This window comes from Streptomyces sp. RPA4-2, from assembly GCF_012273515.2.
GTDB lineage: Bacteria > Actinomycetota > Actinomycetes > Streptomycetales > Streptomycetaceae > Streptomyces > Streptomyces kaempferi.
The window spans coordinates 7453199-7509331 of record NZ_CP050975.2 but is presented as its reverse complement, the minus strand read 5'-3'; the positions used below and the strand labels follow the sequence as shown (position 1 = coordinate 7509331).

54 protein-coding genes and 1 pseudogene (1 of these 55 running past the window's edge) are annotated in these 56133 nt (G+C 71.3%); 25 read left to right on the top strand and 30 right to left on the bottom strand.

Features of this window, described 5'->3' with window-relative positions; translation table 11 throughout:
- Positions 1-74: 74 nt before the first annotated feature.
- Positions 75-1075: pseudogene (locus HEP85_RS32815) on the top strand (DUF2510 domain-containing protein).
- Positions 1076-1236: 161 nt separating this feature from the next.
- Here HEP85_RS32815 and HEP85_RS32810 read toward each other — a convergent pair.
- On the bottom strand, positions 1237-1851 hold the full coding sequence (locus HEP85_RS32810; protein WP_168531105.1) for a TetR/AcrR family transcriptional regulator: 615 nt from the start codon (positions 1849-1851) through the stop codon (positions 1237-1239).
- Between the two features lie 222 nt (positions 1852-2073).
- Here HEP85_RS32810 and HEP85_RS32805 point away from each other — a divergent pair, with 222 nt between their 5' ends.
- The gene (locus HEP85_RS32805) at positions 2074-2916 is read left to right on the top strand and encodes a phosphatase PAP2 family protein (protein WP_168531104.1); all 843 of its coding nucleotides are present in this window, start codon (positions 2074-2076) and stop codon (positions 2914-2916) included.
- Positions 2913-3893: a DMT family transporter gene (locus HEP85_RS32800; protein WP_329291767.1), complete on the top strand. Its 981-nt coding sequence runs from the start codon at positions 2913-2915 to the stop codon at positions 3891-3893. Before HEP85_RS32805 ends, HEP85_RS32800 begins: the two co-directional genes overlap by 4 nt.
- 66 nt (positions 3894-3959) lie before the next feature.
- Here HEP85_RS32800 and HEP85_RS32795 read toward each other — a convergent pair whose 3' ends face one another.
- The 4 genes from HEP85_RS32795 to HEP85_RS32780 form a co-directional block, all read right to left on the bottom strand.
- Positions 3960-4805, bottom strand: a complete 846-nt coding sequence (locus tag HEP85_RS32795) for a phospholipid scramblase-related protein (protein WP_168531103.1) — start codon at positions 4803-4805, stop codon at positions 3960-3962.
- Between the two features lie 52 nt (positions 4806-4857).
- A complete protein-coding gene (locus HEP85_RS32790; RefSeq protein WP_168531102.1) occupies positions 4858-6909 on the bottom strand; it encodes a phosphocholine-specific phospholipase C in 2052 nt (683 codons plus the stop codon).
- Between the two features lie 165 nt (positions 6910-7074).
- The gene (locus HEP85_RS32785; protein WP_329291764.1) at positions 7075-8001 is read right to left on the bottom strand and encodes a hypothetical protein; all 927 of its coding nucleotides are present in this window, start codon (positions 7999-8001) and stop codon (positions 7075-7077) included.
- Positions 7980-8375: a hypothetical protein gene (locus HEP85_RS32780; RefSeq protein WP_369657939.1), complete on the bottom strand. Its 396-nt coding sequence runs from the start codon at positions 8373-8375 to the stop codon at positions 7980-7982. Before HEP85_RS32780 ends, HEP85_RS32785 begins: the two co-directional genes overlap by 22 nt.
- A gap of 154 nt (positions 8376-8529) precedes the next feature.
- On the opposite strand from HEP85_RS32780, the gene HEP85_RS32775 reads away from it, so the two are divergent.
- From HEP85_RS32775 to HEP85_RS32750, 6 genes are all read left to right on the top strand, one after another.
- Positions 8530-8841 carry a hypothetical protein gene (locus tag HEP85_RS32775; RefSeq protein ID WP_168531100.1) on the top strand — a complete coding sequence of 104 codons (312 nt, stop codon included), beginning with the start codon at positions 8530-8532 and terminating at the stop codon, positions 8839-8841.
- The gene (locus HEP85_RS32770; protein ID WP_369657938.1) at positions 8841-11879 is read left to right on the top strand and encodes a CHAT domain-containing protein; all 3039 of its coding nucleotides are present in this window, start codon (positions 8841-8843) and stop codon (positions 11877-11879) included. Before HEP85_RS32775 ends, HEP85_RS32770 begins: the two co-directional genes overlap by 1 nt.
- Before the next feature lie 355 nt (positions 11880-12234).
- A complete protein-coding gene (locus HEP85_RS32765) occupies positions 12235-12438 on the top strand; it encodes a cold-shock protein (protein ID WP_030224351.1) in 204 nt (67 codons plus the stop codon).
- A 361-nt stretch (positions 12439-12799) separates the two neighbouring features.
- Complete coding sequence (locus HEP85_RS32760) at positions 12800-14365, top strand: DEAD/DEAH box helicase (protein ID WP_329291758.1); 1566 nt, start codon at positions 12800-12802, stop codon at positions 14363-14365.
- 222 nt (positions 14366-14587) lie between these two features.
- Positions 14588-14836: a hypothetical protein gene (locus HEP85_RS32755; RefSeq protein ID WP_248002540.1), complete on the top strand. Its 249-nt coding sequence runs from the start codon at positions 14588-14590 to the stop codon at positions 14834-14836.
- Between the two features lie 59 nt (positions 14837-14895).
- Positions 14896-15213 (top strand): SCO5918 family protein, encoded by a 318-nt coding sequence (locus tag HEP85_RS32750; protein WP_168531098.1) that lies wholly within the window; start codon positions 14896-14898, stop codon positions 15211-15213.
- Between the two features lie 213 nt (positions 15214-15426).
- Here the strand turns inward: HEP85_RS32750 and HEP85_RS32745 are convergent, their stop codons facing one another.
- Positions 15427-15801 (bottom strand): hypothetical protein, encoded by a 375-nt coding sequence (locus HEP85_RS32745; RefSeq protein ID WP_168531097.1) that lies wholly within the window; start codon positions 15799-15801, stop codon positions 15427-15429.
- Positions 15802-16285: 484 nt separating this feature from the next.
- On the opposite strand from HEP85_RS32745, the gene HEP85_RS32740 reads away from it, so the two are divergent.
- The 3 genes from HEP85_RS32740 (at position 16286) to HEP85_RS32730 (ending at position 18320) form a co-directional block, all read left to right on the top strand.
- Complete coding sequence (locus HEP85_RS32740; RefSeq protein ID WP_168531096.1) at positions 16286-16624, top strand: MerR family transcriptional regulator; 339 nt, start codon at positions 16286-16288, stop codon at positions 16622-16624.
- Positions 16625-17064: 440 nt separating this feature from the next.
- Complete coding sequence (locus HEP85_RS32735) at positions 17065-17889, top strand: LLM class F420-dependent oxidoreductase (RefSeq protein WP_168531095.1); 825 nt, start codon at positions 17065-17067, stop codon at positions 17887-17889.
- Positions 17889-18320, top strand: a complete 432-nt coding sequence (locus HEP85_RS32730; protein WP_168531094.1) for a TIGR03668 family PPOX class F420-dependent oxidoreductase — start codon at positions 17889-17891, stop codon at positions 18318-18320. Before HEP85_RS32735 ends, HEP85_RS32730 begins: the two co-directional genes overlap by 1 nt.
- Positions 18321-18397: 77 nt before the next feature.
- Here the strand turns inward: HEP85_RS32730 and HEP85_RS32725 are convergent, their stop codons facing one another.
- From HEP85_RS32725 to HEP85_RS32685, 9 genes are all read right to left on the bottom strand, one after another.
- On the bottom strand, positions 18398-19165 hold the full coding sequence (locus HEP85_RS32725) for a crotonase/enoyl-CoA hydratase family protein (protein WP_168531093.1): 768 nt from the start codon (positions 19163-19165) through the stop codon (positions 18398-18400).
- Between the two features lie 24 nt (positions 19166-19189).
- Positions 19190-20359, bottom strand: a complete 1170-nt coding sequence (locus HEP85_RS32720) for a CaiB/BaiF CoA-transferase family protein (RefSeq protein ID WP_168531092.1) — start codon at positions 20357-20359, stop codon at positions 19190-19192.
- A 142-nt stretch (positions 20360-20501) separates the two neighbouring features.
- Positions 20502-21404, bottom strand: a complete 903-nt coding sequence (locus tag HEP85_RS32715) for a LysR family transcriptional regulator (protein WP_248002153.1) — start codon at positions 21402-21404, stop codon at positions 20502-20504.
- Between the two features lie 158 nt (positions 21405-21562).
- On the bottom strand, positions 21563-22234 hold the full coding sequence (locus tag HEP85_RS32710) for an enoyl-CoA hydratase-related protein (RefSeq protein WP_168531090.1): 672 nt from the start codon (positions 22232-22234) through the stop codon (positions 21563-21565).
- Between the two features lie 225 nt (positions 22235-22459).
- Complete coding sequence (locus HEP85_RS32705) at positions 22460-23689, bottom strand: CaiB/BaiF CoA transferase family protein (protein ID WP_369657937.1); 1230 nt, start codon at positions 23687-23689, stop codon at positions 22460-22462.
- Between the two features lie 5 nt (positions 23690-23694).
- Positions 23695-24966: an acyl-CoA dehydrogenase family protein gene (locus HEP85_RS32700; RefSeq protein ID WP_168531088.1), complete on the bottom strand. Its 1272-nt coding sequence runs from the start codon at positions 24964-24966 to the stop codon at positions 23695-23697.
- Position 24967: 1 nt separating this feature from the next.
- The gene (locus HEP85_RS32695; RefSeq protein WP_168531087.1) at positions 24968-25918 is read right to left on the bottom strand and encodes a 3-hydroxyacyl-CoA dehydrogenase NAD-binding domain-containing protein; all 951 of its coding nucleotides are present in this window, start codon (positions 25916-25918) and stop codon (positions 24968-24970) included.
- Positions 25915-26133: a hypothetical protein gene (locus HEP85_RS32690; RefSeq protein WP_168531086.1), complete on the bottom strand. Its 219-nt coding sequence runs from the start codon at positions 26131-26133 to the stop codon at positions 25915-25917. The genes HEP85_RS32695 and HEP85_RS32690 overlap by 4 nt, the downstream gene beginning before the upstream one ends.
- 1 nt (position 26134) lies before the next feature.
- Positions 26135-26953, bottom strand: coding sequence for a crotonase/enoyl-CoA hydratase family protein (locus tag HEP85_RS32685; protein WP_168531085.1), 819 nt, complete (start codon positions 26951-26953; stop codon positions 26135-26137).
- A gap of 619 nt (positions 26954-27572) precedes the next feature.
- Between HEP85_RS32685 and HEP85_RS32680 the strand changes: the two genes are divergently transcribed.
- The 7 genes from HEP85_RS32680 (at position 27573) to HEP85_RS32650 (ending at position 33299) form a co-directional block, all read left to right on the top strand.
- Positions 27573-28637 carry an aromatic ring-hydroxylating dioxygenase subunit alpha gene (locus tag HEP85_RS32680; protein ID WP_168531084.1) on the top strand — a complete coding sequence of 355 codons (1065 nt, stop codon included), beginning with the start codon at positions 27573-27575 and terminating at the stop codon, positions 28635-28637.
- On the top strand, positions 28634-28816 hold the full coding sequence (locus HEP85_RS32675) for a hypothetical protein (protein WP_168531083.1): 183 nt from the start codon (positions 28634-28636) through the stop codon (positions 28814-28816). The genes HEP85_RS32680 and HEP85_RS32675 overlap by 4 nt, the downstream gene beginning before the upstream one ends.
- A complete protein-coding gene (locus HEP85_RS32670; RefSeq protein ID WP_168531082.1) occupies positions 28813-29748 on the top strand; it encodes a PDR/VanB family oxidoreductase in 936 nt (311 codons plus the stop codon). Before HEP85_RS32675 ends, HEP85_RS32670 begins: the two co-directional genes overlap by 4 nt.
- Positions 29749-29909: 161 nt before the next feature.
- The gene (locus tag HEP85_RS32665; protein WP_168531081.1) at positions 29910-30881 is read left to right on the top strand and encodes an ABC transporter substrate-binding protein; all 972 of its coding nucleotides are present in this window, start codon (positions 29910-29912) and stop codon (positions 30879-30881) included.
- Positions 30878-31651, top strand: a complete 774-nt coding sequence (locus HEP85_RS32660; protein ID WP_168531080.1) for an ABC transporter permease — start codon at positions 30878-30880, stop codon at positions 31649-31651. The genes HEP85_RS32665 and HEP85_RS32660 overlap by 4 nt, the downstream gene beginning before the upstream one ends.
- Positions 31648-32466, top strand: coding sequence for an ABC transporter permease (locus tag HEP85_RS32655; RefSeq protein WP_168531079.1), 819 nt, complete (start codon positions 31648-31650; stop codon positions 32464-32466). Before HEP85_RS32660 ends, HEP85_RS32655 begins: the two co-directional genes overlap by 4 nt.
- 20 nt (positions 32467-32486) lie before the next feature.
- The gene (locus tag HEP85_RS32650) at positions 32487-33299 is read left to right on the top strand and encodes an ABC transporter ATP-binding protein (RefSeq protein ID WP_168531078.1); all 813 of its coding nucleotides are present in this window, start codon (positions 32487-32489) and stop codon (positions 33297-33299) included.
- Here HEP85_RS32650 and HEP85_RS32645 read toward each other — a convergent pair.
- From HEP85_RS32645 to HEP85_RS32590, 12 genes are all read right to left on the bottom strand, one after another.
- Positions 33268-35445 (bottom strand): discoidin domain-containing protein, encoded by a 2178-nt coding sequence (locus HEP85_RS32645; RefSeq protein WP_369657936.1) that lies wholly within the window; start codon positions 35443-35445, stop codon positions 33268-33270. The genes HEP85_RS32650 and HEP85_RS32645 overlap by 32 nt on opposite strands.
- Positions 35446-35499: 54 nt before the next feature.
- Complete coding sequence (locus tag HEP85_RS32640) at positions 35500-37101, bottom strand: glycoside hydrolase family 13 protein (RefSeq protein ID WP_168531076.1); 1602 nt, start codon at positions 37099-37101, stop codon at positions 35500-35502.
- 39 nt (positions 37102-37140) lie between these two features.
- The gene (locus tag HEP85_RS32635) at positions 37141-38016 is read right to left on the bottom strand and encodes a carbohydrate ABC transporter permease (RefSeq protein WP_168531075.1); all 876 of its coding nucleotides are present in this window, start codon (positions 38014-38016) and stop codon (positions 37141-37143) included.
- Positions 38013-38984 carry a carbohydrate ABC transporter permease gene (locus HEP85_RS32630; protein ID WP_168531074.1) on the bottom strand — a complete coding sequence of 324 codons (972 nt, stop codon included), beginning with the start codon at positions 38982-38984 and terminating at the stop codon, positions 38013-38015. Before HEP85_RS32630 ends, HEP85_RS32635 begins: the two co-directional genes overlap by 4 nt.
- Before the next feature lie 8 nt (positions 38985-38992).
- Complete coding sequence (locus HEP85_RS32625) at positions 38993-40345, bottom strand: ABC transporter substrate-binding protein (protein ID WP_168531073.1); 1353 nt, start codon at positions 40343-40345, stop codon at positions 38993-38995.
- 201 nt (positions 40346-40546) lie between these two features.
- Positions 40547-41545, bottom strand: a complete 999-nt coding sequence (locus HEP85_RS32620) for a LacI family DNA-binding transcriptional regulator (protein ID WP_168531072.1) — start codon at positions 41543-41545, stop codon at positions 40547-40549.
- Positions 41546-41586: 41 nt separating this feature from the next.
- Positions 41587-42291: a GntR family transcriptional regulator gene (locus tag HEP85_RS32615; protein ID WP_168531071.1), complete on the bottom strand. Its 705-nt coding sequence runs from the start codon at positions 42289-42291 to the stop codon at positions 41587-41589.
- Between the two features lie 97 nt (positions 42292-42388).
- Positions 42389-43390 carry a proline racemase family protein gene (locus HEP85_RS32610; RefSeq protein WP_168531070.1) on the bottom strand — a complete coding sequence of 334 codons (1002 nt, stop codon included), beginning with the start codon at positions 43388-43390 and terminating at the stop codon, positions 42389-42391.
- A 50-nt stretch (positions 43391-43440) separates the two neighbouring features.
- A complete protein-coding gene (locus HEP85_RS32605) occupies positions 43441-44337 on the bottom strand; it encodes a dihydrodipicolinate synthase family protein (RefSeq protein WP_369657935.1) in 897 nt (298 codons plus the stop codon).
- A 133-nt stretch (positions 44338-44470) separates the two neighbouring features.
- On the bottom strand, positions 44471-45904 hold the full coding sequence (locus HEP85_RS32600) for an NAD(P)/FAD-dependent oxidoreductase (protein WP_168531069.1): 1434 nt from the start codon (positions 45902-45904) through the stop codon (positions 44471-44473).
- Positions 45894-46193: a (2Fe-2S)-binding protein gene (locus HEP85_RS32595; RefSeq protein ID WP_168531068.1), complete on the bottom strand. Its 300-nt coding sequence runs from the start codon at positions 46191-46193 to the stop codon at positions 45894-45896. The genes HEP85_RS32600 and HEP85_RS32595 overlap by 11 nt, the downstream gene beginning before the upstream one ends.
- The gene (locus tag HEP85_RS32590; RefSeq protein ID WP_168531067.1) at positions 46190-47341 is read right to left on the bottom strand and encodes an FAD-binding oxidoreductase; all 1152 of its coding nucleotides are present in this window, start codon (positions 47339-47341) and stop codon (positions 46190-46192) included. The genes HEP85_RS32595 and HEP85_RS32590 overlap by 4 nt, the downstream gene beginning before the upstream one ends.
- A gap of 117 nt (positions 47342-47458) precedes the next feature.
- Between HEP85_RS32590 and HEP85_RS32585 the strand changes: the two genes are divergently transcribed.
- Positions 47459-48868, top strand: a complete 1410-nt coding sequence (locus tag HEP85_RS32585; protein WP_211118100.1) for an aminopeptidase P family protein — start codon at positions 47459-47461, stop codon at positions 48866-48868.
- Between the two features lie 36 nt (positions 48869-48904).
- Here the strand turns inward: HEP85_RS32585 and HEP85_RS32580 are convergent, their stop codons facing one another.
- Positions 48905-49561: a hypothetical protein gene (locus tag HEP85_RS32580; protein ID WP_168531065.1), complete on the bottom strand. Its 657-nt coding sequence runs from the start codon at positions 49559-49561 to the stop codon at positions 48905-48907.
- Positions 49562-49780: 219 nt separating this feature from the next.
- Here HEP85_RS32580 and HEP85_RS32575 point away from each other — a divergent pair, with 219 nt between their 5' ends.
- Genes HEP85_RS32575 through HEP85_RS32560 form a run of 4 tightly spaced genes read left to right on the top strand, consistent with a single transcriptional unit; the run spans position 49781 to position 53686 of the window.
- Positions 49781-50437, top strand: coding sequence for a helix-turn-helix transcriptional regulator (locus HEP85_RS32575; protein ID WP_168531064.1), 657 nt, complete (start codon positions 49781-49783; stop codon positions 50435-50437).
- Between the two features lie 32 nt (positions 50438-50469).
- Positions 50470-51000 carry a toxin-antitoxin system, toxin component gene (locus tag HEP85_RS32570; RefSeq protein ID WP_168534245.1) on the top strand — a complete coding sequence of 177 codons (531 nt, stop codon included), beginning with the start codon at positions 50470-50472 and terminating at the stop codon, positions 50998-51000.
- A 15-nt stretch (positions 51001-51015) separates the two neighbouring features.
- Positions 51016-52242, top strand: coding sequence for an MAB_1171c family putative transporter (locus tag HEP85_RS32565; protein ID WP_369657934.1), 1227 nt, complete (start codon positions 51016-51018; stop codon positions 52240-52242).
- Positions 52226-53686, top strand: a complete 1461-nt coding sequence (locus HEP85_RS32560) for an FAD-dependent monooxygenase (RefSeq protein ID WP_369657933.1) — start codon at positions 52226-52228, stop codon at positions 53684-53686. The genes HEP85_RS32565 and HEP85_RS32560 overlap by 17 nt, the downstream gene beginning before the upstream one ends.
- A 490-nt stretch (positions 53687-54176) precedes the next feature.
- Here HEP85_RS32560 and HEP85_RS32555 read toward each other — a convergent pair whose 3' ends face one another.
- Positions 54177-55220 (bottom strand): alpha/beta fold hydrolase, encoded by a 1044-nt coding sequence (locus tag HEP85_RS32555; RefSeq protein ID WP_168531062.1) that lies wholly within the window; start codon positions 55218-55220, stop codon positions 54177-54179.
- Between the two features lie 218 nt (positions 55221-55438).
- Here HEP85_RS32555 and HEP85_RS32550 point away from each other — a divergent pair, with 218 nt between their 5' ends.
- On the top strand, positions 55439-55681 hold the full coding sequence (locus tag HEP85_RS32550; protein ID WP_168531061.1) for a hypothetical protein: 243 nt from the start codon (positions 55439-55441) through the stop codon (positions 55679-55681).
- A gap of 287 nt (positions 55682-55968) precedes the next feature.
- Here the strand turns inward: HEP85_RS32550 and HEP85_RS32545 are convergent, their stop codons facing one another.
- Positions 55969-56133 carry the final stretch of a 4'-phosphopantetheinyl transferase gene (locus HEP85_RS32545; RefSeq protein ID WP_168531060.1) on the bottom strand. 618 nt of this gene lie beyond the right edge of the window, so 165 of the gene's 783 nt are visible here — the last part of the coding sequence; its start codon lies beyond the right edge, outside the window — the gene reads right to left on this strand; its stop codon occupies positions 55969-55971.

Sequence of the window (56133 nt, the reverse complement as noted above, 5' to 3'; positions counted from 1 at the left end):
GTTCCGGTCTCCGCGGACGGTGGGACCGGTACCCTCTCATCCGCCTTTCACCCAGGGCTCATACGGTGGGGTCCATGACGCAGGTGACTCCCCCCGGCTGGTATCCCGACCCCGGGCAGACAAGTGACAGTCCCGCCACCGAGCGCTGGTGGGACGGCAGGGCATGGACGGAGCAGACCCGCCCCCTCGGGTCAGGCGCCTGGGGTCCCCGGGACAGCCGCCCGCCGCCGGACCGTACCCGGTCCCACCCCCCGGGCCACGGCGGAGCTGGCTGCGCACCGGCATCGCCGTCGCCGCCGCGTTCGCGGTCCTCGTGGGCATCGGGGGTGGTGTGTACGCCCTCACCAAGAGCGACGGCAACGGCGGGAACAGCGCCGGCGCCCAGGGACCCGACGGGCGGAACGGCCAGGGCGGATTCGGCGGCGGACAGGGCGGCGGCTCGGGCGGGCCGGAGGGCGGACCGGGCGGCGCACCCGGCGGCTCGGGCGGCTCCCAGGGGCAGACCCCTGCGCCGGGCCGGTCAGGGGTTCCGCAGACCGAGGACGGCTACGCCACGGACGCGTACAGCGGCATCAGTATTCCGGTGCCCGACAACTGGACCGGCCAGAGCGGCATGGGGAGCGCGGTGCTGTCGACCAAGGACACCTACAAGTGTCCCGGCGACACCGCGCAGAAGTGTCAGCGGGGCGGCGCCTACTCGGCGCCCGCGCAGTACCAGGGCATCAAGTCGACCACGGCGGAGGCGGCGGCCAAGGAGGACATCTCCAAGAACGCCCAGGAGTCCTACGGCAAGGGGTACGGCAAGATCACGTCACACACGGAACTCGCCTCCCGGGCGGTCACCGTGGCCGGCGAGAAGGGCTATCTCGTCCGCTGGAAGGTCGTCACCAGCAAGGGCGACGACGGCTACGTCGAATCGCTCGTCCTCCCCTCCCCCGCCGACCCCAAGTCGCTGGTCGTCGTCCGCTTCGGCGTCGACGCCGGTTCCAAGGGCCCTCGGCAGTCCGTGATCGACGACATCACCAAGGGCATCAAGCCGGCGGCCGGAGTGGGCGGCAACGGGCAGAACGCCTGACCGCGGCGCCCGCGCCCGCCCCCGGACACAGTTCGGCCGGGTGGAGCACCTCTCCGCTCAAGAGGAGCCCCACCCGGCCGGGGGGTGCGCGCCGCCCCCGTCCCCACGGTGCGGCGCGAGCAGGCCGACGTCCGGTCATCCCGCGGACGGCGGCCTGGGTCTCAGGTCAGGCCCAGTGCCGGAATCACCACGGCCTCCACGAACTGTGTGAGATACGCCGCATCCGCGTACTCACCCTCAAGAACCGGGCGCACTCGCACCACACCGAACAGCTGCGCCGGGATGAACTCCAGCGCCGGGTGGTCCGCGGGGATCTCGCCCCGGGCCACCCCGCGGGCGATGATCTCCTTGACGGCGCTGATCTCCGGCTCGATGAGGGCCTCGCGCAGGGCCTCCCGCAGTTCCTTGTCCTGCAGCACGGCGTGGCCGAGTGCCTGGAGCAGCTGGGTGTCGCGGCCCGACCAGTCCCCGGCGGCCCGTGCCATCGCGCGCAGATCGCCGGCGAGCGAGCCCGTGTCGATTCCCGAGAACCGCGGACACTGGTTGGCGCGCAGCGCGGCGGCCACGAACTGGGGCTTCGTCTTCCACTGCCGGTACAGCGTGGATTTGCTGCAGCGTGTGCTCGCCGCCACGCCCTCCATGGAGAACGCGTCGTATCCGCACGTTCGGATCTGTTCGAGCACGGCGTCGTAGAACTCCTGCTCACGCTCGGGCGTGATCTTGGAGCGGCGCGAGGCGATGACCGACTCCGGTCCCTCCGCGGCCTGCGACGTCATGGGTCTTCTCCTCGCTCGTGCGGGTGGTCCGTTTCACAGAGTCTAATCGATACGCCAGTGTACCGGAACGCATTGGTATCGGTACACTGGCGTATCGGTACACTGTCGTATCGATGAGCCTTGGTCAGGATCCACCCCTCCGTCGAACAGACGCCGAGTGGAGCCTGTCCTGGGCTCACCGCGCACCACCTCACATAAGAACGTCAGCAAAGGGGCCGGGGGATGGATTCCCGAACCGAGCCTGCAGAACCGGAGCCCGCCGCGGCCGTACGGCGGCCGTCGCGGCGCGACACCGCCGCGCGGCCACCGCTCGTCCGTGAACTCCTGCTCGTCACAGGACTCTTCGTCGTCTACAAGGTCGGCCGGCAACTGGCCACCGGACACACGGCCGAGGCCTTCCGCAACGCCGGACACGTCTGGGACTGGGAACGGACCCTGCACCTGCCGGGCGAGGGCGCCGTACAGGGCGCGCTGCTGCACAGCGACACCCTGGTGCACATCGCGAACGCCTACTACGCGACCGTCCACTTCCCGGTCACGGCGGCCTTCCTGGTCTGGATGTACCTGCGCCGCCCGGTCCACTACGTGTGGGCGCGCCGGGTCCTGGCCGTGATCACCTCCGCCGCCCTGGTGCTGCATCTCACCTTCCCGCTCGCGCCGCCCCGGCTGCTCGCCGCCGCGGGCCTGGTGGACACCGGCCAGGTGTACGGGCCCACGGTGTACGGAGCGCACCCGGCCACCGACCAGATGGCGAACCAGTTCGCGGCGATGCCCTCACTGCACTTCGGCTGGGCGCTGATGGTGGCGATCGGCCTGATCGCCGCGACCCGCTCCCGCCTGCGCTGGCTGTGGCTGCTGCACCCGCTGATCACCCTGGTGGTGATCGTCGGCACCGCGAACCACTACTGGCTCGACTCCATAGCTGCGGCCGCGCTGCTCGGGGTCGCCCTGGCCGTGATCCACCTTCCGCACCGGACCGAGACGACGGCCGGGCGCGCGCAGGAGCGCGCCACCGCGGGAGACATCAAGGAGTCCGTACCGGAGCTCGTGGGGGCAGGACGATGAACGCCACTCTCGCCGCCGTCGTACTGTCCCTGTTCTCGGCCGTCGCCTATGCCGCCGCGGCCGTGGCACAGGAACGGCTCGCCTCCCGGACCACCGAACCGGGCGTCCTGAGCATGCTCGGCAACACCGCGTGGTGGTGGTCGGTCGCGCTGAACGCGTCCGCCGCGCTGCTGCACGTCGCCGCCCTCAAATACGGGACGCTCACGCTGGTGCAGCCGCTCGGCGCGCTCACGCTGGTGGCCGCGGTGCCGCTCGGCGCGCGGGTGGCCGGGCGTCGGGTCAGCGCGGTCGAGTGGCGCGGTACCGCGCTCACCCTGGTCGGGCTGTCCGCACTGCTGGTCACGGCGTCCGGGCCGGCGCCCGACGACGTGCTGAGCGTGCCGCAGGCGCTGGCCGTGGCCGCCGCCACCTCCATGGCGATCGGCGTCCTGTCGCGACCCGGCACCCGGCCGGGGCTGCGGCACGCGACCGCCTCCGGGTTCGCCTCGGGTGTCGCATCGGCGCTCACCCAGACGGTGACGGTGGCCGTGACCGACCGGTCAGGACCGATCCTCAGCGTCCAGGTCATCGTGGTGGCGCTGCTCGTCGCGGCCTTCGCGACCGCCGGACTGCTCCTGTCGCAGACCGCCTACCGGGGTGGACTCGGCGCTCCTCTGGCCGTCGTGACACTCGCCAATCCGGTCGCCGCCGCGGCGATAGGCCTCTCCCTGCTCGGGGAGCAGCTCCAGGGAGGCCCTGCGGGCCTGCTGCTCGCGGCGTTCGGCGCGGGAGTGGCGGCCTGGGGCGTGGTGACGCTGTCGCGCTCGGCGCCGGAGCCCGTTCCCACCGCCGCGCCCGAGCCCTTCGAGGACGACGAGCACCCGGTCGCCGCGGTGCTGGCGCTGGAGGCCGAGGCCGCCAAGTACGCGCCCTCGTTGATCCCGAACCAGCCGGACCCAGGGAAACGGACGAACCCGGGGCATCTGACGCCCCTGTGAGAAGGACACGACGAGGAAGGGCGGCCGCGGAGAGATCCGCGGCCGCCCTTCCTCGTACGCGCCAGGTCAGCCGAGCCCGCGGGAGTCCTGCTTGAGCGCGGTGTCCACGGTCAGCGCCGTCGCGATGACGAGGCTGAGCAGCGGCTCGGGAAGCTGGTAGTGGATCTGCAGGACGTAGTTGTCCGCCGTGGTGAACATCGTCTTGGCGAGGCCTTCCCAGGTCTTGGTGATCCGGGCGACCTCGTTGCCGCTGTGGTCGACGATGGCGAAGTTCCAGGCGCGCCAGTTCTCCGCCTTGATGGCGCCGACCTGCTGGCCGTTGACGTTGATCGCGAAGTTGATCTTCCCGATCATGTTCTGCTGCACGATCTCGCCGACCGGCTGCCCGTCCGGACGCTCCACGATCACCCGCGACTTGATGAACTTCGCGGGACGCGTGAGCCGCAGCACCGGCTGCCCGTGGGCGTCACGGATCTCCAGCTTGTGCGTCATGTACTGGTCGACGCTGGAGACGAAGCGAAGCGCCTTCTTCAGCCCGCTCTGACCGACCTCGACGACCGCGCCGAGCTGGTTGCCCTGCTGGTCCATGACCTTGTACTCGTTGGTCAGCTCGATCAGCTTCGCCTTCTGGTTCACCACCAGGACGGGCTCGGTGAACAGGGTGCCGCCACCGGCACCGCCGGACGCGACTCCGGCCTGCTGGTGCACCTGCTTCTGCACGCGGGGGTCGGGGGCCGCCGCCGGCTGTCCGTACGGCTGCTGTGCCTGCTGCGGAACCTGCTGTCCGGCCGGGGCCTGCTGGTCCGCATTCGTGTGCTCGGTCCACTGCGAGCCGTCCCAGTACCGGAGCGTCTGGGACGCTCCGTGCGGATCCGGGTACCAACCTGCAGGAGTGTTCGAATGCGTGGTCACCGGGGCACACTACCTCGCATCGGCCGGAAATTGTCCCCTGTCCCGACAGCCATCAGCCGGTGACGATGGCGGGGTCGCTCACACCCGGACGGCCGTTCTCGACATGTCCGGCAAACCGCCGTGAGAAGCCCGTGTGCGCGGCGGATTCGACGGTCAGGTCGTACCAGCGCTGGCTCGCCCGCAGATCCACCCGGTGCCGCACCGTCGCGCCCGGCCGCACCTTGAACGAACGGGGCCGCCTTCCGTAGCCGTCGGTGAGCTTCAGATCGACCGTGCCCGCACCCCTGTTGGTGAAGGTCAGCTCCACGTCCGCGCCGACGTGGCGCGCGGTGACCTCGGGTCCCGCGGCCTTGCCGGGGCCCTTGAAGACACGCAGGAAGCCGTTCGGACCGTGCACCGTCAGGTCGTACGAGCCGTTCGAGTACGCCGAGTTCCAGGTGTCCGACACCGTCTTTCCCGCCTCGGCGGTGTACGTCCAGGGGCCGTCGGTGCGGTTGCCGGAGGTGACGAGGAAAGCGGCACCGGCCTTGGCACCGGAGCCGAAGGTGAGCGTGAACTTCCCGGCCGCCGGATCCGCCGAACCGTCCACCAGGGGCGCGTACTTGAGCGGGCGGGCCGGGCGCGAGCCACGCTCCTGCCTGGGCAGTACGGGGTGGGCGGGCGGCGTCGGCACATAGTCGGGGTGACGGTCGTGGTCCGGCGGCAGATAGCCGTCGGTGTCCGGCAGCGCGACCGGCTTGGTGTCCTTGCGGGAGAAGTCGAAGGCGGCGGTGAGGTCGCCGCTGATCGCGCGGCGCCAGGGCGAGATGTTGGGCTCGTGCACGCCGAAGCGACGCTCCATGAACCGGATGATCGACGTGTGGTCGAGCGTCTCGGAACAGACGTATCCGCCCTTGCTCCAGGGCGAGACGACCAGCATCGGCACCCGCTGGCCCAGTCCGTAGGGCCCGGCGGCGTGGCCGGCGTCGCCCTTGTACAGGTCCGGGCCGACGTCGACCGTCGACCTGCCCTGCGCGGCGGACTGTGGCGGGAAGGGCGGCACCAGGTGGTCGAAGAAGCCGTCGTTCTCGTCGTATGTGATGAACAGGGCCGTCTTCGCCCACACCTTGGGGTCGGAGGTGAGCGCGTCCAGTACCTGCGAGATGTACCAGGCACCGTAGTTCGCGGGCCAGTTGGGGTGCTCGGTGAACGCCTCGGGTGCGACGACCCAGGAGACCTCGGGCAGCTTCCCGCCCTTCACGTCCGCCTTGAGCTGGTCGAAGAAGCCCTCGCCCTTGCGGGCGTCGGTGCCGGTACGCGCCTTGTCGTAGAGCGGGTCGCCGGGCTTGGCGTCGCGGTACTGGTTGAAGTACAGCAGCGAGTTGTCGCCGTAGTTGCCCCGGTAGGCGTCCGGGATCCAGCCCCAGGAGCCGTTCGCGTCAAGGCCGTCGCCGACGTCCTGGTAGATCTTCCACGACACCCCGGCCGCTTCCAGCCGCTCCGGGTACGTCGTCCAGTCGTACCCAGCCTCGTCGTTGCCGAGGACCGGGCCGCCGCCCTTGCCGTCGTTGCCCGTGTACCCCGTCCACATGTAGTAGCGGTTGGGGTCGGTGGAGCCGATGAACGAGCAGTGGTAGGCGTCACAGATGGTGAACGCGTCGGCGAGCGCGTAGTGGAACGGGATGTCCTCACGCGTCAGGTACGCCATCGTCGTCGACGACTTGGCGGGCACCCACTTGTCGTACCTGCCTTGGTTGAAGGCGGTGTGGCCGTCGCTCCAGCCGTGCGGCAGGTCCTGGATGAACTGCAGGCCCAGGTCGTCGGCGTCGGGCCGGAAGGGGAGCACGTCCTTGGTGCCGTCCGACTGGTGCCAGACCGACTTGCCGTTCGGCTGGGTGACCGGACGCGGGTCCCCGAACCCCCGGACACCTCTCAGCGACCCGAAGTAGTGGTCGAAGGACCGGTTCTCCTGCATCAGCACGACGATGTGCTCGACGTCGTCGATCGTGCCGGACGCGTGATGCGCGGGCAGCGCGGCAGCACGCTCGATGCTGTTCGACAGCGCGGTGAACGCCGCCGTGCCACCGGCGAGTTGGAGGAATCGGCGTCGGTTCGCTTGAGGCATGGCTGGGTGACCTCTTGTCCTGACGTGGTGCGTTGGATGAGACCTGCGCGAGGGGAGTGTTCCAAGAGGAACGAACGCCGGGGAAGACCCCGTGGCGCTCGTGTGGCCGACAGGAGTCCGTGATGCGAACAGCGGCGCCCCGGCCTCCCGCGCCGGAGCCGAGCCTCAGACGCCCTTGCGCAGGATGGCGGTGATCTCCGAACCGGCCTCCCGGTCCAGCCGGTCCGGGCAGGACACACCCAGCGCGAGGGCCAGTTCACGGCCGTGCAGATCGACCGCGGACTCCACCAGCTCGGCGAACGCGTCCATGGCGGCCCGCCCCCGGCGCAGGCCGACGGCCGCCAGGCCCACCGCGATCAGCGCGGCCGGCCACCACCAGACGGCGACCACCAGGTAGGGCCCGCTCCAGGCGGCCAGCCGGACGGCCGCGTCGTAGACGTCACGCGCGCCGCGCAGTTCGGTGCGGGTGTCGCCGGACAGGACGAGCCAGAGCCGGGACCACGCCGAGTCCAGGTCGAGCCGGTACGCCCGGTGGATCCGCAGGTCCAGCGCGCGCACCCGGTCGCCGATCCAGCACGGGTGGACGGGCTCCTCCAGGGAGATCCGGTTACGGGCCGCCGCGTGGCGCGCCAGGTCGGCGGTGGTACCGGGGTCGAGCGGCGCCCCCAGCTCGACGGCGCGCGCCTCCACCCGGGCGTAGGCGTCCTCGGCCGCCCGCCACCTCCGCCGCCTGCGCTCGGCCAGCAGACGCCCCGGCATCCTCGCGGGCCCCGGCCAGTCCCCCGTCCAGCACCGCTCCACCACACCGCCCAGGGCCTGGGCGGCGAGACCCAGTCCGGCCGAGGCGACCACCGTCGCGGAGGCCGCCAGCACCACCCCTCCGGTCGACCGGCTCGCCGGGTGCCCGGCCAGCTCGTCGAGCGCCCGGGTGACCCGCCCGACGTCGTACCAGTGCGCCTGACCGAGCAGCCGCCCGGCCCCGGCGACCGCCAGGAACAACAGGCCCGAGGGCACCAGGTGGGTGAGCCAGCGCGCGGCGAGGTTCTTGCCCAGTTCGGCGAGGACGGCGTTCACGAGACCCTGCGCCGGCACAGCGGCTCGCCGTACAACCGGCAGACGGGCGGCACCGGTTGGTTGCGGGCCGGGCTCCGCCGGTCGCACCGCTCGCGCGGACAGACGTACGCCTCCACCACGGGGTGTCCCTCGACGGCCGCCGGGAGCCCGCCGATCCCCGCGCCCCGGAAGTCTCGCAGGCCGGCCGCCACCCCGCTGCGGCGCAGCAGCCCGTGCAGCTCCGCCTGCGGGCCCGCCGGATCGCCGCCGCCCCGCAACGACGCGAGGATCTCCTCCAACTCCGGCCCGTGGGCGGCGGGAACGACGTCCCGGATCTCGTCCAGCCGGGCGCAGACGTCGGACCGCATCGCCATGGCCCTCCCGCTCCCGTCACCGCTGCCGGTGTCACCCATCCGCGCAACCTCCCTGCACGACAACCGAGTTGCGAGGATACTGGGCGCTCACCGACGATCACGGGGGGTGATGCCGATGTTCTGGCGTCGACGCGCACGAGGACGCGGGGCGGAGCAGGGCGGATCGGGCGGAGCGCGGTTCACCTTCCGCGCGATGCCGTCGGAGGCCGAGCTGCGCCGGGCGGCCGAGACCGGATCCCCACAGGCCCTGAACCAGTACGGCGTCAAGTTACGGATCGACGGACGCCTCGAGGAGGCCGTCGAAGTACTCACCCCGGCGGCGGAGGCCGGCCATCAGGACGCCACGGCCAACCTGGCCCTGACCCTGCTCTCGCTCGGGCGGGGCGAGGAGGCCGCCGCGTGGTTCGAGCGGAACGGTCCGATGGGCGAGGCGATGGCCCGGCGCATCCGGGAGCGGAGTGACGAGGACGACGCTCCGGGATCCCCGGGCCGGCCCGCACGCTGATGGCCACCCCGTACGACCTGTTCGGCACGCCCGGGTACGAGCAGTTGCTGGCCGTCCTCGGGGGTGCCGAGGAAGCGCTCGCCCGCTACGAGCGCGCCGGCCGCCTCTCCGATCTGGAACGCGCCCTGGTGCTCTTCGACGCGCTGCTGACGAGGGCAGAGAACATCGACCTGCGCAGCGCCGCCATGAACGGCGTCGGGATGGTGCTCTGGTCCCGCTACGAGCGGTTCGGGGAGCCGGACGACCTGGACGGAGCCATCACCCTGTTCCGTGAGGCCCTGGCCCCCTACGGAGCGGAAGTCACCGTCACCACGCCGTCCTACTGGACGAACCTGTCCGGCGCGTTGCGGCTGCGCTGGCTGCGCACCCGCGACGCACGGGACCTGGGCGCCTCCGTCGACGCCGTCAGGACGGCCCTGGTCTCGACGCCGTCCCGGGGCCCGTCGCGCTCCAACCGTCTCAACAGCCTGGGCGACGCACTGCTCAGCCTCTTCCAGCTGCACGGTGATTCCAGCGCGCTCGCCGAGGCCGTGACCAGCTTCCGGGAGGCGGTGGCCTGTACCGAACCGGGAAGGGACGAGGGTGTCTGGGCCCGCTCCAGCCTCGCCGAGGCCCTCCGCCATCATCACCGCTGGTCCCCCGACGGCGCCCCGGAGGCGCTCGACGAAGCCGCGGCGCTGGCACGGGAGGTGCTCGCCGGAGTCTCCCGGCGCCACCGGCTGTATCCGCGGTTCCTGTCGAACCTCGCCCTGGTCCTGACCGACCGGCACACGGCCCGTTCGGACCCCGCCGACCTGCGCGAGGCCGCCCGTGCCGCCCGGCGTGCGGTCGCCGCCACCCCGGCCGGACATCCCAACCTCGTGCAGCGCAACGCGGTACTGGCGACCGTGCGCCGCCTGGAACTCGTCCGCGCCGGCCGCCGGGCCACCGGCCTCGACATCACGGACCCCGGCGGTTCCGGTACGGCCGGGCGCCTCGATGCCGGCGGGACGCCGGCGGGCGCCGGGGCCCGTGGCCGTCCGGCGCGACGCGAGCGACGGGCCCTGCGCGCGTGGATCCGGGCCACCGGTCAGGCGTACGCCGCCACCCCCGAAGGGCATGCGCTGCGCGGACTCGCCCTGCTCCACCACGGATCGGCCCTGGCCACGAAGGCGATGACCGACGACGACGCACGGGCCCGGGACGCGGCGATCGCGCTGTACCGGCGGGCCGCGCGCGATCCGGCCATGGACGTGAGCGTCCGGGTGGGCTGTGCGCGGCTGTGGGCGCTGAGTGTCCTCGACGGCGGCGGGGGTTCACCGGCGTACGGACGGGCCGCGGCGATGGAACCGTACCGGCTCGCGGTCGAGCTGCTGCCGCGTACGGCCTCGTACCGTGTCGGACGCATGGACCGCGCACGCCAGTTGGGCGACTTCGCGGGTCTCGCCTGCGACGCGGCCGCGTGTGCGCTGGATCTCGCCGACGCCCGGCCGCCCGGCACGGCAGCAGCCCACACAGGAGCGGCCCGCGCGAAACCGGCCGCGGCAAAACCGGAAGCGGTCGGCGCGACGGCAGCCGGCGCGGAACCGGATGCGGCCCGCGCGGAAGCCTCTGGTGCCGAGTTGGCCCTGCGGCTCCTCGAGCAGGGCCGCGGCGTGCTGCTCGGACAGGCGCTCGACGCCCGCACGGAGACCTCGGAGCTGCTGAACCGGGTGCCCGGCGAACTCGCCTCCGAGTGGCGGCGGTTGCTCCCGCAGCTCGACCGTCCCGAGGCCGCCGTCTTCACCTCGTCGGAGCCGGGAGGGGCGAACGACCCCACGGCGGAGGACCCGTTGACGGGCGAGGACCGGCATGCCCTCGCCGAGCGATGGGAGCGGCTCGTGGAGGCGATCCGGCGGGTGCCGGGCTGCGAGGACTTCCTGCGGCTCCCCCGCACGGAGGAGATGCTCGCCGGGATCGGGGACACGGGCCCGGTCGTCGTCGTCAACGTCAGCCCGCTGCGCTGCGACGCGCTCGTCCTGCACCGGGGGCGCGTGCGGCCCGTACGGCTGGAGGGGCTGCGTCACGCGGAGGCGGAACGGCGGGCGGACGCCTTCCTCGCCGCGATCCGGGCGACCGGCGACCACACCCTGCCCCTGTCCGCGCAGCGGGACGCGCAGGCAGAGGTCCGGGAGACGCTCGGATGGCTGTGGACCGCCCTGGCCGAACCGGTTCTGGACGCGCTCGCCGGCTGGGGATGGCCCGGGGAGGATTCCGCGGGAGGACCGGGCCGCCTGTGGTGGGTTCCCACGGGCCCGCTCACCGCACTGCCCCTGCACGCGGCCGGCCGGCACGAGGAGGACGGGGACAGTCTGCTCGACCGCGCGGTCTGCTCCTACGCCCCGACCGTCAACGGTCTCGTGCGCGCCCGGCGGCGCGAGGCCGAACGCCCGGCCCCGGTCCGGGCCGAGCCCACCGCCCCGCTGATCGTCGCCGTCGCCGAGGCGCCGGGCTCCGGTTCCCCGGCGCTGGAAGGCGTACGGGAGGAGGCGACTCGGCTGGCCCGACGTCCGGGCGCCCGTCTGCTCCTGGCCGAGGACGCGGTGCGGCGGTCCGTGCTGGACGCGCTCCCCCGCCACGCGTGGGCGCACTTCGCGTGTCACGCCGTCGGCGCGCTCTCCGGAGCGGCGGCCGGTCACGTGGTGCTGCACGACCACGCGACGGCTCCGCTCACCCTCTCCGACATCGCCCGGCTCCGGCTCCCCGAAGCGGAACTGGCCTATCTCTCCGCGTGCGAGACCACGAGCGGGCGCAGGGAGTTCGCCGACGAGGCGCTGCACATCACCGGAGCGTTCCACATGGCCGGGTTCACCCATGTCGTCGGAACCCTGTGGGCGGTCGCGGACGACACCTCATGGGAGGTGAGCGAGCGGTTCTACGCGGCCTTCGACCCCTCCCACCCCTTCCCCGGGCACACGGCACACGCGCTGCGCGAGGCGGTGCGCGAGATCCGCGAGAACGTCGAGGGGGTCCGGGAGAACCCCAGTCTGTGGGCTCCCTACATCCACGTCGGGCCGTAGTCACCGCACATGCGGCCGCGGTCGCCCCGCGTCCGGGGCCCTGGGCCCGGCGCGGGGACGCCGTCCGGCGCACAATATCTGTGACCGCGAAGTGAGAAATGAATATGACGCACAAGGAAGATTCCTCGCCCGACAGGCGGAGCAGAGTTATCCACCGCACATGATCGATCGCACCGTGCTACTGTCGATGTCAGTTGCAGTTGTGGTTCCCTAAAACTTGCGAGTGCCCTCACCGTCTTTCATGCCGGTGGAGCTCCTTTTTATCTCCGGATTCATTATTCCGGCGGGGTGATCATCACGGCGACGCGGAGTCCGCACACCGCGCATTCCGAACACCGCCCCGAAGGAGATCTACATGGCCACCGGTACCGTGAAGTGGTTCAACGCGGAAAAGGGCTTCGGCTTCATCGAGCAGGACGGCGGCGGCGCCGACGTCTTCGCCCACTACTCGAACATCGCCGCCCAGGGCTTCCGTGAGCTCCAGGAAGGCCAGAAGGTGTCCTTCGACATCGCTCAGGGCCAGAAGGGCCCGACGGCCGAGAACATCGTTCCGGCCTGACGCCTCACGTACTTCGCAGCTGGGGCCCGCACCATGGGGTGCGGGCCCCGGCTCGCGCCGTTTTCGGGCACGGTCCCTCCGCCGGACCGCGGCGTTCTCACCCGCGGCATGACGCAGAGGATTCACCCCCCGACCCACGGGAATGCCCCGTCGACACTCCGGGTGCGGATATCCGCCCTCTTCATGGAGTGCCCGGGCCCCGCCACCGGAACCGCGCCATTTCACTGAGCGAAGTTTCCCGTGAGCATTCCCCGGCGGAACCGCATCGGTTCCGCACTGTCCCGGCTCGTTCTTGCGATTCTCTGCGCTGCTCTTTGCTGCGGGAATTCCTTGATACGCGCCGCATCAAGGAAGGTTCCGCATGAACCGCACGCGCACGAACGACCGCTACTCCCGTACCCGCACCGGAGGTTCGGGCTCCGGGAGGGGCGGCAGCCGCTTCGGGTCCTCGGCCGCCGGCCGCTCCGGAGGTCCGCGACGCTCCGAGGGCCAGGGCCGCCGACAGAGCTCCCCGCAGGGCGAGTTCGCACCTCCGGCGACGATCACCCCCGCGTTGCCCGCCGTCGAGGCCTTCGCCGATCTCGCCATGCCCGCCCCGCTGTTGGAGGCGCTCGGGCACGAAGGCGTCACCGTACCCTTCCCGATCCAGGCGGCCACCCTGCCGAACTCGCTCGCCGGCCGTGACGTGCTCGGCCGCGGTCGTACCGGTTCGGGCAAGACCCTCGCCTTCGGCCTCGCCCTGCTGGCCCGTACCGCCGGCCGGCGCGCCGAGCCGCGGCAGCCGCTGGCCCTCGTCCTCGTGCCCACCCGCGAACTCGCCCAGCAGGTCACCGACGCGCTCACCCCGTACGCCCGCGCGGTCAGGCTGCGACTGGCCACCGTGGTCGGCGGGATGTCGATCGGCAGGCAGGCGGGCGCGCTGCGCGGCGGGGCGGAGGTCGTCGTCGCCACGCCGGGACGGCTCAAGGACCTCATCGACCGTGGTGACTGCCGCCTCGACCAGGTCGACATCACCGTCCTCGACGAAGCCGACCAGATGACCGACATGGGCTTCATGCCGCAGGTCACCGCGCTGCTCGACCAAGTACGCCCCGGGGGCCAGCGGATGCTGTTCTCCGCCACCCTGGACCGCAACGTCGACCTGCTGGTCCGCCGCTATCTCACCGACCCCGTGGTCCACTCCGTGGACCCGTCCGCGGGCGCGGTCACCACCATGGAGCACCACGTACTCCATGTGCACGGCGCGGACAAGCAGCGGACGACGACCGAGATCGCGGCTCGTGAGGGCCGGGTGATCATGTTCCTGGACACCAAGCACGCCGTGGACCGGCTGACCGAGCATCTGCTCCAGAGCGGCGTCCGCGCCGCGGCCCTGCACGGGGGCAAGTCGCAGCCGCAGCGCACCCGGACCCTGGACCGGTTCAAGACCGGGCACGTGACGGTCCTGGTCGCGACCAACGTCGCGGCACGCGGGATCCACGTCGACAACCTCGACCTGGTCGTGAACGTCGACCCGCCCAGCGACCCGAAGGACTACCTGCACCGGGGCGGGCGCACCGCGCGCGCCGGCGAGTCCGGCAGTGTCGTCACCCTGGTGACGCCCCAGCAGCGTCGCGACATGAGCCGGCTGATGGCGGCGGCCGGCATCACTCCTCGGACCACCCAAGTACGTTCCGGCGAGGAGGAGTTGAGCCGCATCACGGGCGCTCAGGCTCCCTCGGGCGTACCGGTCGTCATCACCGCGCCGGTCGCGGAACGCGCCCGCCGCGGTCCCGCCTCCCGGAGTTCCTCCGCGTCCCGCGGCTCGTCCTCCCGGGGCTCCGGCTCGTCCCGGGGCCGGCGTGGCGGCGCCGGACAGGGGCGGCCCGCCGGCGAGGCGGCGCGCCGTACGGCACGGCGGCCGTCGGCCCTCGACTCCGCGGCCTGAGGCCTCGCCAGGCGTCGCGGGGCAGGCGGGACTCTCGCGACACGCCCTGATACCGCGGCACCGGCACCGGCACCGGCGGCGTCGCACTTCGTGACGGGACAGCTCACCCCACTTCGCAGGAGGCACCCTTTGACACTGGCACTGGCCTTGACACTGACGACGGTTCGGACGCGGCAACGCCCGGCGGACACCGCCGCCACCGCCCCGGCTCCGAGCGACGCCATGGACGTATCCGGACCGCGGGTCGGCGACGACATGACCGTCGAGGTCGCCCTGTCCGTCATGGCCAGTGCCCGTGTCGGGTACCTGCTCCTGTGCGACGAGGACGAGCAGTGCACGGGCGCGATCACCCGGGCCCAGCTCACCGCCGTCCGCGACAGCTCCGCCTACACGGACCGGATCCGGGTACGGGACGTCCTCGGCGCCGGCGAGCACGACCGCGTCCCGGGTGTTCTCGCCCTCGTCCGCTGATCCGTCCCACCCGGCCGGACCCACTTCCTCCTCTCCCCCCTGTTCCCCTGTGAGGCATCATGCGCTGCGTCATCGCCAGGTTCCCGTTCGACCTCTCCAAGAGCGGGGTGCTGGCCTCGATGAAGGGCGTCAAGCCCGAGCCGATCACCGGTGAGTCCGTCCTGATCGGTCGTCGCCACTACCCCGTCAAGCAGGTGGGCGAGGTCATCACCCGTCAGGACCGCCGCGACTTCACCAGCGGGGAGGTCACCCGGGCCATGACCCGCCTCGGCTTCACCTGCCAGGGCGGCCACGAGCCCGTACAGCCCACCCGTGTCCTCACGCCGCTGCAGAACGCGTCGGCACTGCTCGGCAGCCCGGCCCCGCTGGGACTCTGAGGAGTCGAGGACCTGGCGCCGCGGCACCAGGAGGACGTGCGGACTCCGCGACCGCGCGGACCGACGGAGGCATCTGACGCAAGCGACGGACGGTAGCCGCCGCCAGGACGACGACGAGGGCCCGGCCGACACATGTCGGCCGGGCCCTCGTCGTGCGCCACCGTCCGGGCGACAACTACCGGCTGCGCGGGGACGATCCGACGACGCGGTGTCTCACTGGTCGAAGTAGCTGAAGTCGCCCACGGTCCAGGCGCTGACGTCCTTGATCGCGACACGGTACATTCCGCCCGTCTCGGGGATCCCGACGTTCCCCTGCAGGATCCGGGCGAGGTGGAAGTGCAGATGCGTGGGCGGCTCGCCACGATCCGCCCGGCCCTCCGCCCGTCGCGCGGTGAAGACGTCGGAGAACGGTCCGAGGCGGTCGGAGTCCTTCAGGACCTCCGAGACACGCTCCCGCCACACGGCTTCGGGAGCCAGCCGGCCTGTGATGACGGCTCCGCCGGCGACCACGGTCAGCGACATCTGATTGCTTTGCCCGGACTCCACCATGGCGGAGATGTCCACGAGCAGCTCGTCAGGGTTCGACATGAAAGCCGATTCTATGGGCGTCGCCGGCCGATCGGACGCGAACGCGATCCTGGTGACCTGCGGACCCCAAGATACCTGCGACACGCCGACGCCAAAATCTACCTTTGCCAGAGTAGACATTGGTCGGCAGCATGGCTAAGGTTTCTCATGTAGACATGACCGCCACGTGGACGGCCCGCAACCGAAGGGGCCGTATGCGGTACCGAAGCGACACGCGGTGGATGCAGAGGAAGAACGGAGGAACGGACGCCATCAGGATCGCCCGGCCCGAGCACCACACGGCCGGGTACCGCACGACCCCGGAACGGAAGGTGGTCCCCGGTTACGCATCCTCGAACCCCGCACTCCCGCCCCTCCCTGGGGCCGGATAGCGGAAACAGACGGTCGGCGCAGCAGTAGAGCCGACAGATGGTGTTGAATTTCCTTCGGGGCCCTGGTGCCGTACGGCATCGGGGCCCCTCGACGCGTTGCTCAACGAGGTGAAATGACAGCAGATACTCCGCTCAGTGGCCGTCTGGACGACGACGACTACCCCGCGTACACGATGGGACGGGCCGCCGAGATGCTCGGCACCACCCCCGGCTTCCTCCGAGCCATCGGCGAGGCCCGGCTGATCACTCCGCTCCGCTCGGAGGGCGGACACCGGCGCTACTCCCGCTACCAACTGCGGATCGCCGCGCGCGCCCGCGAGCTCGTGGACAAGGGCACCCCGGTCGAGGCCGCGTGCCGCATCATCATTCTTGAGGACCAGCTCGAGGAAGCGCAGCGCATCAACGCCGAGTACCGCCGCTCCACGGACAAGGGGACCGAGAAGGCGGGCTGAGTACACCGAGGCGGTGCTGCCGCCCGAACGAGCGATCGCGCACCGCCGACGTCACGCGTCTGTTCGCCGTACCCCGGAAGGGGCACAGCCATGAGCGTGGTCGTGAAGGGCGGTCGCCTCCGCGGCGAGGGCTCCATGAGGCTTCAGCCGAACGATCGTCCTCATGGGCAAAAAGGTGAGGCCCGGGGACACAGTTCCCTTCACCACCACATAGGTGAAAACCACATGGGCCCCTCAGACATTCCCGCGTCGGCTCCCCCGCGGGCTTCGGCGGTCACGCGCGGTCGGAGCAAGGTCCGGCGCGCCACCCGCCCGCCGCCCGCCCCCCTCGCCGACAATGAGCGGCAGCCCGTGCCACCGGCGGCATCCGGGTCCGGGCGCCACGACCGGGCCGGGGCCATCCACCGGGCACCAGCGGGAACCAGCGACGAAGGAGCCGCGTGAAATTCGGGATCTCCACCTTCATCACCGATCTGAGCACCCGGCCGGCGCCCCTCGGGCGCGCCATCGAAGAGCGCGGGTTCGACTCGCTGTTCATCGCCGAGCACAGCCACATCCCGGTCGACCGCCGCTCTCCCTACCCCCCGGGCGGGGAACTTCCCGACATCTACTACCGCACGCTCGACCCGTTCGTGGCGCTGACCGCCGCGGCCACCGTCACCGAACGACTCCTGCTGGGCACCGGCATCGCCCTGGTCTCGCAGCGCGACCCGATCCACACCGCCAAGGAAGTCGCCTCGCTCGACCTGGTCTCCGACGGCCGGGCCGTCTTCGGTGTCGGCGTCGGGTGGAACCGCGAGGAGATGGCCAACCACGGCACCGACCCCGCCACCCGGGGCAAGCTCGTCAACGAGCGGCTGCGCGCCATCCTCGAACTGTGGACCAAGGAGAAGGCCGAGTTCCACGGAGAGTTCGTCGACTTCGACCCCGTCTACTCCTGGCCCAAGCCGGTGCAAAAGCCGCACCCGCCCCTCTTCGTCGGCGGTGGCAGAGGCGCCTTCCCCCGGGTCGCCGAACTCGGCGACGTCTGGCTCGCCAACGGCGTCCCGCCCGAGGTGCTGGCCCCACAGATCGAGGAGGTGCGGGCCATGGCCGGGCGCGCCGTCCCGGTGACGGTCTACGGTGTGCCCGCCACCCCCGAGGCGGTCGAGGGCTACGCACAACTGGACGTGGAGCGCGTGCTGTTCTACCTGCCGTCCGATCCCGAACCGGCGACCCTCGCACACCTGGACCAGTTCGCCGAGGTCGCCGCCCGTTTCCGCTGATGCCCGTCCTGACCGCGTCCGAGGCGCGCGAACGGTTCGCGGCGTCCCGGGTCGCCCGCCTGGCCACCGTCGGCGCCGACGGCCGCCCGCACCTGGTGCCGGTGGTCTTCGTGGTCACCGGGGACACGGTGGCCATGGCCGTCGACCACAAGCCCAAGCGGTCGGCCCACCTCAAACGGCTCTCCAACATCCTCGCCAACCCCGCCGTCTCGCTCCTCGCCGACCACTACCAGGAGGACTGGGACCAGCTCTGGTGGACCCGCGCCGACGGCCGCGCCCAGGTCCTCCCACCGGCCGGCCGGTCCGCCGACGCGGCCCGCTACACGGAACTGCTCACCGAGAAGTACCCGCTCCAGTACACCGGCCGTCCCCCGGCGGGCGAGGTGGTGGAAGTGCTCGTCACCCGGTGGACGGGGTGGCGGGCGAGCTGAATCACCCCGGGTTCGGGTGCCTCGACACCGTCCGCGCCCGCCTGTCCCCCCACGGGCCGCCGTCGTCGGTCCTCACGTCACTTCCCTGTCCACCGCGGGGCGCGGCGCTCGGCGAAGGCGGTCATGCCCTCGCGTGCGTCGGCCGAGGCCGTCAAGATGCCAAGTTCCTTGCGCTTAACGGCGAAGAGGTCAGCCTCCGGCACACCGTCGGCGGCCCGTACGAGGTTCTTCACCGCGGCGAGTGCGAGCGGGGCGTTGCGTGCGAGCTGCTCGGCGAGCCCGAGGGCGACGGCCACCGCTTCGCCGGGCGCGGTGACCCGGTTGGCCAGGCCCAGCCGCTCGGCGCGGGCACCACTGACCGGCTCTCCGGTGAGCAGGACCTCCAGCGCCAGGTGGTAGGGGACGCGCTCGGGCAGTCGGGTCAGGCGGCCTCCGGCGGTGATCGGACCGCGCTCGACGTCGGGCAGGCCGAACGTCGCGTCCTCGGCTGCGACGATCAGGTCGCAGGCCAGGGCGAGTTCGAGTCCGCCGCCCAGCGCGAACCCCTCCACCGCGGCGATCAGTGGCTTCGTACGGTCGGCCTCGGCCAGGCCGCCGAACCCGCGGCCCGGGATCGTCGGTGACTCGCCGTTCAGTGCGGCCTTGAGGTCCGTGCCGGCGCTGAAGGTGCCCTTCGCTCCGGTCAGGACACCGGCGCGCAGTTCGGTGTCGGCCTCCAGCTCGTCCAGCGCGGCGGCCAGGGCGGCGGCGACCGCGGCGTTCACCGAGTTGCGTGCCTGGGGGCGGTCGATGGTGACCAGCAGGGTCGAACAGACCCGCTGCACGCGCACGCCGTTGCTGCTCATGGCTTCTCCTACAGGATTCTGCGCTCAGCGGGAGGCAGCCCGCGGCACGAGCTCGGCGAGGACCTCCGCGGTGTCCTGGCCGGGCACCGGGGCCAGGCGTCGGATCGAGCCGGGGGTGGCGGAGAACCTCACCGGGATCCCGATCGTGCGGAGCGGGCCTTCGGTGGGGTGCGCGAACGTTTCGAGGAGGTGGCCGTCGCGGACGTAGGGGTCCTCGTGCGCGTGCTCCAGCTCCAGCACCGGGCTCATCGGGATGCTGTGCTTCGCGCACACCTCGGCCCACTCGGCCGTGGTCAGCGCCGGGGTGCACTCGCCTACCAGGGCGAACAGGTCGTCGGCGTCGGCCGTGTCGAGGGTGGGGCCGTTGACGCGTGGGTCCGCGGCCAGGTCGGGGCGGCCGGCGGCGGCGAAGAAGTCACGGTAGTTGTGGGGGGTGTACGGGAGCACGGCGGCCAGTCCGTCCTTGGTACGCCGCGCCCTGTGCTGTCCGGACAGCGACCGCGGGTAGCCCGTGGGGCCCGTCGCCGCCTCGAACGTGTGGCCGGCGAGATGCTCGACCAGGTTGAACGCGATCAGCGTGTCGGTCATCGGGATCTCTATCTGCTGGCCGTGCCCGGTCCTGTCCCGGTGCACCAGGGCGGCCAGCACGCTGTAGACGATGGTCAGGCCGGAGATCTTGTCGGCGAGGATGCTGGGCAGATAGCGCGGCGTGCCCAGCGCGCGGTCGGCGATGTCGACGAGCCCGGAGGCGGCCTGCACGGTCTCGTCGTAGGCGGCGGCGTCGGCCCGGTCGGAGTCGCCGCGGAACCCCGCGGCGTGTGCGTACACGAGGCCCGGGTCGGCGGTGGCGAGGTCTTCGTAGGTCAGATGCAGCCGGGCGAGCGCGCGCGGACGCATGTTGGTGATCAGCACATCGGCGGTATGGATGAGCTCGAGGGCCCGCGCGTGCTCGGCCTCGTCCTTCAGGTCGAGGGACACGCTGCGCTTGTTGCGGTTCACGTTGAGGTGCAGCGGAGTCATGCCGGGCGTATTGCGGTACTGGCCCACGCGCAGGGAGTCGGCGGGGGACTCGATCTTGATGACATCGGCGCCCAGATCTCCGAGGATCTGGGCCGCGTACGGGCCCATGACCACGGTCGAGAGGTCGATGACCCGTACGCCGTCGAGCGGCCCGGAACTGTGTGTGTCCGCCATTGTCGCGTCCTTTCATCTCTCGGCTGCCTCTGACATGGAACGCTAATGGAGATGTACGGAGAACGGAATCATCGTATTGCTGATATCGGTGTGACCGCCGCGGTCACACCGATTTCGAAATCGAATCCGAATGACGCACGTCTCACATGTGCAGCGGATCGGCGAAGACCTCACGGGCCGCTGCGACGATGTCGTCCAGGTCACCACCGGAGGCCCGGTCCCGCCGCCAGATCAGGACGGTGTCCAGGACGGGCTCGAAATCCGTGAACGGCAGGACCCGCGTGTTCTCCAAGGCGTAGCCGTGCATGGGGCTTTCCGCATTGAGCATGGAGAAGTAGAACGCGATCCCGCTGGAAACCACTTCGGCGATTCCGCCATAACCAGAATCGGTCAGCTTGATACGCTTCTTGATCCCCCGCTCCGAGATTTCCCGGTCGAGCTGATCGAAGTAGGAGAACCTCAATTCCTGCGGCGCGACGACGAAGCTGAGATCGGCCAGTTCGGCCAGCGCCACGGAATCCCGCCCGGTGAACTGGTCGGCCGGCACGATCGCTCCGAGCCGTTCGGACATGACGGGCAGCATGTCCAGTGCGGGATCGCTGATCGGCAACCGGGCCAGCGCGAGCGCCAGCCTCCCCTCGCACACGCCGGTGACCAGAGCCTTGGAGGTGCCGGGCCAGCGCAGGAGTTCGCACCACTCGTCGGCGCGCTCGGCGAGGGTGTTGACGAGCTCTCTCAGTCTCGGGTGGAGCCCGGAGGGGATGCCCACGAACATGGTGCCGCGCTCCGACCGTGTCACCTCGCGCAGTCGCCACGGAATGCGATTGACCCGCTCCAGAACGTCCCGCGCGATCGGGAGCAGCGCCTCTCCGCCCGGCGTGAGCGTGACACTGTGCGTGTCACGCTCGAACAGCCGGAGGTCGAGCTCCCGCTCCAGGTCCTTGATGCGCTGGCTCAGCGGTGACGTGGCCATGTGGAGCCGGCGGGCCGCCGCGGAAAAGTTCAGCTCCTCGGCAACCGCGACGAAGTAGCGCAGATGCAGCATCTCCACCCTGACACGTTAACCCGATCCACGAGTCGGTTCCGAGGCGTCGCGCGTCGGGGCGGTGGCTGTCGCGGCGGATCCGTGGGGCCCCGGCGGCCGGTCGCGGGATCTCGGAGCGGCGCGATCCCGGTCACCCGCCTCGCCGGGGGGACGGTTTCTCAGCCGCGGGGGTCCGCCGTGTCGCGCAGGGAGGCCAGGGCCGAGCCGTACATCCGCGCCTTGATGGTGCCGAGTGTGTCGCCGGCCTTGCTCAGCTGTGCCTGGGCGATCTCCACGGCCGTGGACCGTACGACGTCCTCGGCGACCGCCTGGTCGACGATGCCCGCGGCCGCGGCGTCCGACCCTCCGTAGCGGCGGGCGGTGACCATGGCCTCGTGCGCGGTCTGCGGCGCCAGCCGGGACTGGATCAGGGCGGACATGCCGGGAGAGAAGGGAATGTTGATGTCGGCCTCGGGCAGGCACCAGAAGCCGCGGTCGCTCCGCATGACGCGGAAGTCGTGCGCGAGGGAGAGCATCGCGCCGGCGGCGAAGGTGTGCCCCTGGAGGGCCGCCACGGTGATCATCGGTAGGGACAGCAGGCGGGCGAAGAGGCGGTGGACGGAGACGATGTAGTCGTCGTGCTGGTCCGCGTGGGCGGACAGCCACTCCAGGTCCAGGCCGTTGGAGTAGAACTTGCCCGTCGCTGCGGTCACCAGTGCTCGCGGTCCTTCTGCCTTCTCCACCTCGTCCAGGGCGGCGTGGGCGGACGCGATCCAGTCGGGGTGGAAGCGGTTCTCACCGTCTCCGAGGTCGAGCACGAAGACGTTGTCCTGGCGGTCGAGGGTAGGCATGTGTGCTCCTGCGGGTGGTTGCGTGGTGTCGGGGGACGGACGAGATCGGGCAGCGGGGCTGTGGTGGTTCCAGCATGGGAGCTGTCGCAACGGCGTGCAGGGCGTACGCCCGCACCCGCTTCGGTGCGGTGGGCGCCGGCGAGGCCGCCGAGGGTCCGGGCCCGCGTACGGACCCGTACCGCGGCCGACGGGTCGCCCCCGCCTGCCGGCCGCCTCCCGTGCTCATTACGCCGCTTCGGCTTCGGTCGTGCCGGGGATCGCTCCCCGCGCGCGCAGCGCGGCGATCTCGGCGGGGCCGAATCCCAGCTCGCCGAGGATCTCGTCGTTGTGCTCGCCCAGGTCGGGTGCCCGCCTGGCCGGGACCTTCGGCACCCCGCGGAGGTTGACCGGGCTGCTGACGGTGTAGTCCAGCCCGCTGACCCCTTCCAGGGGCACGACGACGTCGTTCTCGCGCAGCTGCGGGTCCTGCGCGGCCTCCTCCGGTGTCTGGATGAGGCCGACGGTGATGCGCTCCCGGGTCAGGACGTCCTGCCAGTGGGCGAAGGGACGGGTGCGGAACGCGGTGTCGAGCAGTTCGCTCAGCGCGGCGGCGTTCTTCGCGAAGCCCTGGATGTCCGCGAAACGAGGATCCGCCCGCAGTTCGGGACGCCCGATGGCCCGCGCCAGTGCCGGCCAGTGCGCGGACGAGGTGGCCAGCATGAACCACCGGCCGTCCGCGGTCCGGTAGGGGTTGGTCAGCGCGTTCACCGGTACGTTCCGGTCGTGCAGCTCGAACGGTGTGCCGCCGGCGAGTGCGCCGGCCACGAGTGTTCCCGTGGCCCAGACGCCCGTGGCGAGCAGCGACGTTCCGACGTCGGCCCCTTGTCCGGTGCGTTCGCGATGGTAGAGGGCGGTCGTGATCGCGGCGTAGATGGCGATCGCCGTCGTGTAGTCGCCGCTCCCCCACACCGGGACGGTCGGCGGGGCTCCCGCGTCGCGGGTGGAGGCCAGGAGGCCGCTGCGCGACCAGTAGGCGGTCAGGTCGAAGCCCGGCTGCCGGGCGTCGGGGCCCGCGTCACCGAAGCCGGTGATGTCGGCGTAGACGACGCGCGGGTTCCAGCCCGCGATCTCCTCGTAGCCGAGGTGCAGCTTCTCGCGCGTGCCGTGCGGGAAGTTGGTGATCACCACGTCGGCCCACTCGACGAGTCGCTTGAGGACCCCGACAGCGGCCGGTGACTTCAGGTCGATCACCATGCCACGCTTGTTGCGGTTGGCGAGGTGCCAGCCGTAGTTGGCCTGAGCCCGGGGACTGGGCGGCACGGAACTCAGCCTCCGCTGGGGATCGCCCGCCCCCGGCGGCTCGATCTTGATGACGTCCGCTCCGAAGTCGGAGAGCATGGTGGCCGCCGCCGGTCCCGCGATGAAGCTCGCCACGTCGAGGACCTTCAGACCGGTGAAGACGGATTCGGTGGTCATCGCCGTCACCCCACGAAGGCGCTGAGGCCGGTGATGGACTTGCCCACGATGAGGGTCTGCATCTGGTGGGTTCCCTCGTACGAGTAGAGGGCCTCGGCGTCGGAGAAGAACCGGGCGACGTCGTAGTCGAGGACGATGCCGTTGCCGCCGAAGATCTCGCGGCACCACGCGACGGATTCGCGCATGCGGGCCGCGACGTACTCCTTGGCCAGCGCGGACTGCTCGTCGCGGAAGATGCCCTGGTCCTGGAGCCGGGCGAGCTGTACCAGCATGCCCCAGGAGGCGGTGATGTTGCCCAGGCTCTTGACCAGCAGGTCCTGCACCATCTGGAACTTGGCGATCGGGCGGCCGAAGGCTATGCGTTCCTTGGCGTAGTCGAGTGCGAGTTCATAGGCGCCGATCATGACACCCAGGGCCTGCCAGGCGACTCCGCCGCGGGTGACGCGCAGGACCTCCGCGACGTCCCGGAAGCCCTTGATGTTGTGCAGCCGGTTGGCTTCCGGCACGCGGACGTCGGTCAGGGTGATCTCGGCGTTCTGCACGATCCGCAGCGCGATCTTGCCTTCGATCTTCTCCGGCCGGAAGCCCGGGGTGCCCTTCTCGACGACGAAGGCCTTGACCTTGTTGTCGTCGACGTCCCGCGCGAAGACCACGACGTAGTCGGCGAAGGTGGCGTTGCCGATCCACTTCTTGGCGCCGTTGAGGATCCACTCGTCGCCCTCGCGCCTGGCGGTCGTGCGCATGCCGCCGGAGACGTCGGAGCCGCCGAGCGGTTCGGTCAGGGCGAAGGCGCCGATCTTGTCCATCGAGGCCATGGCGGGCAGGAACCTGTCGCGCTGCTCCTGGTCGCCGCCGTAGTAGATCGAGTAGAAGCCGAGGCCGTTGTGGACGCCGAAGAAGGTGGCGGTCGAGGCGTCGACACGGCCCAGCTCGGCGGCGAGCATGCCGCCGAGCAGGTGGCTGGCGGCCGGCTTGTGCTCGCCGTAGCCCTCGTAGGCCAGGGCGGCCAGTCCGCTGGCGCGGAACTTCTCGATCATCTCGAAGGGGAACTCGCCTTTGCCCCAGTACTCGTTCACCAGCGGCTTGATCTCCTTGCGCAGGAAGGCGCGGGCCTTGAGCAGGATCTCGCGCTCCTCGTCCGAGAGCAGCGCCTCGTACTGGTAGAAGTCGGCGGCCAGTTGGTCCTCCGGCTGTGCGGTGGGGGTGGTGACGGTGGGGGTGGTGACGGTGGGGGTGGTGACGGTCGTGGCGGTGGTGGGGGTGGTGACGGTGGTCATCTCAGATCTCCTTGGTGTGCTCAGTGCGCCGGATGTCTTCCAGGGCGGACAGGACGGCGAGTTGCCTGTGGTCGCGGGCTTCGGCGAGGTCGGCGTACGGCGTGGAGGCGTACGCCCTCTCCACCGCCTGGATCACTCGTTCCCGGTCCTCGGGGTCCTGCGAGGGCTCACCGAGGGGCATCTGCTGCATGGTCGAGCCGATGTGCTCGGTGATGTGGCGGTAGCCGCCGGGGCCACCGCCCAGGTGCGCGCCGAGGAACGGCCCGACCGTCGCCCAGCGGACGCCGAGCGAGTGGGTCACCACGGTGTCCAGGTCCTCGGGGGTCACCACGCCCTGCTGGACGAGGTGGACGGCCTGGCGGCTGAGCGCGTTCTGGAGCCGGTTGCCGACGAACCCGGGGATCTCCTGGCGTTCGACGACGGGGGTGCGGCCGACGGCGGTGTAGAAGTCGACGGCCGCCCGCACGGCTTCCTCGGTGGTGCGTTCGCCGGGTACGACCTCGACGAGCGGCAGCAGGTGGGGCGGGTTGAAGGGGTGCCCGATGAGGATGCGGCCGGCGTCCTCGAGTTCCGCGGTGAAAGCGGTCGCCGGAATCGCCGACGACGAGCTGAGCAGCAGCGCGTGCCCGGGGGCCTCCCGGACCAGCCGGGCGAACAGCTCCTTCTTGAACTCGACGCGCTCGGGGCCGTTCTCCTGGACGATGTCCGCGTGCCGGACGGCTTCGGTGACGTCGGCAGCGACGTGTACGCGGTCGGCGAGGCCGTCGGTGTCCAGGCCCTGGGCGGCCAGGTGCGGGGCGAACGCGGCAAGCGCTTCGGTGATCGCCTCCGGCAGGTCGGGGCGGGGATCGCTGACATGGACGTTCAGGCCGTGTGCGGCGAACAGGGCCGTCCACGAGAGTCCGATGGTGCCCGCGCCGATCACGGCGGCGGTACGGAACGGGTGCGTCACTGGGCGTCTTCCTTCAGGTGGTCGCAGACCGGCTCGACGGGGGCGAGGGCCGGGTCGGTGAGGAGGTGGCCGGCGGAGACGGCCTCCAGGCCGGGCAGGTCCGCCGGCGAAGCGAGGACGTGGGCGAAGGACCGGAACAGGGCGGGGCCGGTGTACGCCTCCTTGACCACCGCATCGGTGATGTCGGCGCGCAGCGGTTCCTTGACCATCCGCATGTCACTTCCCCGTCCACTGCGGGGCCCGGCGCTCGGCGAAGGCGGTCATGCCCTCCCGGACGTCGGCCGTGGCCATCAGCTCGCTCATCACCGTGCGCTGCGCGGCGAAGGCCTCGGCCTCGGGTGCGCCGTCCGCGGCCCGTGCGACCGCCTTCACCGCGGCGAGCGCCAGGGGCGCGTTCGCCGCCAGGCGTTCGGCGAGCAGGAGGGCCTCCGGCACGGCCTGGCCCGCGGGGACGACCCGGTTGGCCAGACCCAGCTCACCGGCCCGGCGGCCACTCACCGGCTCGCCGGTCAGCAGCATTTCCATGGCGAGGTGGTACGGGATGCGCCGGGGCAGCCGGATCACTCCCCCGCCGGCGGCGATCAGTCCCCGCTTGACCTCCGGCAGACCGAAGTGCGCGTCCTGCGCGGCCACGATCAGGTCGCAGGCGAGGGCCAGTTCGAAGCCGCCTCCCATGGCCCAGCCCTCCACGGCGGCGATCAGCGGCTTCGTCCGGTCGGCCTCGGTCACGCCGCCGAATCCGCGCCCCGGGATGCTCGGGGACTCGCCCCGCAGGGCCGCCTTCAGGTCCATGCCGGCGCTGAAGGTGCCCTCGGCGCCGGTCAGCACGCCGGCCCGGAGTCCCGGGTCCGCCTCCAGTTCGTCCAGGGCGCCGGCCAGCAGGGCGGCGACCTCGGCGTTGACGGAATTACGTGCTCGTGGGCGGTCGATCGTGATGAGCAGGGTCGTGCCCGTCCGTCGGGTGCGCACGTCCGTGGCGCTCGTACCGGTCCCCCGGTCGGTGTCGAGCGGCCCGGTGACGAAGGGTTCCGCCATCGCCTCTTCCTTTCGTTCGTGGGTCGTCGTTCTTGACACATAACGTTAAGGAAGAGCGATGGATGACGGAATCATCAAAAGGGTGACGGCGGTGTGACCACGCTAGTCACACCATTTTCTGAATTACTCCGGCCCTTTCCCCCGAATTTCATTCAATGAATTCGGACGCCGAAATTCTGCGCAGAAGATACAGCTGGCCGCGGCCCATGGAGCGCCCCGCGACCGGGCCCGGGACGCCGGCCGCGCGCAGAAGGCCGCGTCGGTACCGGGGCTCGCTCTTCGTCTCCTTCCCGCCCCTTCCGGTATCGGCAGGGGCGGGCGCAGGTCCTCGTCAGGGATTCAGGACGTCCACTCCGACGAGTTCGCAAGAGCGGTTCCGGAGTTCGCGGACGAGGTCGGCGTCGTCGGCCCCCGGATGCGAGCCGGACCATCTGCCGGGCCCCCTTCCGGTCGGCGAGCCGCCCCGCCCCGCGGCGCGCGCGTCGGCATGACCGGCGGACGAGCACCCGCCCCGACAAGGTGGATTCCCCGTTCCCTTCCGTGAGACGGAAGAGCCGTTGCGGCGCGGTGACCCCCTTCCCGACGATGCCACCACAGCAGTCAGACGGGAGCCGCAGCGATGCCGCACACGACCGCCTTCGCCAGGAACCAGTGGTACGTCGCCGCCCTCGCCCACGAGGTGGGGCGCGAGTTGCTCGGCCGGACGGTTCTGGGTGAACCGCTCGTCCTCTACCGGACCGAGGACGAGGGGGCGGCCGTCGCCCTGGCCGACCGCTGTGTGCACCGCCGGTTCCCGCTCTCCGAGAGCCGGCTCGACGGTGACCGGATCGTGTGCGGATATCACGGGTTCACGTACGACACCACGGGCACCTGCGTGTACGTGCCGGGGCAAAAACGCATACCGCGCACGGCCCGGGTCGCCGCGTACCCGGTCCTAGAGCAGGACGCGTTCGTCTGGGTGTGGGTCGGAGACCCGGCGCTCGCCGACCCGCGGACCGTCCCACGGGCCCGGCACATGGACTCTGCGGACTGGACCACGGTCTCGGGCATGGAGCCCATCGACGCCGACTACGGGCTGCTCGTCGACAATCTCCTCGACCTCTCGCACGAGACCTATCTGCACGGCGGATACATCGGCACCCCCGAGGTCGCCGAGACGCCGATCACGACGGAGGTCGACGAGGGCGCCGGTATCGTGCGGGTCAGCCGGCACATGGACGACGCCGAGTGCCCGCCGTTCTACGCACGTTCGACGGGGATCGAGGGCCGGATCACCCGCTGGCAGGACATCGAGTACCACGCGCCGTGCCTGTATCTGCTGCACAGCCGCGTCGCACCGGTCGGGGTGCTGCCCGAGGCGGACGGCGGCGACCCGCGCGCCTTCCACACCGAGATCACGTACGCGATCACCCCCTCGCGGGACGGCCACGTCTACGACTTCTGGGCGGTCTCCCGGGACTTCGCCCGCGAGGACGGCGACGTCACCGCGTTCCTGCGGGACTTCAACCACACGGTCGTGATGCAGGACGTCGACGCGCTCAACGTGCTGCAGCGGACGCTGGGCACCGAGCGCGACGGGTACCAGGAACTCAGCATCAACATCGACACCGGTGGTCTCGCGGCCCGCCGTATCCTCGCCCGGCTGGCCGAGGAGGGCGACAAGCCGACGGAGAGGGTCCGGTGACGCCGGCGCCCCGCTCCGCGCCCCGGGAGGTCTACCGCGTCGACTGGCTCCCGGGCACCGACGTCCTGCACGGCACCTGCCACTGCGGCGCCGAGCACACCGCCCAGGATCCGGTCGAGATGTGGGAGTGGATGCTCGCCCACCCCGAGGGACACACGCCCCGGGGAAGCCGGGGATGACCGTCCACGAAGCCGATCTCGTCGTGTCACGGCGGGAGGTCGCGGCCGAGGGAGTGGTCGCCCTCACGCTGCGCCACCCCCTCGGCGAGGACCTTCCCGGCTGGGAGCCGGGCGCCCACATCGACGTCGTGCTCGGTCCCGGGCTGGAGCGGCAGTACTCGCTGTGCGGCGACCCGGCGGACCGCGGAGCGTGGCGGATCGCGGTGCTGCGGGAGCCGCACGGCCGCGGTGGGTCCTCGTACGTGCACGAGCGGGTGGACGCGGGCGACAGGGTCCGCGTCCGCGGCCCGCGCAACCACTTCGCCCTGGCTCCCGCTCCCCGGTACCGGTTCGTCGCGGGCGGTATCGGCATCACCCCGATCCTGCCGATGCTCGCCGCGGCCCAGGCGGCCGGCGCGCAGTGGACACTGCTGTACGGCGGACGGACCCGCGACTCCATGGCGTTCGTCCGGGAGTTGAGCCGGTACGGGGACCGGGTGACGATCGCTCCCCAGGACGAGTGCGGGCTGCTGGACCTCGACTCCGTGCTCTCCGGTGTCCCCGGGGGCACGCTGGTCTACTGCTGCGGTCCCGGGCCGCTGCTGGACGCGGTGGAGGAGCGGTGCCCCTCCGGGCTGCTGCACGTCGAGCGCTTCCGGCCGAAGGCCCAGGAACCCGCCGGCGACGACGAGTTCGAGGTCGTCCTCTCGCGCAGCGGCCGCACGCTGACCGTCCCCGCGGACGCCTCCGTGCTCGACACCGTGCGAGGTGCGGGCGTCGAGGTGCTCTTCTCCTGTACCGAGGGCACCTGCGGCACGTGCGAGACGGACGTCCTCGAAGGGACCCCGGACCACCGGGACTCGGTGCTCACCGACGCGGAGCGGGCAGCCGGGGAGACCATGCTCATCTGCGTCTCCCGGTGCCGGGGTAAGCGGCTCGTGCTCGACCTGTAGGCAGCCCGTTCGCGCGATCGGGAGCACGCTTCGGTAACTGTCAACAATATTGTCAGCCAAGGCCATTGACCGCGTCGTACGGGAGTTCTACCTTCCGCTGAGCACCACTGTGCGGTGTGCGCACAGCCTGTCGGAACACTGTCGTCTGCACAGGAGGAGCCATGCGTCGTCTGCTCGCCGGTCTCGCGGTCGGAACCTTCCTGGTCGCCGCGTCGGCCTGTGGCTCGTCCGACGACTCCGGAACGTCGGACATGGGCACGTCGTCCGGCGGTACCACCACGGTCAAGGTCGGGATCATCCCCATCGTCGATGTCGCACCGCTCTACCTGGGCCGGCAGAAGGGCTTCTACGGCAAACGCGGTCTGAAGCTCTCCATGACGACCGCGCAGGGCGGCGCCGCGATCGTCCCGGGCGTCGTCAGCGGCCAGTTCCAGTTCGGCTTCTCCAACATGACCTCGCTGATGATCGCCCGGAGCCAGAACGTGCCCGTGAAGGCGGTGGCCAACGGCGTCGCCTCAACGGGCTTGGCGGGCAAGGACTTCGGTGCCATCACGGTGAAGAAGGGCAGCGCCCTCACGTCGGCGAAGGATCTGGAGGGGAAGAAGGTCGCCGTCAACACGCTGAAGAACATCAACGAGACCGCGGTACGCGAGTCGGTGCGCAAGGCGGGCGGCGACCCCTCGAAGGTGAAGTTCGTCGAGCTGGCCTTCGACCAGATGCCCGCCGCCCTGGACAGCGGTCAGATCGACGCGGCGATGGTGGTCGAGCCCGCGCTCGCCACCGTCAAGAGCCAGGGCGGCACGGAGATCGCCTCGTCCCTGGTCGACGTCGCCAAGGACCTCACCGTGGCGATGTACTTCACGTCCACCCAGTACGAGCAGAAGAACCCCGATGTGGTGAAGAGGTTCCAGGAGGCGACCGCCGAGTCCCTCGCCTACGCCGACGCCCACCCGGACGAGGTCCGCTCCATCGTCACCTCCTACACGAAGATCCCCGCGGCGGTCCTCGCGAAGGTCACCCTGCCGAAGTGGCCGGCCGAGCCGAACCGCGCGTCGATCGAGGCGCTGGAGAAACTGGGCGAACAGGACGGGCTCTTCAAGTCGGCCCCCGATCTCGACGCACTGCTGCCGTGAGGGGTGCGAACGCGGCACTCGGTACGGCCGGGCTCGCGGCCTTCCTCGCCCTGGGCGAGGTGGCGCCACGGCTCGGCCTCGTCAAAGCGGCCTACTTCCCGCCGACCAGCCGCATCGCCGACGCGCTCGGGCAGGAGGCCACCGACGGCGCCTTCTGGGCGGCCCTCGGCGACACCCTCACCGGCTGGGCGCTGGGGCTCGCGACCGCGGTCGTCGCGGGCGTCGTCGTGGGGCTGGTCGTCTCGGTCGTGCCGTACCTGCGCGAGGCCACGGCCTCCACGATCGAGTTCCTGCGCCCGATCCCCTCCGTCGCGCTGATCCCCCTCGCCGTCCTGCTGTACGGCACCGAGCTGCGCTCCGTCCTCCTCCTCGTCGTGTACGCCTCCTTCTGGCAGGTCCTCGTCCAGGTCCTGTACGGCGTCCGTGACGTCGACCCGGTGGCGGAGGAGACGGCACGCTCGTACGGCCTCGGCCCCTGGGCGCGCACCCGGCACGTCCTGTGGCCCACCGCGCTCCCCTACGTCATGACGGGTGTCAGGCTCGCCGCCGCGGTCGCCCTCATCCTCGCCGTGACCGCCGAACTCGTCATCGGCGCACCGGGGCTGGGCGCGCGGATCGCGGTCGCCCAGTCCTCGCAGGCCGTCCCGGACCTGTACGCGCTGGTGGTGGTCACCGGCCTGCTCGGGCTGCTGATCAACGTGGGTGCCCGCGCGGTGGAGCGACGGGCCTTGGCCTGGCACCAGTCGGTGCGCGGGGAGGTGGCGGTGTGACGGTCGTCCCGTCCGGCCGCACGAGGCCGAACGTCTGGAGGTCCCTCCTGACGCGGGTGCTGTTCGTGGTGACGCTCCCCGTGCTGCTGGTCGCCGGCTGGTGGCTCGCGTCGGACGGCAGCACCGACGTCTACTGGCCACCGCTGCGCACGATCCTCAGGACATTCCCGGACGTCTGGACGGGCGACCGGCTCCGTGCGGACCTGGTGCCCAGTGTGCTGCGGCTGCTCGGCGGCTACGCGGTGGCGGCCGTCGCGGGGATCCTTCTCGGCGTGGTCATCGGCTCGTACCGGCGGGTGCGGGCGTTCTGCGAGCCGGTCCTGGAGTTCCTGCGCGCGGTGCCGCCGCCCGTCCTCGTGCCGGTCATCATGCTGTTCGCGGGCATCGGCGACACGATGAAGATCGTCGTGATCGCGAGCGGCTGCCTCTGGCCGGTCCTGCTCAACACGGTCGAGGGGGTGCGGGCCGTCGACTCCGTGATGGCCGAGACGGCGCGTTCGTACGGCGTCACGGGCGCCGCCCGGCTGCGGCACGTGGTCCTGCGGGCGGCGAGCCCGCAGATCTTCGCCGGCCTGCGCCAGGCCCTGTCCGTCGGGATCATCCTGATGGTCATCAGCGAGATGTTCGCGGCGAGCAACGGCCTCGGCTTCACCATCGTGCAGTTCCAGCGCGGCTTCGCGATCCCCGACATGTGGACCGGGATCATCGTCCTCGGCCTGCTCGGCCTTCTCCTCTCGGTCGTCTTCCAGTTCGTGGAGCGCCGGGTGCTCGGCTGGTACCACGGCTTCCGGGACTCCTCCCGGCGGTCCCCGTGACGCTCGTGAAAGGGCGGTCCATGCACGCGTCTTTGGTCGTCACCGGCCTGCGGAAGGTCTACGAGGGGTCGGGGCGTCGCGTGGAGGCGGTCCGCGACCTCACCTTCACGGTGGATACGGGTGAACTCGTCTGCCTGGTGGGCCCGTCGGGCTGCGGCAAGACCACGTTGCTCAAGTGCGTGGGCGGGCTGCTCGTGCCGACCGCGGGCGAGGTGCGGCTCGCCGGCCGTCCGGTGAGCGGGCCGCCGCCCGGCATGGCGTTCGTGTTCCAGGAGTACGGGCGAAGCCTCTTCCCCTGGATGCGGGTCGGCGAGAACGTCGAACTCCCCCTGAAGCAGAAGAAGCTGAGCAGACTCCGGCGGCACGAACTGGTCGCCGACGCACTGGAGTCCGTCGGTCTGTCCGATGCGGCCGGGGCCTATCCGTGGCAGCTGTCCGGCGGCATGCAGCAGCGGGTCGCGATCGCGCGGGCGCTGGCGTACGAGCCCGAGATCCTGCTGATGGACGAGCCGTTCGCCGCGGTCGACGCGCAGACCCGCGCGGACCTGGAGGACCTGGTCCGCAGGCTCTGGCAACGGCGCGGGATGACCATCCTGTTCGTCACCCACGACATCGACGAAGCGGTCTATCTGGGCGAGCGCGTCCTGGTCCTCTCGGCCTCCCCCACCGTCGTGCGGGAGCAGCTGAAGATCGACCTGCCCGAGGAGCGGGACCAGCTGCACACCCGGGTGGCCCCGCGCTTCGCCGAGTTGCGGACCCAGGTGTACGAGCAGATCCAGGCGGCGAAGCGCGGGGAGGCGGTCACGAGGAGAGATATGCCTCCACTTCACTGAACTGGGCGGCGGGCCAGGCGGTGTTGGCCGTGACGTTGAGCCGCAGGTAGCGCAGGCCGGTGCCGGCCGGCAGCGCGATCGTCGCGGTGTTCCCGGTCGCCGGGTCGAAACGGTAGCCCTGCGAACCGACCACCGTGGAGTAGGTGGAGCCGTTGGTGCTGCCGAGCACGGACAGGGTCTCGGTGCGCGCGCCCCACGCCGAGGACGGCGGCAGCTTCAGGACGAGCCGGCGGACGGCCTGCGAGGAGCCGAGGTCCACCGTGACGGCCTGCGGGAAGGCGTTGTTGCTGGACTCCCAGTAGCTGCCCGCGTCGCCGTCGACGGCCCGGCCCGGTGTGTAGACGTCCTGGGAGCCGGTGGCGGTGGCCGGGCGGCCCTTGGCCAGGTTGGCGTTCTGGTCCGGGGGCGGGTTGCCCTGGCCGGGCTGCGGCCAGGCCGAGCAGTCCGACCAGGTGCTGCTCCAGCCGGAGTTGCCGCCGTTGTCCGTGACGGTGAAGCCGCCCGAACCGCTCGGGTAGGGGCAGTTGTAGATGCCGGCCGAGCCGACACCGGTGGCCTGGACGTTGCTGAACCTCGCCGAGCCCGGTGTCTCGGCCTGGACGACGACCGTCCCGGTGTTCCTCACGGTCGCCCCGGTCACGTTGATGTTGCTCGTGGGGTAGCCGTGGCCGCCGCCCGAGACGAACTCGAAGGCGCTGTAGGGACTGTCGGTGACCGTCGTGTTGGTGATGTCGACGGTGGCGTTGATCGCGCTGTCGTAGGAGTCGACCCGCAGCGCTCCCATCGGATGGCCCCAGTTGGGGTTGATCGCCCCCGTCCGCACGAGCGTGTTGCCGTCGACGGTGATCGTGCCGGCCAGCGGGGAGAAGGGGTCGAGGAACTTCTGGTTGGAGACGGCGATGCCGCTGCCCAGCGCGTTGGTGTCGGAGACCAGGTTGTTCCTGACACTGAGGTCCGTGCCGCCGTAGATCGCGATGCCGTTGGCGAGGTTGGGCTGCGAGATGGTGTTGCCCTCGAAGCTGGAGTTGCTGTCCGGACCGTTCAGCGACCACATGGCGAGCGAGTCGTCGCCCTGGTTGCGCAGGAAGTTGTTGCTGACGCGGACGCCGTGCGCGTTGCCGTTGAGGTTGAGCCCGTCGGCGGTGGTGTCGAGGATGCGGTTGTTCTCGACCACGAGGTTGTCGTTGTTGCCGGTCAGCCACAGGCCGACCTTGAGGTGCTGGATCCACATCCCGGAGACCGAACTGCCTGGACCGAGCGATCCGTTGACGAAGTTGTCCGGGTTGGAGTCGACGCGTTCGGTGACCTCACCGAGGACCGCGAAGTCCTTGAGGTGGACGCCGCCCGAGGAGCCGCTCTGGTCGATGAAGCGCGACGCGTGGACGACGGAGTACCAGCCGCCGGCGCCCTGGAGGGTCACGTTCTGCACGCCGCTGAGCGAGGACGTCACCCGGTAGTCGCCCGGCGGGATCCACACGACGCCGCCCTGGGCGGCGGAGATCGCGTCCCGGAAGGCCTGGGTGGAGTCGCCCTGGCCGCTGGGGTCCGCGCCCTTGTCGGTGACGGACACCGACCCCGCGGGCCGGGCCGCGGCGGCGGCGACCTGCTCGAAGTCGGCCACGTCGACGGTGACCTGGGTCGAGGTGGCCTGGAAGGCGATCTTGTCCCCCGCCTGGACGTTCTGGCCGAGCAGCAGCCGGGCGTCGTCGAAGAAGTGGTGCTGCTTGGCACCGGCGATCCAGGACGTGTCCACGTAGGAGTACTTGGAGGTCACGGCGAGGGTCTTGGAGATCCTGGTGCCGTTCACGTACACGTCGAGGGTGCCCGACTGGCCGTCGGGGACGCTGTAGGAGACGTTCACGGCGTTGGCCGCGCGCGGGGCGGTGAACTCCACGCGCTGGCCCGCCGACAGACGTACGGCCTGCCGCCCGGAGGCCTCCGAGGCGAGAGTGCCCTGTGTGTAGTCGGGGCCGATCCTCGTGCCGGTGGTGGTGGCGGACTCGGCCTCGACCGAGGTGAAGGGGAGGCTCGCGCCCGCCGCGGCCACCGCGGCGTGGGCCGTGGTGGTGCCGAGCATGCCCGCGGCGAGGGCGGCGGCCGCGGCGCATGCCAGTGGCATGCGCCTGACGGTTCTCCTGCTGTGCATGTGCTGATCCCTTCGAGGTGGGGGGCGGGGACCGCGGTGTGCAATTCGGTGGTCTCAGGCGCGCAGCCACACCGCCGTGTCCGGTGGCAGGAGTCCGTCTGCGTCCAACGGACCACTGCCGAGCAGCAGTTCTGAGTGCTCAGGGAGTCCGACCGGGCCGTCGGCCAGGTTGACGACGCAGAGCAGACCGTCCGTCCGGGCGAAGGCGAGGACGCCCTCGTCGGCGGCCAGCCAGCTGAGCGGGCCGTCGCCGAACCCCGGTTCGGTGCGGCGGACGCGCAGCGCGGCCCGGTAGAGGCTCAGCATCGAGGCGGGGTCCTCGGACTGGCGGTCGGCGGCGTAGTCGGACCAGCCGGCGGGCTGGGGCAGCCAGGGGTCACCGCCGAATCCGGCGTACGGGGCCTCGGCGTCCCAGGGCAGCGGGACCCGGCAGCCGTCCCGGCCCGGGTCCGTGCCGCCGGAGCGAATGTGCATCGGGTCCTGGATGCTGTCGAGGGGCAACTCCACCTCGGGCAGGCCGAGTTCCTCGCCCTGGTAGACGTAGACGGAACCGGGCAGGGCGAGCGAGAGGAGGGCGGCGGCGCGGGCCCTGCGGTTGCCGAGGGCGAGGTCGGTGGGCGTCCCGAACGCCTTGGCCGTGAAGTCGAAGCCGGTGTCCGTGCGCCCGTAACGGGTGACCGTGCGCGTCACGTCGTGGTTGCACAGCACCCAGGTGGCGGGTGCCCCGACGGGCGCGTGCTCGGCGAGGGTCTCGTCGATGGAGGTACGCAGCCGCCCGGCGTCCCAGGGGCAGGACAGGAAGGAGAAGTTGAAGGCGGTGTGCAGCTCGTCGGGGCGCAGATAGCGGGCGAAGCGCTCGGAGTCGGGGAGCCAGACCTCGCCGACGAAGATGCCGTCGTAGGCGTCGGCGACCGACCGCCACGAGCGGTAGATGTCATGGAGCTCGTCACGGTCGACGTACGGGTTCGGATCGCGGCCCTCGACGTAGTCGGGCAGGTCGGGGTCCTTGGCGAGCAGGGCGGCCGAGTCGATGCGGACGCCGGCCACGCCCCGCTCGAACCAGAAGCGCAGGATCTCCTCGTGCTCCTGGCGGACGGCCGGGTGCTCCCAGTTGAGGTCGGGCTGCTCGGGGGTGAAGAGATGGAGGTACCAGTCGCCGTCGGGCAGCCGGGTCCACACCGGTTCGGAGGAGCCGGCGAACTGGGACGGCCAGTCGTTGGGCGGGAGTTCGCCGTGCTCTCCGCGTCCGGGGCGGAAGTGGAACAGCTCGCGCTCCGGGCCGCCCGCCAGGGCCGCCTGGAACCAGGGATGCTGGTCGGACACGTGGTTCGGCACGATGTCGACGAGGGTGCGGATGCCCAGTTCCCGGGCCTCGGCGATGAGTTTCTCCGCCTCGGCGAGCGTCCCGAAGGCCGGGTCGATGGAGCGGTAGTCGGCGACGTCGTAGCCGCCGTCCGCCATGGGCGAGCGGTACCAGGGGTTGAACCACAGGGCGTCCACCCCGAGTTCGGCGAGGTAGGGCAGTCTGGCGCGGACGCCCGCGAGGTCGCCGGTGCCGTCGCCGTCGCCGTCCGCGAAGCTGCGGACGTACACCTGGTAGATGACGGCGGAACGCCACCACGCGGACTGATTTCGGGCAGGGCGGGGCTGTCCCACGGTGCGTTGCCTTTCGTTCGAGGAGGTCACGTACAGGCGTCAGCCCTTGGTGCTGCCCGCGCTGATCCCGGCGATGATGTGCCGCTGGAACACCAGGAACATCACGACCATGGGGATGCTCGCGATCACCATCGCGGCGATGAGCACGGTCAGTTGGATGTTCTGCGACAGCTGGACGAGAGCCACGCTGATGGGCTGCTTGTCGGTGTCGGAGAACACCATCAGCGGCCACAGGAAGTCCTGCCAGACGGCCACCAGGGCGAAGATCGACACGACTCCGAGGACGGGCCGGGACATCGGCAGCACGATCGACCACAGGGTGCGCAGTCTCCCGGCGCCGTCGATCTCGGCGGCCTCCAGGACGTCGCGCGGGATCTGGTCGAAGAACCGTTTGAGGAGATACAGGTTGAAGGCGTTCGCGACGGCCGGCAGCCAGATGCCGAGCGGTGAGTTCAGCAGACTGGTGTGCAGGAGGGGCAGGTCCGCGACGGTCAGGTACTTGGGGACCACCAGAGCCTGTGCGGGGACCATCAGGGTGGCGAGGATGCCGCCGAGGACCACCTTGCCGAAGGCGGGCTTCAGCTTGGACAGGGCGTACGCGGCGGCGGTGCAGAAGACGAGCTGGAGGAGCCAGGCGCCCGCCGCCTGGACGACCGTGTTCCACAGGTGCGTGGGCAGGTCCATCAGATCCCACGCGTCGGTGTAGCCGCTCAGGTGCAGCCCGTGCGGTACGAGGGTCGGCGGTGTGCGCGTCACCTCGTCCGGCGACTTCATGGCGCCGGTCACCATCCAGTAGACGGGGAAGAGGAAGGCCACCGCGAAGAGCAGGACGACACCGCTGAAGACCGTCCAGTAGACGGCCTTGCCGCGCGGACGCGCCAGGATGAGCGGGGAGACCAGGGTGCGGGTGCTCATGCGTCGTCCCCTTCCGAGCGGGTCAGCCTCAGGTACACCGCGGAGAAGGCACTGAGCAGGACGAGCAGCATGACGCTCAACGCGCAGGCTCCACCGAAGTCGTTGTAGAGGAAGGCGTACTTGTAGATCAGGTAGAGCACCGTGACGGTCTTGTCCTCGGGACCGCCCCCGGTGATCACGAACGGTTCCGTGAAGACCTGCATGGTGGCGATGATCTGCAGCAGCATCAGCATCAGGATGATGAAGCGGGTCTGCGGGATCGTCACGTGCCGGACGCGCTGCAGGATGCTCGCGCCGTCCAGCTCGGCCGCCTCGTACAGCTCGCCGGGGATGCTCTGGAGCGCGGCGAGGTAGATGAGGACGGTGCCGCCGAGGTTGGCCCAGGTGGCGACGATCACCAGGGAGACGAGGGCGGTGTCGGCGCCGTTGGACCAGTTCGAGGTCGGCAGGTGCAGAAAGCGCAGCGTCTCGTTGGCGAGGCCGGCTCCGGGATCGTAGAACCACTTCCACAGCAGGGCGCTGACCACCGGCGGGATCATCACCGGCAGATAGACCACGACGCGGAAGAAGGCCTTCGCGTGGCGCAGTTCGTTGAGGACCAGGGCCATCACGAAGGGGACGGCGAAGCCGATGAGCAGGGCGAGGAGGGTGAAGGTGAGGGTGTTGCGCCAGGCTGCGGTGAACTCCGGGTCGTGGAAGACCCGGGTGAAGTTGGCGGTGCCGACCCACTCGCCGCCGCTGCCCGGGGTGTACTTCTGGAAGGCGATCACGACCGCGCGGATCGCCGGGTACCAGGAGAACAGCGCGAAGCAGAGCACGCCGCCGATCAGGAAGGCGTAGGCCCGGGACTGGTCGGCCAGGCGCCGGCGCCACGGTCCCCCGGGCCGGCGCCCGGCCGACAGCGACACCTCCGGCGCGCCGACGGCGGCCGGAGGGAACGCTGCGGGGGGCTTCGATGCGGTCTTCATGAACGGTGTCAGCCTCGGGCCAGGATGGAGTCGATCTTGCCGGAGGCGTCCTTGAGGAGCTGGTCGATGTTGGCGTCCTTCTTGGTGAGGACCGCGGACACCGCGCCGTCGAGGACGGAGTAGATCTGCTGGGCCTGCGGCGGCTCGATCTTCATCTGCAGGCTCTGGTTGCCGTCGAGGAAGCCCTGGTAGTTCTCCACCGGCACGTTCGCGTTGGCCTTCTTGACCTCTTGGTCCTTGGCGTCCGCGGCGCCGGTGAACAGACGCGGCTCGGGCAGGCCGACCGGGGCGTTGTTCTGCTTGGCGCGGGCGTAGTCACCGAGGAAGCCCTTGCCGGGCGTCAGGAACATGTGCTCGAGCCACTTGAGGCCGGCCTTGATCTGCGCCGGGCTGTCCTTCTTGTTGAACATGTAGCCGTCACCGCCGACGAGCGTGCCCTTGCCGCCGGGCATGGGAGCGAGGGCGAGATCCTTGTAGTTGCCGCCCTTCTCCTTCACCAGGATCGGGATGTTGTCGGGCGCGGAGAGGTACATGCCGAGCTTCCCGGAGCCCATCATCTGCTGGACGTCGTTGAGGACGAGCAGCTGCTTGGTGCCCATGGAGTTGTCGGCCCAGCGCATGTCGTGCAGGTTCTGCAGGACGGCCTTGCCCTCGGGGGTGTCGATGCTGGACTTCTTGCCGTCCGGAGCGACGACGTCGCCGCCCTGCGAGTAGAGCTCGGCCGTGAAGTGCCAGCCGCCCTGGTTCTGGGCGCTGTAGTCGGCGTAGCCGACGGTGCCGCCGCCGAGCGCCGCGATCTTCTTGGCGTCCGCGCGTACCTCTTCCCAGGTGGTCGGGGGCTTTTCGGGGTCGAGGCCGGCCTTCGTGAAGAGCGCCTTGTTGTAGATGAGGCCCATCGAGTACCCGGTGCGCGGAACGCCGTAGATCTTGCCGTCGACGGTGTAGATGTCGCGCAGTTGCTGCTGGAGGGTGCCGTAGCTCTTGAGGTCCTTGACGTAGGACGTGATGTCGGCGGCCTGGTTGATGTCGACTACGTGCTTGGCGTCGGTGAAGTACGTGTAGAAGACGTCCTCCATCTGGCCGCCGGCGAGCTTGGCGTCGAAGGTCTTGGGGTCCTGACACGGGAACGCGTCATGGGTGACGACGTCGATGTCCGGGTTGGCCTTCTCGAAGGCCTTGACGTCGGCATCGAAGAACGAGCGGTCGACCTTGGCGCTCTTGGGCGGCTCGCAGTTGACCGTGATGCGGGTCTTGCCACCCGCGGAACCGTCGTCGCCGCTCGAACCGCAGGCGGTGGCGGTGAGCGCGAAAGCGGACGCCGTGACGACGACGAAGGTACGGCGGAACCCGGGATTTCTCATCGGTGGACCCCTTTGGGCAGGAGCGGTTGGGCGCCTTGGGCAGGAGCGGTGGGCGCCGCACACTCAAGCACCGCCGACAGGGGTGCGCAAGATGTCACGCAGAATCTGTAATTATTTGACAGAGGAATGGATCTCGACGGCGAGGCGCTTGCGTGGTCGGACGGACGCCGACGACAGGCTGCTCACGCCGTCGAGCCGGTCTCAACGGCGAGGTGCCTGCGCGGTCGACCCCCGCACCACCAACTCGGGCTCGAACAGGAGCTCTTCGGGCGTCACGCTGCTGCCGCCGATCTGTGCGTTCAACAGCTCGACGGCCGCCCGGCCCATGGCCTCGATGGGCTGCCGCACGGTGGTCAGCGGCGGCTCGGTGCAGTTCATCAGCGCGGAGTCGTCGTACCCGACGACCGACACCTGTGACGGCACGTCAAGTCCCTTGCGGCGGGCGGCCCGCACCACGCCGAGGGCGAGCGGGTCACTCGCGCAGATGAAGCCGGTGACCCCGCGGTCGATGAGCCGGGAGGCCGCCGCCTGACCGCCCTCGATGGAGAACATGGCCCGGCCGATGTGCTCGTCGGGCAGCTCCGGGGCGAGGCTCCGCACCGCCGCCAGCTTCCGGCCCGAGGGGATGTGGTCGGCGGGTCCGAGCACCAGGCCGATCCGCTCGTGGCCGAGCGAGACGAGATGCCGCCAGGCCTGTTCGACGGCCACCGCGTCGTCGCAGGAGACGCCCGGGAAGCCGAGGTGCCCGATGGCCGCGTTGACCAGCACCACCGGGATGTTGCGTTCCGCGAGCTGCCGGTAGTGGTCGTGGGGCGCGTCGGCCTGCGCGTACAGACCGCCCGCGAACACCACACCGGAGACCTGCTGCTGGAGCAGCAGGTCCACGTAGTCCGCCTCGGAGACCCCGCCCTTGGTCTGGGTGCAGAGCACCGGGGTCAGACCGAGCTGCGCCAGCGCTCCCCCGATCACCTCGGCGAACGCCGGGAAGATCGGGTTCTGCAGCTCGGGCAGGACGAGACCCACCAGCCGCGCGCGTTCACCGCGCAGTTGGGTGGGCCTCTCGTAGCCGAGCACGTCGAGCGCGGAGAGCACTGCCTGCCGGGTGGAGTCGGAGACGCCGGGCTTGCCGTTGAGCACCCGGCTGACCGTGGCCTCGCTGACCCCGACCTTCTTCGCCACCTGAGCAAGTCGTCGTGTCATGAGCGCAAGAATACCGCAAGAATTGCAAACGACTTGCGTAATCAGGCCATCGACGAGCCGGCCGCCCACAGACCCCGGACATGACCGAGATGCCGGGTCATGACCCTGCGTACGGCCTCCTCGTCCCGGTCCAGCAGCGCGTCGAGGAGTTCGAGGTGCTCCTCCGCGGAGTCCTGGAGACGGCCCGCCTCCACGAGGGCGTTGAGCCCGTAGAGGCGGGAGCGCTTGCGCAAGTCGCCGACCACCTCCACCAGATGCGCGTTGCCGGCGAGGGCGAGCAGGCCGAGATGGAAGCGGATGTCCGCCTCGACGTAGGCGATCAGGTCACCGGCCGCCGCCGCGGTCACGATCTCCCGGGCGGCCGGGCGCAGGGCTTCCAGGGAGACCGGGTCGGCGGTGGTGGCCAGCCGCACCGTGGTGGGGATCTCGATGAGTGAGCGGATGTGCGTGTACTCGTCCAGTTGCTTCTCGGAGACGGCGGTGACCCGGAAGCCCTTGTTGGGCACGGTGTCGACCAGGCCCTCCTTGGCGAGGTCGAGCATGGCCTCGCGCACGGGCGTCGCGGAGACGCCGAAGCGGGCGGCGAGCGTCGGCGCGGAGTAGACCTCACCGGCGCGGAGTTCGCCCGCGATCAGCGCGGCCCGCAGGGCGTCGGCGACGCGCTCGCGGTAGCTGCTCTTCTTGCCGCCGAGCGTGGGCAGGGCGGCGGGAGCGGCGGAGGGTGCGCTGCTGCGCTGGGCGGGCATGGGGTGTCTCCTCGTACGGGCCGGTGCGCCGGTCTGCTCGCACGGGCCGGCGTGATGGCATGTGCAATGTCACGTGCCACCAGTATCTCCCGGGGTTCTACAGGACGAATCCGGCCGGGAACGGATCGGAGGGGTCCAGCAGGTACTGGGCGGTGCCGGTGATCCACGCGCGGCCGGTGAAGCTGGGCAGCACGGCCGGGATGCCGGCGACCTCGGTGGTGCCGAGCAGCCGTCCGGTGAACCGCGTCCCGATGAAGGACTCGTTCACGAACTCGGTGTGCAGCGGCAGTTCACCGCGCGCGTGCAACTGTGCCATGCGCGCGCTGGTGCCGGTGCCGCAGGGCGAGCGGTCGAACCAGCCGGGGTGGATCGCCATCGCGTGCCGCGAGTGCCGCGCGGTGGCGCCGGGCGCGTACAGGTGGACGTGGTGACAGCCCCGGATGGTCGGGTCCTCGGGGTGCACGGGTTCGTCCTCGGCGTTGACGGCCTCCATGAGCGACAGGGCCGCCCTGAGGATGTCGTCCTGGCGGGAGCGGTCGAAGGGCAGTCCCAACTGCTCCAGTGGCAGGATCGCGTAGAAGTTGCCGCCGTACGCGAGGTCGTAGGTCACCGTCCGGCCGTCGGCCAGGGTGGCCTTGCGGTCGAGTCCGGCCGAGAAGGACGGCACGTTCTTCAGCGTGACCGCCCTCGCGGCGCCGTCCTCGACCTCGACCTCGGCGACGACCGGGCCCGCCGGGGTGTCGAGCCGGATGGTCGTGACGGGCTCGACGACCTCGACCATGCCGGTCTCCACCAGCACGGTGGCGACGCCGATGGTCCCGTGCCCGCACATCGGGAGGTAGCCCGAGACCTCGATGTAGAGCACCCCGTAGTCGCAGTCGGGGCGGGTGGAGGGCTGGAGGATGGCGCCGCTCATCGCCGCGTGGCCGCGCGGCTCGTTCATCAGGAGCTGCTTGATGTCGTCGCGGTGTTCGCGGAAGTACAGCCGCCGCTCGTTCATCGTCGCGCCGGGGATGGTGCCGATGCCGCCGGTGATCACCCGGGTGGGCATTCCCTCGGTGTGCGAGTCGACGGCGTGCAGGACGAGTTTGCTGCGCATGGGTCCGTAACTCCTGGTGAGCGAGGGCGGTTGGGGGACGGCGGGGCGGCTCAGACGAGGCCGGCCGCGACGGCCTTCTCGGTGGCCGCGCGCACGGCGGCCTCCTGCTCGGGCAGCAGCGGAACACGCGGCGGGCGCACCGGGCCGCCGGGCCGGCCGACGATGTCCATGGAGAGCTTGATGGCCTGGACGAACTCGACCCGGGAGTCCCAGCGCAGTAGCGGATGCAACTGTCGGTAGAGCCGGCCGGCCGTGTCGAGGTCGCCCTTGACGGCGGCGTGGTACAGCTCGACGCTCGCCGCGGGCAGTGCGTTCGGGTAGCCGGCCACCCAGCCCTTGGCGCCCGCCACGGCGAGTTCCAGGAGGACGTCGTCCGCGCCGACCAACAGGTCGAGTTCCGGAGCGAGTTCGGCGATCCGGTAGGCGCGGCGGACATCGCCGGAGAACTCCTTGACGCCTTGGACGAACCCCTCCGCGTGCAGCTTCGCGAGGAGTTCGGGCACCAGGTCGACCTTGGTGTCGATCGGGTTGTTGTAGGCGACGACCGGGAGGCCGACCTCGGCGACCGCCGCGTAGTGGGCGAGAACGGAACGCTCGTCGGCACGGTAGGCGTTGGGCGGCAGCAGCATCACGGACGCGCAGCCCGCGTCGCGGGCCTGTTCGGCCCAGCGGCGGGCCTCGGCGGAGCCGTAGGCGGCGACGCCGGGCATCACCCGGGAGCCGCCGACCGCCGACACGGCCGTCTCGACGACCCGTGCGCGCTCCTCCGCCGTGAGCACCTGGTACTCGCCGAGCGAGCCGTTGGGGACGACTCCGTCGCAGCCGTTCTCGACGAGCCAGGCGCAGTGCGCGGCGTACCGGTCGTGGTTCACGGAGAGGTCGTCGTTCAGCGGGAGCGCGGTGGCGACGAGGACGCCGCGCCAGGGACGGTTCTCGGTGGTGGTCATCAGCGGTTCCCTCTCAATGGGGTGTGACATTTCACTGACTGCCGGCTGCCTTGAGCCGACGTGCGTGCGGTGCGGTGGGACGGATGGGCCGCGGGCTCGGGTGAGGCGGAGGGCGGTCGGGGTCGGGGGTCGGTCAGTCGTCCGTCGGCTCCCCGGCCCCGGCGAGCACCCCGAGCGGGACGGGGCGCGCCAACAGCCTTCGTACGGGGGTCTGTTCGCAACCGGTGAGTCCGGCGACCGCGGGCTCGCACATCCGGCCCTGGCACCAGCCCATTCCCGCGCGGGTGAGCAGCTTCACGGTGCGTACGTCCCCCGCGCCCAGCTCGTCGACGGCCGCCCGGACCGCCCCGCCGGTGACCTCCTCGCAGCGGCAGACGACGGTGTCGTCGGTGACCCGCTCCGTCCAGCGCGCGGGCGGTGCGTAGACGGTGTCGAGCGCGGCGGAGAACGCCCGCAGCCGCGTACGGGACCGGGTGGCCGCGGACCGCTCGCGCGGGTCGGGTTCCGTGCCGCGCAGCCGGGCGGCGATCGAGTGTCCCGCGATGTGGCCCTCGGCGAGCGAAAGGGCCGCGCCGCCGACGCCGGTGGTCTCGCCCGCGGCCCACACGCCCGGCACGTCGGTCCGCTGCTCCTCGTCGACGTGCACCCGTACGTCCTCGACGCGGCAGCCGAGCGAATCGGCGAGGTCGGTGTGCGGCAGCATGCCGTGCCCGACCGCGAGCGTGTCGCACGGGACGCGCCGCTCGGTGCCGGGCCTGACGTGTCCTTCGGCGTCCAGCGCGGCGACGGTCACGGCCTCGAGCCGGTCCTCGCCGTGCGCCTCGACGACCGCGTGGCGCGTGCGCAGCGGGACGCGGTGCCGCAGGAGACGGGCCGCGTACCCGGCGCCTTCGACGACCTTCCCCGGCTGTGCGGCCAGCGCCCCGGCATGGCGCAGGAACGCCCGCGGGTCGGCCGATTCGACGAGCGCGGCGATCTCGACCCCGGCAGCGGCGAGCCCGGTCGCCACGGGCAGCAGCAGCGGGCCGGTGCCGGCCACGACAGCCGTGCGGCCCGGTACGACGAGCGCCCCCTTGAGCATGGCCTGCGCACCGCCCGCGGTGACGACGCCGGGAAGGGTCCAGCCCGGGAAGGGCAGCACCTTCTCGTAGCCGCCGGTGGCGAGGAGGACCGCGTCGGCGCGGACGGTGCCGGGCTCCTCCTGGAGAGGCCCTCGGAGCGCGTGTACGACGAAACCGCCGGTGCCCGTGGGCAGACGGGTCGCCGCGGAGCGCTCCACGCGCTCCACGAGCCATACATGATGGCCCGTCAGGTGTGTGATCGTGCCGGCCTCCACCTCGACGGCGAGCGCTCGCGACAGCCGTTCCCAGGTCCGCCACCCGTGGTGCAGGGCCCGCGGGCGCCGTGCCCGCAGGCCGGCCGCGGGCTGCCGGTAGAACTGTCCGCCCGCCCGGGCGGCCGAGTCGATCAGGGTGACCCGGACCCCGCGTCCCGCCGCGGCCAGGGCGGCGGCCAGGCCCGCCGGACCCGCGCCGATCACCGCGAGACGCGCCCGCTCAGCCGTCATGTCCGGTCCCTTCCTGCGTACGGATCATGTCGCCCGGTCGCACCGGCACCAGACAGGCCCGTTGGTTGGGGCGGTCGTTGACGGTCACCAGGCAGTCGAAGCAGACGCCGATGCCGCAGAGGACTCCGCGCGGCCGCCCCGAGCCGCGGGTGGTGCGCCAGGAGGTGATCCCCGCCGTCCACAGCGCCGCGGCGACGGTCTGCCCCGGCAGCGCCGTGAGGGCGCGGCCGTCCAGGGTGACGGTGAACGCGGGCCCCGGCTCGGCGCCCGCCAGCTCCAGGGGATTCACACGGCCTCCTGTGCGAAGCGGTCGGGCCTGAACGGCGTGAGGTCCAGGTCGGGTGTCCCGCCGGAGAGGACCTGGGCGATGAGATGCCCGGTGCCGGCGGCGAGACCGATTCCCGCTCCCTCGTGCCCGCAGGCGTGGAAGAGTCCGGGCACCCGCGGATCGGGGCCGATCGCGGGGAGGTGGTCGGGCATGTACGGGCGGAATCCGAGGTACGTGCGCAGAGCGCGGACGTCCGTCAGGAACGGGAAGAGCCGGATCGCCCCCGCCGCCAGCGCCCGTACGGCCGGCAGCGAGAACGAGCGGTCGAAGCCCACCCGTTCACGGCTCGCGCCGATCAGTACCGGGCCCGCCGCCGTCCCCTCCACGACCGGCGAGGTCTGCAGCGCGGCCGAGTCGCTGGCGACGTCGGCGACGTAGTCCGCGGCGTACACCTTGTGCCGCACCCGTCGCGGCAGCGGCTCGGTCACCAGCACGAAGCCGCGCCGGGGCAGCACGGGCAGCCGCACGCCCGCCAGCGCGGCCACCGCCGAGCCCCAGGTCCCCGCCGCGTTCACCACCACCGGCGCGTGCAGGTCCCCCCGGTCGGTCCGTACACCCCGGACCGATCCGTCGGCCGCGCGCAGTACCTCGGTCACGGTCCGGCCGGTGAGCAGCCGCGCACCCGAAGCCCGCACCAGATGCGCGGCGGCCAGCGCCGGCATCACCTGGGTGTCCTGCGGATAATGCACGGCGCCCGCCAGGCCGGGCGCCAGGTGGGGTTCCAGATCGTGGAGCCCATCCGCCGGTACCGGTACGGCCGAGACCCCGGCCGTCCGCTGCCCCGCCGCGAAGTCCTCCAGTGCGGTGAGCCCCTCGGGCGTGGCGGCCACCACGACGCCGCCCTTGGCCTCGTACTCGATGGCGCCGCCCAGTTCTTCCCCGAGACCGGACCACAGGCGTCCGGACAGCAGCGCGAGGTCGAGTTCGGGACCGGGCTCCTTGTCGGAGACGAGCAGATTGCCCTCGCCGGCGCCGGTGGTGCCGCCGGCCACCGGGCCGCGGTCCACGACGGCCACGTCGAGGCCCGCCCGAGCCGCGTAGAAGGCGCAGGCCGAGCCCACCATTCCGGCTCCGATCACCACGACATCGCAGGTCAGTCGCTTGCTCACGCCAGTACTATGTCACATGCTTCTATGGGTGGGAACAGTGCCCGGACCCACCCGGACCGAACATCCGGCCGGCCGAACATCCGAGCGGCCGTCCGACCGACAGAAGAGGTGCCCACCGTGGCCGAGGCCCGGAAGAACGGTCTGTACCCAGAGATCTCCGAGGAACTGTCCGCCCTGATGCGCACGGGCTGGGCGGACACCGAACGGCGCGACGTGCAACCGGTCGAGCAGGCGCCGTACGCGGCCCGCCGCCGCGCCGCGCTGGGCGCGCTCTTCCCCGGCGAGCGGCTCGTCGTCCCCTCCGGAAACCTCAGGATCCGCTCGAACGACAGTCATTACCCGTTCCGCCCGTACACCGGCTACGTTCACCTGACGGGTGATCAGTCCCGGGACTGCGCCCTGGTCCTCGAACCCCGGCCCGAGGGCGGCCACGACGCGTACTGCTACCGGCTCCCCCGCGACGGCCGGGACACCGACGGGTTCTGGACCGGCATGACCGCCGAACTGTGGACGGGCCGCCGCCCCTCCCTCGCCGAGTCGGAGCGCGAACTCGGCCTCGCCTGCCGGGACATCCGCACACTCCCCGGACATCTGCGGGACACCCCCGTACCGACGCGTGTCGTACGCGGCCACGACGTCACACTGGACGCGACGCCCGGCACGGACGACGAGCGGGACGCCGAGCTGGAGGAGGCGCTGTCCGGTCTCCGGCTGGTCAAGGACGCCTGGGAGATCGGCGAGATGCGCCGGGCCGTGGACTCCACGGTGCGTGGGTTCACCGATGTCGTGAGGGAGTTGTCCCAGGCGGTGGCCACCTCCGAGCGCTGGATCGAGGGCACCTTCTTCCGCCGCGCCCGGGTCGAGGGCAACGACGTCGGCTACGGCTCCATCTGCGCCGCGGGCGAACACGCCACGATCATGCACTGGACGGACAACGACGGACCGGTCCGTCCGGGCGAACTGCTCCTGCTCGACGCGGGCGTGGAGACCCGCACCCTCTACACCGCGGACGTCACCCGCACCCTCCCCATCAGCGGCACGTTCAGCCCGCTCCAGCGGAAGGTCTACGACGCGGTGTACGAGGCCCAGGAGGCCGGGATGGCCGCGGTGAAGCCGGGTGCCCGGTACCGGGACTTCCATGAGGCGGCCCAGCGCTCGATGACCGAACGGCTGGTGGCCTGGGGCCTGGTCGAGGGGCCGGCCGAGCGCGCCTACGAGCTCGGCCTGCAGCGCCGCTTCACCATGGCGGGTACCGGTCACATGCTCGGTCTCGACGTGCACGACTGCGCTCAGGCCCGCAACGAGGACTACGTCGACGGGGTGCTGGAGCCGGGCATGGTGCTGACCGTCGAGCCGGGCCTCTACTTCCAGCCCGACGACCTGACCGTGCCCGAGGAGTGGCGCGGCATCGGCGTCCGGATCGAGGACGACCTGCTGGTCACCGCCGACGGCTACGAGAACCTGTCGGGCGGGCTGCCGCGCTCGGCCGCCGAAGTCGAGTCCTGGATGCGGGAGTTCGCCGGCTGACCGGACGCGTCCCCTGCCGGGCCCCGGCAGGGGACGTCAGACGACCCTGAGGTGGGTGCCGCCGAGGCGTGTCCGGACGATCCTGCGCGGGGGCCGCGCGTCGCGGCGCGTCTCGCGCAGGACCAGGGTCATGCGCGTGTAGCCCATGTCCTGGAGGTTCTTGGGGGTCTCGTCGACGATCCGGCAGTCCGTGCGCCCCCAGCGGGGGTCCGGGTGGATCAGCGGCCGTACCGCGCCGTCGTGCTGGACGGCGTCCTGGCCGACCGCGCGGATCCAGTGCGGCAGGCCGTGCCGGTAGGCCGCCTCCATGATCGGGTCCTGGGCGATGTCCCGGCGGATCGACTGGAGTCCGCGGTCCTGCCCGTCACGCTCCACGGCCGCGGCGAAGTGGGCCAGCATCGGCAGGCACCAGCTCGCCTCGTGTTCGCCGAGGACGGTGGCCGCGTCCGGGTGGAAGAGGACGAACCGAAGGAAGTTGTCGCCCGGCATCGCCGTCGGATGAGGACCGACGCCGCCGAAAAGTGTCTGGAACGCGGCGTTGGACAGGACGACGTCCCACCGGTGGTCGAAGACGACGGAGGGGAACGGCACGGCATCGAGGAGGGTGGCGTAGTCCTGGAGATACGCCTGAGCCTCGGGGCTCTCGGGGACAGGTCGCGGCTGGGACCGCTGCCTTCCTGCCTGGTACGCCATCGGGAGGTCACCCCTCTTGCCTATGCGGCCTTCACGCGGCGCCCCGATCCTGATGCCCCGAGCTCAGTCGTGTCAACTATCGTGGCATTTGGCGCTTGTTGACGGCTGATTCGCGCCACAGTTGTGGCGAGACCTGGATGTGAGTTCGAGCGAGCGACTAGTCTCCGGGGGTCCTGAGCATCATGTGAGAGACCTGAGAGAGACGTAGGAGATCTGTCGGTGACGGATGGCTTCGAAGTTCCGGGCGCCACGGCGACGGTTCTGCTGCCGGCCGTCGTGGCCCGGGTCACCGCGCTCGCCGACCGGCTCGGTGTGCAGCACACCGAGGTTTTCGACATACGGCGCCTTTCGGTGGGGTCCGGCGTCCCCGAGCCCGTGGTGCGGGCGCTGCTCGGTGGCCGCCTCGCCGGCGAGCCTGATCTGCAGGCCCGCTTCCTGCAGCGTCTCGACCTGCTGCGCCGCACCCGGCTCAAGCCCAACGGGCGCAGATACACGCAGCAGGAGATCGCCGACGGCGCGGGTATGTCGCGTCAGCAGGCGGGCGCTCTCATCAACGGCGACCGGCGCCCCACGATGGAGCACTGCGACGCCATCCAGCGCTTCTTCCGGGTGCACGCGGGATTCCTGACGGCCGAGGACTCCGAGGCGCTCGTGGGTGCCCTGCAGCGCTCCGAGCAGGAGCTGCTGCAACGGCTCGCCGACCGCGAGCGCGTCGCGGCGGCGGCCGCCGCCGACCCGCTGGAAAGGCTGTTGCAGGACCACGGTGTCCGCGGCATCGCCTGGCGGGCCGCGCAGTTGCCCACCGACCAGCACCGCGACAAGGTCGCCGAATGGCTGGACATGCTCTTGGAAAGCGTCAAGCGGCCCGAGTCATGATCCGGGGGAGAACCGTGGGCATCGGAAAGGACATGCGCCGTCTGTGCGGCGAACTGGTCGCTGAACTCGCGCTCCCGGCGCCGGCGGAACCCGCCACCCTGTACGCCGCCCTGTGCGACGCCATGAGCAGACGCCGCGGCCGCCCCGTCCAGTTCCGTACGGCCGTGTTCCCGCCCGGTACCGCCAGCGGGCTGTGGCTCGACATGGCCGAGCAGGACCTGGTCGTCATCGAGGAACGCACCGCCCCCGACCACCAGTTGGTGATCCTCGGCCACGAGCTGTGGCACATGAAGGCCGGGCACTGCGGCCACCACGTCGAGGGCGCGGCCGTGGCCGCCCGTTTACTCAGCGACGACGCGGACCTGCAGGCGACCGTCCTGAAGGTCGCCGCGCGCACCCGGTTCGACCTCGCCGACGAGAAGGAGGCCGAGAGCTTCGGCCTGCTGCTCGCCAGTAAATGCCGTACGTGGCTCGCTGGTTCCTCACTGCGCGGGCCGGTGAGCCGGGACGGTCTGGCCGGCCGGATCGAGGCGTCCCTCGGCTATCGCGGGCCGAAGGGCTGAGGACACTCCCCAGGAATGGACGGATCCAGCTACTACGTCCCGGCGGTCGCCATGGGCGTCGCCCTGGCCGTGAAGGCGCCCACCCTGATCCGCGGCTGGCGCGACCCGCTGCTGAGGTCCGTGGGCGTCCTGCTGGCGCTGGCCTGCCTGGTGTTCCTCTTCGCGGCGCCGCCCACCATCGCCGAGGTCAACGACCTCACGGGGATCCCCAACGTCTCGGCGCCCCTCGTCTACTGCCTGCTGACCGCCTTCAGCGCCTCCTGTCTGGTGCTGATCATCAACTGGCGCGGCGGACCCCCCGAGGTGACCCGCAGGCTCTCCCGTCGGTGGATCACCGGGTACGGCGTCGTGAGCGTGGCGCTGGTCGGGCTGTACCTGCTCGGGGACTGCCGTGAGGAACGGCTGCGGGACCTCGACACCTACTACGCCACCACCCCGTTCATCCGCGAGATGATCGTGCTCTACCTCGCCGCGCTGACCGTCGCGGGGGTCGCGATGAACGTCATGTGCTGGCGTTGGGCCCTCCAGGTGAGCGGCTGGCTGCGGGCCGGGCTGCTGACGATCGCCTTCGGCTTCCTCTTCAACATCCCCTACTCGGCGCTCAAGTTCATCGCCGTGGGCGCCCGCTGGAACGGCACCGACCTGGACGGCCTGAGCACCGACGTGGCGCCCGTGCTGGCCTCGGTCGGAGCACAGGTCAGCGCGGTCGGCTTCCTGCTCCCGCTGGCCTGCCAGCGCATCGGGGACAGTTGGTGCACCTGGTCGACGTACCGCCGGCTCGGGCCGCTGTGGCGCGAACTGCGGTCGGTCTCGGCCCACGAGGACCACGCCGTGCGGATCTCCTGGTGGTCCGCCGCCGAACTCCAGGTCACCCAGCGGGAGTCCGACATCCACGACGGCATGCTCAGCCTGTACCCCTACTTCGACTCCGAGGCACGCGCCCTCGCCTACGACGCGGCGGTGGCGGCGGGCTCCGAGCCCGTCCAGGCGCAGGCCGAGGCCGACGCGGCGATGGTGACGGCGGCGGTACGGGCCAGGGCGGCCGACCCGGAGGGCCGGGTCATCAACGCGGCGGAGGCGGCCACCGCCCCCGCCGGACCCGGGTCCGCGTACGCCTACACCGACGGTCCACGCGACCTCGTGCGGATGTCGATGGCCCTGCGTCAGTCACCCGTCGTCGCGGCCGCCCGAGGGCGCGCCGCGGCCAGGTCAGAGAGCGACTTCCATGAGCAATCCCGCTAGCGCCCCCCGGGGCGCGGCAGCAGGCGACCGCGCCCCCGGCTCCGGTCGGGCCGTCGTCATCGGTGCCGGGCCGGCCGGCCTGCTGGCCGCCGCGGCCCTGCACACGTACGCCGACGTCACAGTCGTCGAGCGTGACGTCCTGCCCAACGGGCCCGAACCGCGCAAGGGCCTGCCCCAGGCCCGGCACGCCCATCCGCTCTGGTCCGGCGGTGCCCGTGCCATGGAGGAACTGCTCCCCGGCGTCACCGCCGCCTGGCTGGCCGCGGGCGCCCGCCGGATCCCGCTGCCGACCGGACTGGTCACGCTGTCGGCGCGGGGCTGGCTGCGGCGCTGGCCCGAGTCGGAGTTCATGATCTCGTGCAGCCGTGATCTGCTCGACGCGGTCCTGCGTGAACAGGTCGCGCGCCGGGCGCGGATGACCGTCCTGGACGGGACGGAACTGCTCGGACTCCAGGGGGACGCCGCCCGCGTGAGCGGAGTGCGGATACGGGCGTCCGACGGCACCGAGCGGGTGCTGGAGGCCGATCTGGTGGTGGACGCCTCGGGACGCGGTTCGCGGTCCACCGCGTGGCTCGACGCGCTGGGTGTCCCGCAGGCGCCGATGGACGAGGTCGACTCCGGACTCGCCTTCGCCAGCCGGGTCTTCCGGGCCCCGGCGGGCACCGAGGACTTCCCGGTGGTCACCGTGCAGCCCGACCCCGCGCAGCCCGTGCCCGCGCGGTCCGCGATCATCGTGCCCCTGGAGGGCGAGCGCTGGCTGGTGACGCTCTCGGGCACCCGCGGCGGACAACCGACCGCCTCCGCGGAGGAGTTCGAACTGTTCGCGCGCGCCGTCCGGCATCCCGTGGTGGGCGAGCTGATCGCGCATGCGGAGCCGCTGACGGACGTCGTGCTCACCCGCAGCACGATCAACCGGCGGCGCTTCTTCGAGAAGGTGCGGGACTGGCCCGAGGGGTTCGTCGCGCTCGGCGACTCCGTCGCCACGTACAACCCGGTCTACGGGCACGGGATGTCGGTGGCCGCCCAGGGTGCGGTGGCACTGCGCGGGCAGGTCGCCGAGTCCGGGATCACGGCGCCCGGACTCGCGCGGCGGGTGCAGCGTGCGGTGGCGCTCCCGGTGACGGTCGCCTGGGAACTCGCCACGGGAACGGACATCCGTTACCCCGAGGCGATCGGCGAGCAGCCCCGCGCGACGCGGAAGCTGTTCGGCCGCTACGTGGAACGGCTGACGCGGACCGCGGCCGGACGTCCGGCGGTCGCGAAGGCCCTCCTCTCCGTGATCACCCTGTCCGCGCCGCTGACCGCCCTCGTGAAACCCGAGGTGCTCTTCGCGGTGCTGCGCGGTCCGGGGCGTCCCCCGCTGACCGAGCCGCCGTTCACACCCGACGAGCGCGCCGCGGTGTTCAGCGCGCCGGAGCCCTCGGTGACACCGGTCACCGGCTGACCCGCCCGGTACACGGCCGCGTCCCGACGGGACCGATCCCGGCCCCGCCGGGACGGGAACACAGCCTCACGCGGTCCGCCCCCGGCCCAACCGAGAAGGGACCCCGGCCCCACGCGGGCCAGGCCCGGCATGGTCGGGACGGGAGCACAGCCCCACGCGGTCCGCCCCCGGCCCAACCGAGAAGGGACCCCGGCCCCACGCGGTCCGGGCACGGCCCCGGCGGGACGGGAACACTGCCCCCGCGGACCAGGGCCGCCCCAGCCCGGCCGGGGCCGTACCGGGTTCGAGCCGACGGGACCTGACTCGGCCGAACGGGTGGCGGCGCCACCCGGTATGGGTGGCGCCGACTCGAGGGAAGCCGCCCGCGCCCGCGAGGCCTCCTCCGGTGAGGGCGGGAGCAGAACCGCCAGGAGCGTGCGCCGTCTCCGGGACGTCCTGCGCCTGCCCGGAGACGGCGGGCGTCAGGTAGGACGCGCCGGGACGCGGGCGGTCAGGTCGCGCTGCGTTCGCTCGCCTCCCGCAGGTCCCGTTCCACGGCCCGGTTGTGCGCGGTGTCCGGCTGCCCCACCGTCGTGCCGGGGCGGCCCGCGCGCAGCAGTTCGCGCCAGTGCTCGCGGCTCCAGTCGGCCGGACTGGTGGTGCTGGTGAACTCCTCGACGAGGCCGAGGAAGCGCGCCGGGTCGCTGTGGAAGGGAAAGTGGCCCGCGCCCTCGAAGATCTCCAGCCGGCTGCCGGGCATCGCCCGGTGCGCCCCGTACGCGTGCCGCACCGGCACCACGCTGTCCCGGTCGCCCCAGAGCAGCATCGTGGGCATGCCCTCGGTCAGATAGCAGCGGTCGAGCATGGTCACCGACTGGCCGCGCCAGTCGACCACGGCGCGCAGGGTGCGGATGAACGCGCTGCGGGAGGTCGCGTCGGGCAGGGCGTCCACGAGGTTCAGCAGTTCCGGCGCGTCCTGGCCGAGGTCGGTGTCGAGGAGCTTCATCAGACGTAGGAACAGGCCCACTTGGAGTCTCATGCCGGGCAGTCGCAGGGCGGACAGCAGGAGGTCGGCACCCGGCAGCGAGACGGCCCGCAGCACCGGGTTGACCTCGCCGCCGACGCCTCCGGCGCTCACCAGGATCAGCCGTTCCGTACGGTCGGGGAACTGGTACGCGAACTGCATCGCGACGCCTCCGCCGAGCGAGTGACCGACCAGGGTCGCGGACTCGATGTCGAGCGTGGTCAGCAGGTCGCGGACGCCGTTGGCGTACGCGGCCACCGAGTAGTCGGCGCGCGGCTTGTCGGAGGCCCCGTGGCCCAGCAGGTCGGGCGCGATCACGGTGTGGGTGCGGGCGAGGTCGGGGATCAGGTCCGCCCAGGTCGCCGAGGAGTCGCCGATGCCGTGGATGAGGACCAGCGCGGGGCCCTCGCCCGCCACGCGGTAGGCACGCCGGTAACCGTGCACGACGCGGTGCTGCAGGCTCAGTTCCGCGCCGCCCACGGAGCGCAGTCGCAGGTTGCGCCTCGGACGCCGAGGCAGTACGTCGGCCACGGGCTCACCTCCTGTTCCCGGGCCACCGAGCGGGTGGCCTCCGGCTCCTCCTCCCAGCCTAGGGCTCCTGTCCCACGAGGGATTTCCGTGAGGTTTCGCCTCCGCTAAGCGGGCGAACCCCCGCACATCGAAACGGGATTGTCAGTGGTGGACGGCAAGCTGGGGTCACGTAGTGCCACGCACCGCTCACGACCAGCCGACCCGGGGAGAGCCGTCCGATGCCGACCGCCGTACTGACCGACCACGAACGCGCCGCCGTGCAGGCCTATCTGCGTCTCCTCCAGACCGTACGGGCCGCCTTCGACGGTACGCCGGACACGCACCGGCCGCCTGTGGTGGCGCCGTCCGCGCTCGCGGAGGCGGAGCGGGCGCTGGCGGCGGCCGGACTCGCGGGCAACGAGGAGGAGTTCTTCCGGCTGCTGCACCGCTGGTGTCCGGAGCCCGGCGGGCGGCTGCCCTGAGGCCCCGCGCTCCGGGCGGAGCACCCGAGCGGGCGCCGCGGCACGACCGGAACGGGGCCCGCGCGAGGCTCCGGGCGGAGCACCGGCGCGGGCGCCGCGGCACGATCCGAGCGGGCCCCGCGCGAGGACAGCCCGGCCACGGGACGGTCGCCCCGGCCATGGGGAGGGCGGCACCGGCCTCAGGGAGGGCCGTCCCGGTCACGGAAAAAGACTCCCCGGCCGCGGGGAAGGACACTGCCTCAGCCATGGGATTGGTGGCCCCGGGCCGCGGGGGGCCGGTCCTCGTCCTATACCGCGCCCGTTCCGCCGTGGGGCACGGTGACGGCCGTGGCCAGCAGGCCCTGTCGGACGGTCCAGCGTCCGTCGAAGGACTGGATCCGGCGTCCGCCGACCAGCGGTCCCGGTACCAGGAGAGCGGCCCGGAATCCGCCGGAGCGTTCGGGACCGCCGGT

What these genes read in the sequence shown, in the direction of transcription:
- HEP85_RS32810 (WP_168531105.1), bottom strand. Translation starts at nt 1,851, where the DNA reads ATGACGTCGCAGGCCGCGGAGGGACCGGAGTCGGTCATCGCCTCGCGC.
- HEP85_RS32805 (WP_168531104.1), top strand. Translation starts at nt 2,074, where the DNA reads ATGGATTCCCGAACCGAGCCTGCAGAACCGGAGCCCGCCGCGGCCGTA.
- HEP85_RS32800 (WP_329291767.1), top strand. Translation starts at nt 2,913, where the DNA reads ATGAACGCCACTCTCGCCGCCGTCGTACTGTCCCTGTTCTCGGCCGTC.
- HEP85_RS32790 (WP_168531102.1), bottom strand. Translation starts at nt 6,909, where the DNA reads ATGCCTCAAGCGAACCGACGCCGATTCCTCCAACTCGCCGGTGGCACG.
- HEP85_RS32780 (WP_369657939.1), bottom strand. Translation starts at nt 8,375, where the DNA reads ATGGGTGACACCGGCAGCGGTGACGGGAGCGGGAGGGCCATGGCGATG.
- HEP85_RS32775 (WP_168531100.1), top strand. Translation starts at nt 8,530, where the DNA reads ATGCCGTCGGAGGCCGAGCTGCGCCGGGCGGCCGAGACCGGATCCCCA.
- HEP85_RS32770 (WP_369657938.1), top strand. Translation starts at nt 8,841, where the DNA reads ATGGCCACCCCGTACGACCTGTTCGGCACGCCCGGGTACGAGCAGTTG.
- HEP85_RS32765 (WP_030224351.1), top strand. Translation starts at nt 12,235, where the DNA reads ATGGCCACCGGTACCGTGAAGTGGTTCAACGCGGAAAAGGGCTTCGGC.
- HEP85_RS32760 (WP_329291758.1), top strand. Translation starts at nt 12,800, where the DNA reads ATGAACCGCACGCGCACGAACGACCGCTACTCCCGTACCCGCACCGGA.
- HEP85_RS32755 (WP_248002540.1), top strand. Translation starts at nt 14,588, where the DNA reads ATGGACGTATCCGGACCGCGGGTCGGCGACGACATGACCGTCGAGGTC.
- HEP85_RS32750 (WP_168531098.1), top strand. Translation starts at nt 14,896, where the DNA reads ATGCGCTGCGTCATCGCCAGGTTCCCGTTCGACCTCTCCAAGAGCGGG.
- HEP85_RS32745 (WP_168531097.1), bottom strand. Translation starts at nt 15,801, where the DNA reads ATGTCGAACCCTGACGAGCTGCTCGTGGACATCTCCGCCATGGTGGAG.
- HEP85_RS32740 (WP_168531096.1), top strand. Translation starts at nt 16,286, where the DNA reads ATGACAGCAGATACTCCGCTCAGTGGCCGTCTGGACGACGACGACTAC.
- HEP85_RS32730 (WP_168531094.1), top strand. Translation starts at nt 17,889, where the DNA reads ATGCCCGTCCTGACCGCGTCCGAGGCGCGCGAACGGTTCGCGGCGTCC.
- HEP85_RS32725 (WP_168531093.1), bottom strand. Translation starts at nt 19,165, where the DNA reads ATGAGCAGCAACGGCGTGCGCGTGCAGCGGGTCTGTTCGACCCTGCTG.
- HEP85_RS32720 (WP_168531092.1), bottom strand. Translation starts at nt 20,359, where the DNA reads ATGGCGGACACACACAGTTCCGGGCCGCTCGACGGCGTACGGGTCATC.
- HEP85_RS32715 (WP_248002153.1), bottom strand. Translation starts at nt 21,404, where the DNA reads ATGCTGCATCTGCGCTACTTCGTCGCGGTTGCCGAGGAGCTGAACTTT.
- HEP85_RS32710 (WP_168531090.1), bottom strand. Translation starts at nt 22,234, where the DNA reads ATGCCTACCCTCGACCGCCAGGACAACGTCTTCGTGCTCGACCTCGGA.
- HEP85_RS32705 (WP_369657937.1), bottom strand. Translation starts at nt 23,689, where the DNA reads ATGACCACCGAATCCGTCTTCACCGGTCTGAAGGTCCTCGACGTGGCG.
- HEP85_RS32700 (WP_168531088.1), bottom strand. Translation starts at nt 24,966, where the DNA reads ATGACCACCGTCACCACCCCCACCACCGCCACGACCGTCACCACCCCC.
- HEP85_RS32690 (WP_168531086.1), bottom strand. Translation starts at nt 26,133, where the DNA reads ATGCGGATGGTCAAGGAACCGCTGCGCGCCGACATCACCGATGCGGTG.
- HEP85_RS32685 (WP_168531085.1), bottom strand. Translation starts at nt 26,953, where the DNA reads ATGGCGGAACCCTTCGTCACCGGGCCGCTCGACACCGACCGGGGGACC.
- HEP85_RS32680 (WP_168531084.1), top strand. Translation starts at nt 27,573, where the DNA reads ATGCCGCACACGACCGCCTTCGCCAGGAACCAGTGGTACGTCGCCGCC.
- HEP85_RS32670 (WP_168531082.1), top strand. Translation starts at nt 28,813, where the DNA reads ATGACCGTCCACGAAGCCGATCTCGTCGTGTCACGGCGGGAGGTCGCG.
- HEP85_RS32665 (WP_168531081.1), top strand. Translation starts at nt 29,910, where the DNA reads ATGCGTCGTCTGCTCGCCGGTCTCGCGGTCGGAACCTTCCTGGTCGCC.
- HEP85_RS32650 (WP_168531078.1), top strand. Translation starts at nt 32,487, where the DNA reads ATGCACGCGTCTTTGGTCGTCACCGGCCTGCGGAAGGTCTACGAGGGG.
- HEP85_RS32645 (WP_369657936.1), bottom strand. Translation starts at nt 35,445, where the DNA reads ATGCACAGCAGGAGAACCGTCAGGCGCATGCCACTGGCATGCGCCGCG.
- HEP85_RS32635 (WP_168531075.1), bottom strand. Translation starts at nt 38,016, where the DNA reads ATGAGCACCCGCACCCTGGTCTCCCCGCTCATCCTGGCGCGTCCGCGC.
- HEP85_RS32630 (WP_168531074.1), bottom strand. Translation starts at nt 38,984, where the DNA reads ATGAAGACCGCATCGAAGCCCCCCGCAGCGTTCCCTCCGGCCGCCGTC.
- HEP85_RS32625 (WP_168531073.1), bottom strand. Translation starts at nt 40,345, where the DNA reads ATGAGAAATCCCGGGTTCCGCCGTACCTTCGTCGTCGTCACGGCGTCC.
- HEP85_RS32620 (WP_168531072.1), bottom strand. Translation starts at nt 41,545, where the DNA reads ATGACACGACGACTTGCTCAGGTGGCGAAGAAGGTCGGGGTCAGCGAG.
- HEP85_RS32615 (WP_168531071.1), bottom strand. Translation starts at nt 42,291, where the DNA reads ATGCCCGCCCAGCGCAGCAGCGCACCCTCCGCCGCTCCCGCCGCCCTG.
- HEP85_RS32610 (WP_168531070.1), bottom strand. Translation starts at nt 43,390, where the DNA reads ATGCGCAGCAAACTCGTCCTGCACGCCGTCGACTCGCACACCGAGGGA.
- HEP85_RS32605 (WP_369657935.1), bottom strand. Translation starts at nt 44,337, where the DNA reads ATGACCACCACCGAGAACCGTCCCTGGCGCGGCGTCCTCGTCGCCACC.
- HEP85_RS32600 (WP_168531069.1), bottom strand. Translation starts at nt 45,904, where the DNA reads ATGACGGCTGAGCGGGCGCGTCTCGCGGTGATCGGCGCGGGTCCGGCG.
- HEP85_RS32580 (WP_168531065.1), bottom strand. Translation starts at nt 49,561, where the DNA reads ATGGCGTACCAGGCAGGAAGGCAGCGGTCCCAGCCGCGACCTGTCCCC.
- HEP85_RS32570 (WP_168534245.1), top strand. Translation starts at nt 50,470, where the DNA reads ATGCGCCGTCTGTGCGGCGAACTGGTCGCTGAACTCGCGCTCCCGGCG.
- HEP85_RS32565 (WP_369657934.1), top strand. Translation starts at nt 51,016, where the DNA reads ATGGACGGATCCAGCTACTACGTCCCGGCGGTCGCCATGGGCGTCGCC.
- HEP85_RS32560 (WP_369657933.1), top strand. Translation starts at nt 52,226, where the DNA reads ATGAGCAATCCCGCTAGCGCCCCCCGGGGCGCGGCAGCAGGCGACCGC.
- HEP85_RS32550 (WP_168531061.1), top strand. Translation starts at nt 55,439, where the DNA reads ATGCCGACCGCCGTACTGACCGACCACGAACGCGCCGCCGTGCAGGCC.